A 57,671-nucleotide genomic window follows, 5' to 3' on the forward strand; every position below is an offset into this window, starting at 1 on the left:
AGTTCGTCTACCACGACGACCATGACGCGTGGAAGTGTCCGCAGGATCAGTGGCTCTGGCCCACCTCGTTCGACCCGGACAATCGTGTGATGCGGTATCGGGCGACGCCGTCGGTCTGTAACTCCTGCCCGGTCAAGCAGACCTGCACCACCTCGCCCCACGGCCGGGAGATCAGCCGGGCGGTCGACCCGTGGCCGCATTCGGAAACCGGCCGGTTTCACCGAGGAATCGCTTGTGCGGTAGCGGGTTTCGGGATCATCCTGCCCGCGGCGACATTGTTCGTGAATCACTCGGCCGCCGACGTGTTGGTGTTGACGGCGGCGATCGCCGTGGTGGCGGCCGGCGGCTATCCCCTGCTGCGGCACCTGTGGAACACCCCGAGTAACGCCCCCGACGACCGGCCGCACCGATCCGTCGCCGAAGATCAGGCCTTGAAGGTCGAGGCCGCGATCGACCGGTACTCCACCCGGTGGGGCGGCTTTTCCGAAGACGCGTCGAGCAGGAGGCAGCAGCTCAAGTGAGTGAGGGACTGATCACCGTGCTGGCGCTGGCCATCGTGGCACTGGCCGTGCTGGCATATTTCGCGCTGAACGTGGTGCGCGAGTACGAACGCGGCGTGGTGTTCCGGATGGGCCACGCCCGCCCGCTCTACCAGCCAGGACTGAAGTTCCTGTTCCCCTTGGTGGACAAAATGATTCGGGTCGATCAGCGGGTGGTCACCCTGACCATTCCCCCGCAGGAGGTGATCACCCGCGACAATGTCCCGGCCCGGGTCAACGCCGTGGTGATGTTCCAGGTCACCGACCCGATCAAGGCGATCATGGAGGTCGAGAACTACGCCGTGGCCACCTCGCAGATCGCCCAGACCACGCTGCGTTCCCTGTTGGGCCGAGCGGACCTGGACACCCTGCTGGCGCACCGCGACGATCTCAACGCCGACCTGCGCACGATCATCGACAAGCAGACTGAGCCGTGGGGCGTGCAGGTGCGGGTGGTGGAGATCAAGGACGTGGAGATCCCCGAGTCGATGCAGCGGGCGATGGCCCGCGAGGCCGAGGCCGAACGCGAGCGCCGGGCGAAGGTGATCAACGCCCGCGGCGAGCTACAGGCCTCCGAGGAACTCAGCCAGGCCGCCGAGCGGCTTTCGCAGAACCCGGCATCGCTGCAACTGCGTTACCTACAAACCCTTTTGGAACTCGGGGCGGACCAGAACTCCACCGTGGTGTTCCCCCTGCCGGTGGACATCATCACTCCGTTCCTAGGCGGTGCGGCCGAGGCACTGCGCGCCGCCAAGCGCAACACGTAGCCCGCCATCGGCTACCGCGCCACCATCCCGCCGTCGGCGTGGATGGTCTGGCCGGTGATGTAGCTGCCCGCGTCGGAGACGAGAAGCAGTACCGGACCGACCATTTCGTCGGGTTCGGCAATGCGCTGCTGCAGCGTGGCAGCCTGCAATGCTGCGATGAACTCCGGCGGGTTGTTCCGCACCATGTCCGTATTGACCGGTCCGGGGGCGATCGCGTTGACCCGGATCCGCGATGACGCCAGCTCTGCCGCCATGGACCGGGTGAAGGAAACCAATGCGGCCTTGGCAGCCGAGTACATCGACGTCGCCGGCGAATAGACGAAGGCGCCGGCCGACACCACGTTGACGATGGCCGCGTGCTCGCTCTTGCGCAGATGCGGTAGCGCCGCCTGAACCAGAAAGACCGGCCCCTGCAGATTGACCGCGAACGATTTGTTCAACGCCTCCGAGGTGATCTCGCCCAACGGCAGCGCCAGCGCATTGGCGGCGTTGTTGATGACGATGTCGACCCCGCCGAACCGCTCGACTGTGGCATCGACCAGCGCCTCGATCGCCTCGCCGTCACCGAGGTGGGTCGGCACCCCGATGGCCTGTGCGCCGGCCTGGCGCAGCTGCTCGGCAGCCTGCTCGCACGCGTCGGGTTTGCGGCTGGCCACCACCACGTTGGCGCCGGCCGCAGCCAGTCCGTGCGCGACCGACAGTCCGATGCCGCGCGTGCCGCCGGTGACGATGGCGGTGCGTCCGGTCAGGTCGAACAACGCGTTGAGGGCAGAGGCGTCCACTTCGATCTCCTACGTCCGGGCCGAGTGGCATGAAGCGTAATTCACTCCCGATCAGCGACCGGTGCCCGGACGGGGCTTTGTGCCCTGGGAATCCGCCGGTGTCGCAGCTACCGTGGGCAGTGCCTGCGTGCGCGCCGCGACGACGGCTTCGGGTGAGAGGACGCGATGTGATCAGAGTCTTTCTGGTAGACGATCACGAAGTGGTGCGGCGCGGCCTGATCGACCTGCTCGGCGCCGATCCCGAACTGGATGTGGTCGGTGAGGCCGGTTCGGTGGCCGAAGCCCTGGCCCGCATACCCTCGCTGTCTCCGGATGTCGCGGTGCTCGATGTCCGGCTGCCGGACGGCAACGGCATCGAACTCTGCCGTGACCTGCTGTCGCGAATGCCCGAACTACGTTGCCTGATCCTGACCTCCTTCACCTCCGATGAGGCCATGCTCGACGCCATCCTGGCCGGCGCCAGCGGCTACATCGTCAAGGACATCAAGGGCATGGAGCTTGCCCACGCGGTCAAGGAAGTCGGCGCCGGACGTTCGCTGCTCGACAACCGCGCCGCAGCAGCCCTGATGGCCAAACTGCGCGGCGCCGCCGCCAAACCCGATCCGCTGTCGGGCCTGTCCGAACAGGAGCGGACACTGCTGAGTCTGCTCGCCGAAGGCCTGACCAACAAGCAGATAGCCGACCGGATGTTCCTGGCGGAGAAGACCGTCAAGAACTACGTGTCACGGCTTTTGGCCAAACTGGGCATGGAACGTCGCACCCAGGCAGCGGTCTTCGCCACCAAACTCGAGCGCGCACGGAATGACTGACGACGCACCCGAGGAAGGTCCGAACCCCCTGCGCGACAAACTTTCTCATTTGCAACTGCGCGAACTGCTGGTCGGTGTGCAAGACCGGGTGCAGCAGATCGTGGAGGGCCGCGACCGTCTCGACGGGCTGCTGGCGGCGATGCTGGCCGTCACCTCGGGCTTGGAACTCGACGAGACCCTGCGCACCATCGTGCAGACCGCTACCAATCTGGTCGATGCCAAATACGGTGCGCTGGAAGTACACGATCGCCACCGCCGAATGCAGCAGTTCGTCTACGAGGGCATCGACGACGACACGTTCGTCAAGATCGGCCGGCTGCCCCAGCAGGTGGGGGTGGTCGGTCTGCTGATCGACGAACCCCAAACCCTGCGACTGGACGACCTGTCCAAACACCCTGCCTCCATAGGTTTTCCACCACACCATCCATTGATGCGGACATTCCTCGGCGTGCCGGTGGGCGTGGGCGGCGAAGTCGTGGGCAATCTCTACCTCGCCGAGAAGGCCAACGGACAGCCATTCAGCGAAGACGACGAGGTGCTGGTTCAGGCGCTGGCCGCCGCCGCTGGGATCGCGATTGCCAACGCCCGGTTATACGCGCAGGCCAAGGCGCGGCAATCCTGGATCGAATCCACCCACGGCATCGCGACCGAGCTGCTGTCGGGAACCGACCCCTCCACGGTGTTCCGGCTGATCGCTGAGGAGGCCAGCAAGCTCACCGGTGCCGAGTCGGCGCTGGTGGCCATCCCGCTGGACGAGGAAGCCGCCGAAGCGGAGGTCAGCGAACTCCTGGTGGTCGAAACCATCGGGCCGACAATGGCTTGCCTGTCCGGGGAAACCCTCCCGGTGACCGGCTCACCGGTCGGCGAGGCCTTCTCGATGCGGGAGCCGCAGCGAGTCGACCGGCTGACGCTGAGCGGTGTGCGCGCGGCCGGACCTGCCCTGATACTTCCGCTGCGCACCGCCGACGCGGTGGCCGGAGTGGTCGTGGTGATGCGGCACACCACCACTCCCCCGTTCAACACCGAGCAACTCGACATGATGGCTGCGTTCGCCGATCAGGCCGCGCTGGCTTGGCAGCTGGCCACCACGCAGCGCCGCATGCACGAACTCGACGTGGTCACCGACCGGGACCGGATCGCCCGCGACCTGCACGACCATGTGATCCAACGGCTGTTCGCCGTGGGGTTGTCATTGCAGGGCACCATTCCACGCAGCCGGGATGCCACGGTGCAGCACCGGCTCTCCGATGCGGTCGACGACCTGCAGGCGATCATCGGCGAGATCCGCACCACGATCTTCGACCTGCACGGCGTCGCCTCCGCGGCGACACCATTGCGGCAGCGACTGGACAACGCGGTGGCCCAATTCTCCGGATCGGGACTGCACACCACCGTGCAGTTCGTGGGCCCGCTCTCGGTGGTGGAGCCGGGTCTGGCCGATCACGCCGAGGCGGTGGTCTCCGAGGCGGTCAGCAATACGGTCAGGCATTCGGGCGCCACCGCAGTGACCGTGCAGATCAAGGTCGAAGACGACCTGAGCATCGAGGTCAGCGACAACGGCCGCGGGCTGCCCGAGGTGATCAACCGCAGCGGCCTGGCCAACCTGCGGCAGCGCGCCGAGCAGGCGGGCGGAACCTTCAGCGTCGCATCGGCCCCCGGTGGCGGGACGGTGCTGCGCTGGGCCGCTCCCCTGGTGTCGTAGCCGCCGCAGTGCGCCTCAGGCGTAGAGCGCCAGCCCGTCGGCGGCTCGCGGTTCGGCCTCGCGGACGTCGGCGGCCAGCCACTGGACGGTGTCGTTGAGGAAGCGCCGCGGGGTTGCCGGCAGCGGATCGGCATTGATCGGCGCCCAGCCCACCCGCAGCAGCATCTGCGGATAACCGCTGGTTCCGAATACGTCGCGGCGCACCGCGGCGCGGGTCTCGGCGATCTCCAGCGGCTCGGTGACCGGGCAGCTGGCCAGCCCCAACGCGGTCGCGGTCAGCAGCACCACGCTGGTGGCCTCCCCGGATCGCAGCTGCGCCAGCCGGTCGTCGGTCTCGGTGCCCAGCGCCAGCATCACGGCACGGTCCTCGGCCGGGACGGCACCCGGCGGCTGGGCCAGTGCCGGCCCGGCGAAGAACCGGCCCGGAATCGGGGCGCCGGCATCGGGTGCTGGAACACTGTGCGCCGGAACGCCGGCCACCGACCCGTAGCGTCCGCTCCAGGTCGCCAACTCGGCGAGGTACTCGTAATCGGTGCGGTGCTCGAACACCGCGCGGGCCACCACCGCGTTCAGCCGGTCCAGGGCGTCGACTTGGCGCAGCATCACGCCCGCCCGGGCGGCACGCGCGCCCATCAATGCGATGTCGGCGCCGGCCACCGGCCAGCCGCTGAAGTTCCGCCGGTCGGTGCGCCGCCGCGGGATCGCCGCCGCCAGCGCGACGTCGACCTGGGAGAGATCGGCTTGCGGACCCGGCGGGCACAGCTCGATCGAGGCCAGCAGGTCGGGGTGGCCCGGGTCGGGTAGCCGACGAACCTTGACCTGTTGGCCCAGCGCGGCGAAGGCGACCACGCAGTGATGCAATGCCGCGCCGCAGCTCAAGATCATGCCCCGACCGTCGGGGTCGACATTGCGCAACTGCAGATCGGACTCGACGTACAGGTCCAGCCGGGGCGAGGACGGCGTCGGGTCCACCCGCCAGCGCCAGGGTTGGGAATTGTGCACCGACGGCGCCCGTGCTGCCAGCACTAGTGCGGTTCGGATGGTCTCCCGGACGGCCGCGGCGTCCGGGTAACCCGCGAGCTGTTCATCCACGGCCCGGCCCCTTTCTTCCCTTGCGGTCCCGAGCCCGATTCCCGCTGAGCCCAAGAGGACCTTGCGCTATTCACGATCCTCCGTTTCCCAGCGGTCCGGCCAGGGCACGAAGACCCGCACCTGCTCCGCCGACTCGGGACTTCTGGCCCTGCCTGCCTGCGCGATGCGGGCGGAGATGAGAGCGGGGCGCGGGGGTTCTGTCGCTCAGCCCGGCAGTACCGGCAGCGCGCCACTCACCATGAACGGCCCCAGCGGCGACCAGCTCTGCTCGTCCTCGGCCGCCGCGGACGACAGCGCGAGCACGCCGCGCGGGTCGGCCACATAGACCGTGGACGGGTCGGCGACGATCGTCGACACCGGCAGCTGCAGGTTGCCGTTGGGCGCATCGGAGTTGACCCCGTCGATGTTGACGTAGGACACCGGATGCTTGGGATCGGATCGGCTCACCACGATGTCGTCGCCGGTGCGCCAGCTCAGCGACACCGCCGAGGACCCCAGCCCGAAACCCAGCCGGCGCGGGTAGTGCAGCACGAACTGGCCGCCCGGCATCTGCTCGACACCGGCCAGGATCACCTGTCCGCCGATCACCATGGCCGCCCGGGTGCCGTCGCGGGACAGTTGCAGCTCGCTGATCGGGCCGGGGAACCGCGCGGAGACCGCCCCGGAGTCCACCGGGATCCGGGCCGGGCGGCCCGTTGCGACTTCCTGGATGGCCCGCAGCACGTTGTTGCCGTCGACCACCACCCACACGGCTTCGTCCAGCGACCAGCTGGGCCGCGACAGGGTGTGCCCCTCAGCCGCCTGCACCGCCTCGCCGCCGAGATCACCGATCCACAGGGTGGCCTCCGGGTCACCGGGGTGCACCACCACCGAGGCCACTTGGCGGCCATTGCGCGACAGCGCGCACGACTCCTGATCGGGCTCGCGGCCGAACGCGCCCGGCACCCGGTTGGCCTGCTGCCCATCCAGCACCAGCAGCGAACCACCCACCAGCGCATGTATCCCCGCACCGGCTCCATCGGAGGCGCCCGGATCGGTGGTGGCCACATCCGAGGTGGTCCACCCGTCGGGGAACCGGTCGTCGAGCGCCGCACCGTCGGCGTCAATCACGTAGGGACCCTTGATATCAGCTCGGGCCAGCGTCCAGATGAGTTGCGCGGCAAGCAATTTTCTGGTGTTCGGGTCGGTCGCCGACAAGCTGTCCAGGTCGATCTTCGCGCCACCGTAGCCGCGGCCAACCCCGCTCTTGCCCCCGTCCGCGCGAGTCACCGGCCCGCGCAGTCGCACTGGCGGCGACAGCAGGTTGCGCACCCCGGCCATCTCGGGGCGGGGGCCGGCGATCAGCTTGGACACCAGTTCGGTCGCCAACTGGTCGGGGTCGGACACCGCCACGTAGCGGGGGTCGGGAACCACCGTCTTGCCGGTCGGGTCGACGAAGTAGAGCGTGTTGCGCTTGTAAGTCGCCTGGAACTGCTGCCAGTCCAGGAATACCCCGTTGGGCAGCCGGTCGATACGCCAGCCGTCGGAAGTCTTGAGCAGTTCGATCGGCTCCGGGGCCGGCAGGGCGCCCTCGGCGGTCTCGAACACCCCCATGTCCGACAGCGACCCCAGCATGTCGGCGCGCATCGTGACCGCAACCCGGCCGGCACTGCGCGTCTCGACGAACACCACATTGTCGATCAGCAACGCGCTACCGGCGTCGTCCCAGGAGTCCGACGCCTCCTGGGTGAGGAACTGGCGCGCCGCCCGGTGCCGGTTGGCCGGATCGGCGGTCGCCTTGAGGAATTCCCGCAGCAGCACATCGGGATCCATGCCCGGGGTGGGCTTGGGCAGCACTGACGGCGGCGGCGCCTCCACCGTCCCGATCGCCTGCGGCGCTGAGGTGCTGGGCACCCCGGCGCAGCCCGCCAGCGCGCCGACCAGCGCCGCCACGGCCAACAGCCGTGTCGCAATCCTGTTGCGGCGCATCATCCGATCCTCTCGGCGTGCTCGCGGGCCCGCTGACGACGCTCCCGACGCTCGGCGGCGCTCACCGGCTTCATCGGCAACGGGCTGGTGGTGACCTTGTGTCCGCGTACCAGCGGCAGGGTGAGCCGGAAGCAGGCCCCCTTGCCCGGCTCGCCCCAGGCCTCCAGCCGGCCCTGATGCAGCCGGGCGTCCTCCACACTGATCGCCAGGCCCAACCCGGTCCCGCCCGAGCGGCGCACCCGAGACGGGTCGGCGCGCCAGAACCGGCTGAACACCAGCTTCTCTTCGCCCGGCCGCAAGCCCACGCCGTGGTCGCGCACCGTGACGGCCACCGTGTCCTCATCGGCGGCCATCCGAATCACCACCGGCTTGTGCTCGGCGTGGTCGATGGCGTTGGCGATCAGGTTCCGCAGAATCCGCTCCACCCGGCGAGGATCGACCTCGGCGATCACCGGTTCGCCAGGCATGTCGACCTTGAGTTGGACTCCGGCATCGGCAGTCAGGTGACCCACGTTCTCCAGGGCGCTGTTGACCGTCGTGCGCAGGTCCACCGACTCGACGGACAATTCGGCCACACCGGCGTCGTGCCGGGAGATCTCCAGCAGGTCGTTGAGCAGAGACTCGAACCGGTCCAGTTCACTGACCAACAGCTCGGTCGAGCGCCGCAGCGAGGGCTCGAGGTCTTCGCTGTGGTCGTGGATCAGGTCGGCGGCCATCCGCACGGTGGTCAACGGGGTACGCAGTTCGTGGCTGACGTCGGAGGTGAACCGGCGCTGCAGATTGCCGAACTCCTCGAGCTGGGTGATCTCACGCGAGAGGCTTTCGGCCATGTCGTTGAACGACACCGCCAGCCGGGCCATGTCGTCTTCACCGCGAACCGGCATCCGTTCGGACAGATGCCCCTCGGCGAAGCGCTCGGCGATCCGCGACGCGGACCGCACCGGCAGCACCACCTGCCGCGACACCAGCAAAGCGATACCGGCCAGCAGCACCAGCAGCACCAGGCCGCCGGTGGCGATCGTCCCGCGCACCATGCTGATCGTGTTGCGTTCGGTGCCCAGCGGATAGATCAGATACAGCTCCAGGTTGGTGATCCGAGACGTCGTCGGTGTCCCGATCACCAGCGCCGGACCCGAAAAGCCCTCGACGTGCACGGTCGCGTACTGGTAGCTGACCTGACCGGCCTTGACGAATTCCCGCAGCGCGGCCGGAACCTGATCCACCGGCCCGGCAGTGGTCGCCGCGCGCGGCCCTTCGCCAGGCACCACAAGGACCGCGTCGAACGCGCCTGCCGTGCCGCTGCCGGCAGCCGGGTCGGTCTTGGACATCAGCGTGTTGCGAGCCAGCTGCAGACTCGACGTCAGCGAACGGGCCTCCTCACCGCCGACGATGCCACCGGCCGTGACCCGTGCCCGCACGATCTGCTCGGTGGCCGCCCGGACCTTGACGTCGAGCACCCGGTCGGTGATCTGGCTGGTCAACACGAAACCGAGACCCAGGATCACCACAGCCGACATGCCCAGCGTCAGCACCACAACCCGCAGTTGCAGCGAACGTCGCCAGGCGATCTGCACCGCGCGGCGCAGTGTGTTCACACCGAGCAGTAGTGGACCCGACCTCCGGGGGCGCCGTTTGGAGCTGAAGATCACTGGCGCTTCTCTCCCCCGCAAGCGGGAGGTACCCCCACAGCCTCATCCTTGGCGCTCGGCATCGTCGAAGACGCGAAGATCACCGCAGCTGCTCCCCGGTGGGGATCACGGAGGTCCGGCCTTGTAACCCACTCCTCGGACGGTCAGCACCACAGTCGGGTTCTCCGGGTCTTGCTCCACCTTGGCCCGCAGGCGCTGGACGTGCACGTTCACCAGTCGGGTGTCCGCCGGATGGCGATATCCCCAGACCTGTTCGAGAAGCACCTCACGAGTAAACACCTGCCGTGGTTTGCGTGCCAGCGCCACCAGCAGGTCGAACTCCAACGGGGTCAGCGAAATCTGCTCACCGGCCCGGCTCACCTTGTGTGCCGGCACGTCGATGTCGATGTCGGCGATCGAGAGCATCTCGGCCGGCTCGTCGTCGTTGCGGCGCAGCCGGGCCCGCACCCGGGCCACCAGCTCCTTGGGCTTGAACGGCTTCATGATGTAGTCGTCGGCGCCGGACTCCAGCCCAAGCACCACGTCGACGGTGTCGGTCTTGGCGGTCAGCATCACGATCGGGACACCGGAGTCCTTGCGCAGCACCCGACAGACGTCGATGCCGTTCATGCCGGGCAGCATCAGGTCCAGCAGCACCAGGTCGGGCCGCAGCTCGTGCACCGCGGTGAGCGCCTGGGTGCCGTCACCGACGACCGCGGTGTCGAAACCCTCCCCACGCAACACGATGGTGAGCATCTCGGCCAGCGACGCGTCGTCGTCGACGACAAGAATCCTTTGCCTCATGGCGTACATGGTGTCACCAGAACGTGACAAAACGTGGCTATCACACGCGCGTTTCGCAGAGTTACCCGCGCATTTCGGCCGCCAGAGCAGCCGCATCGACCGTCGGGCCGACTACCTGCCAGCGCCCAGCAAACTCAGTTTGGGCCAACCCTCGGTACACCTCGCCGGTGCGGCGCTGCAGACCGTCGTCGCGCTCGTAGCTGTCGCGGGAGCGTGTGGCGTCGCGCTCCTCGCGGTGCCGGGCCCGTTGCGCGGCGAGTTCGGTGGGCACGTCGAGCAGCACCTGCCAGTCCGGAGCGGGAAGCGCGAGTCGCTCGAATTCCAGCCGGCGCACCCAGCCCACCATCTCCCCGTCGGCGTCCTGATGCAGCCGGGCGGCGCTGTAGGCGGCGCTGGAGGCGACGTACCGGTCCAGGATCACCACGTCGTTTCCGCGGCACAGCGCGTCGATCTCGTCCTTGGCGCCGGCGCGGTCCAGCGCGAACAACATCGCCATCGCATACACCGAGTCGGCCAGATCGCCGTGCTGTCCGTGCAGCGCCTCGGCGGCCACATCGGCGGTCACCGAGACGCCGTAGCGCGGGAACGCCAACGTGGCCACCGACTGCCCGGCCCCCTCGAAGGCCGTGCGCAACCCTTGGGCCAGGGTGTTCTTACCGGCGCCGTCAACGCCTTCGATCGCGATCAGCACGGCGGGAAGCCTAGCCGAGCGAACACAAAAGCCCCCATTTCCAGGCCGGAATGGGGGCTTTTGCGTTTGGTCTCAGAGAGATCAGTACCGGTAGTGGTCCGGCTTGTACGGGCCTTCGACGTCGACGCCGATGTACTCGGCCTGGTCCTTGGTCAGCTTGGTCAGCGTGCCGCCCAGGGCCTCGACGTGGATGCGGGCCACCTTCTCGTCCAGGTGCTTGGGCAGCCGGTAGACCTCGTTGTCGTACTCGTCGCCCTTGGTCCACAGCTCGATCTGAGCGATCACCTGGTTGGAGAAGCTGTTGCTCATCACGAACGACGGGTGGCCGGTGGCGTTGCCCAGGTTGAGCAGCCGGCCCTCGGACAGCACGATGATCGAGCGGCCGGTGTCGGGGAAGGTCCACACGTCGACCTGCGGCTTGACGTTGTCGCGCACCGCTCCGGAGGTCTCCAGGGCGGCCATGTCGATCTCGTTGTCGAAGTGGCCGATGTTGCCCAGGATGGCCTGGTTCTTCATCGCCTTCATGTGCTCGAGGGTGATGATGTCCTTGTTGCCGGTCGTGGTGATGACGATGTCGGCGTCGCCGATGGCCTGCTCGACGGTCTGGACGTCGTAGCCCTCCATCAGCGCCTGCAGCGCGTTGATCGGGTCGATCTCGGTGACGGTCACCCGCGCGCCCTGGCCCTTGAGAGACTCCGCGCTGCCCTTGCCGACGTCGCCGTAGCCGCAGACCAGCGCCTTCTTGCCGCCGATGAGTGCGTCGGTGCCACGGTTGATGCCGTCGATCAGGGAGTGCCGGCAGCCGTACTTGTTGTCGAACTTGGACTTGGTGACCGAGTCGTTGACGTTGATCGCCGGGAACACCAGCTCACCGGCGGCGGCCAGCTGGTACAGGCGCAGCACGCCGGTGGTGGTCTCCTCGGTGACACCCTTGACCGACTCGGCGATCTTGGTCCACTTGGTCTTGTCGGTCTCGAAGCGCTCGCGCAGCGTGCCCAGGAAGACCTTCCACTCGTGGGAGTCGCCCTCCTCGGCGGGCGGAACCACGCCGGCCTTCTCGTACTGGGCGCCGCGCAGCACCATCATGGTGGCGTCGCCGCCGTCATCGAGGATCATGTTGGCCGGCTCGCCGTCCCAGGTCAGGGCCTGCTCAGCGCACCACCAGTACTCCTCCAGCGACTCGCCCTTCCAGGCAAAGACCGGGGTGCCCTTGGGCTCCTCGACGGTGCCGTGCGGCCCGACGACGACCGCCGCGGCGGCGTGGTCCTGGGTGGAGAAGATGTTGCACGATGCCCAGCGGACCTCGGCACCGAGGTCGACCAGGGTCTCGATGAGCACCGCGGTCTGGATGGTCATGTGCAGCGAACCGGTGATGCGGGCGCCCTTGAGCGGGTTGACCCCGTGGTACTCGTGACGCAACGCCATCAGGCCCGGCATCTCGTGCTCGGCCAGCCGGATCTCCTTGCGGCCGAACTCGGCCAGCGACAGGTCAGCGACCTTGTAGTCGATGCCGTTGCGGCTGTCCGCGGTCAAACTCATCAGTACGCCCCCGTTAGGTTCGGTGAATTGGCTCCGCTACAAGCTACCGGCGCAGGCCAAAGTCTGCTCGGCCGGGTCATTCGGCGTCGACGACGCCATAGGTCTGTGCCGCGGGGGTGAACAGTCGCGCCAAGTCGGCAGCCACGTCGTGGTCGGCTTCCGGCGGCATGGAGACATAGCTCATGGCCAGCCGCACGACGGCCCGCGCCAGGATTCCGGCGTCGTCGTCGCTGACCTTGACCCAGCTGTGCATGAACGACGACGTCAGCCGCGCTGAGCTGCGGGTGATGATCGGGCCGCTGTCGGTGGTGATGATCTGTAGCAGGTCCGGCTTGGCGGCCCCGGTGAGCAGCGAGATCACCAGCGGGTCGGCGGCCGAATCGGAGAAGAAGGACCGGAACCCCTCCAAGAACGCGGCGTGGATGTCGCCGACATTGTTGGACATGGCCCTGTCCACGGCGTCGACCAGGCGGTCGGCCAGCCTGACCGCATAGCCCTGCGCCAATCCCTGGCGCGAGCCGAATTCGTTGTAGATGGTCTGCCTGCTGACCCCTGCCGCCTCGGCCACCGCGGCCAGCGTGATGGATGACCAGTCCCGCCGGGTCAGCAGTTCCCGCATCGCGTCGAGCACCGAGTCGCGCAGCAGCGCCCGGGATGCCTCGGCGTAAGGGATGCGTTTCACCACCGCGAGATTAGCGGGTGTCACGCCCGAGCAACCTCTACCAACTCGAATTCGGCCTTGGCCGCGCCGCGGTCGGGGCAGCGGTAGGCCGCCATCACGCCAGCGCCGCTTCGGTCACCCCGTAACGCGCCAGGATCTTCGCGCGCCGGCGCGGTGCGATGTTGACCCGGGTGATGTCGCCGTCGTAGTGCGCCAGCACACGGTGGTCCATCAGCCTGCGCCACAGCGGCGGGAAGTAGGTGAGCCCGATCAGCGACGCGTATCCGCTGGGCAGGTTCGGCGCGCCGGCCATGCTGCGCAGCGTCTGGTAGCGCCGGGTGGGGTTGGCGTGGTGGTCGCTGTGCCGCTGCAGGTGGTAGAGGAACAGGTTGGTCACCAGATGGTCGGAGTTCCAACTGTGTTCGGCGGTGCAGCGCTCGTAGCGGCCGTTCGCCCGGGTCTGACGCAGCAGACCGTAGTGCTCGATGTAGTTCACCGACTCCAGCAGGGAGAACCCGTAGACGGCCTGAATGACGGCGAACGGGATGAGCGCCGGGCCGAACACCGCGATCAGCACTCCCCAGAGCACCACCGACATCAGCCAGGCGTTGAGCACGTCGTTGGCCAAGATCGCTTTCGGGCTCCAAGGGTTCAAGCCCAGTCGGCGCAGCCGCGCGGCCTCCAGCTGCAAGGCCGAGCGCAGGCCACCGTAAACGGTGCGCGGCAGGAACTCCCAGAAGGTCTCGCCGAATCGTCCCGACGCCGGGTCCTCCGGCGTCGCCACCCGTACATGGTGGCCACGGTTGTGCTCGATGTAGAAGTGCCCGTAGCAGACCTGCGCCAAAGTGATCTTGGACAGCCAGCGTTCGAGCTGATCCTTCTTGTGCCCCAGCTCATGCGCGGTATTGATGCCGACCCCGCCCAGGGTGCCCACCGACAGCGTCAGCCCGATCTTGGCGAACCAGCTGAGAGACCCCTCGACTCCCAGCCAGCTCAGATCGGTGGCGGTGAACAGGTAGGCGCCCAGGACAAGGCTGGCGTACTGGAACGGAATGTAGGCGTAGGTGCAGTAGCGGTAGTACGGGTCGTTCTCCAACTGCTCCATCACCTCGTCGGGCGGGTTCTGCCCGTCGGCGCCGAATCGCAGATCCAGCGCCGGTAGCAGCACGTAGACCAGGATCGGCCCGATCCAGAACGGCAGTTGCGCGGCCAGGTGCCAGCCGAACCGGTTCATCGCCCAGACGAACGGCAGCATCGTGAACATCACCGTCGGGGCGATCAGGCCCATCAGCCAGAGGTATCGCTTCTTGTCCCGCCACACCTCTGCGGTCTGGATGCCCATCCACGCCCTCCTTGTGAGTTGAACCACCGTCGCGACTGGACATTACAGCTCGATTCGTCCGTCGTCTAGACATTTGAGGCGTATTTGTACAAATGGGATCGCCCGCCGCGTCCCACCGAATCCGTATAACTTGAGTGCACAACGCACTCAGGGATGGGCACGACCGCGATGACGACTGCAGGTTCGGGCGCAGGCACGCGGCCGCGCACCGCTGTCCGGGTTCGCGACTACGCGGCCGGACTGGCCTTCGCCCACCTGCTGACCAGCGCCGAGGCGATCGCGGTAGTGGTGTCGCTCAACGGTGAGACCCCACTTACCGACTCCACCTTGCTGTCGGTGCCGAACCTGGTGCTGGTCGCGGTACTGGTAACGCTGGGGACGCTGTCCGTCGTCGCCGCCGGCAGCGCCAGCATCGCACCGTCCGTGCGCTGGTACACCGCAGGAGCGGCGCCCGACCGCGGCCAACGCCGCTCGGCCATCAACATCCTGCGCCGGCAGTCGGCGATCGTGCTCGGAACCTGGCTGATCGGCGGGGCGATCGGCATGGCCGCGATCCACTCCAACAACATGGGACTGATCGTGCTGCTCGGCGCGATCATCGTGTTCGGGGGCACCGCATCGCTGAGCACCAGCATCTTGTTCACCCAACGCTCCTTCCGCCCCATCGTGGCCGCGGCCTGGCAGGGGTCCGAGGTCCGCGCGACCGCCCCCGGCGTACTGGCCCGCCTGGTGACCATGTGGTTCATCACCTGTGCGATGCCCTCGGCGGCCATCATCGCGCTCATCATCTGCCGGCAGAAGGGCTGGATCATCGACCCGGACTCGTCGGTGGAGATCCCGGTGCTGGTGCTGTGCGTGGTGGCGGTGCTGCTCGGGGTGCGCGCCATGATCCTGGTGTCCCGATCGATCTCCGACCCGGTCGGCGAAGTCGTCAACGCGATGGCCCGGGTCGAGCGTGGCGAGATGACCACATCGGTCGGCGTCTACGAGCAATCCGAGATCGGGCGGCTGCAAACCGGATTCAATCGAATGGTGGCCGGTCTTGCCGAACGCGACAGGCTGCAGGACCTGTTCGGTCGCCACGTCGGCTCCGATGTCGCCCGGCTGGCCGTCGAGCAGGATCTCGCGCTCTCCGGCTCGGTCCAAGAAGCGGCGATCCTGTTCATCGACCTGGTGGGCTCCACCGAACTGGCGGCCACCCATCCACCCGACGAGGTCGCCGGCGTGCTCAACGACTTCTTCCGCATCGTGGTGGACGCCGTTGACGCACAGCGCGGTTCGATCAACAAGTTTCAAGGCGATGCGGCGCTGGCGGTGTTCGGCGCTCCGGTGCCGTCCGTTCACGCGGCCGCGGCGGCACTGGCCACTGCTCGCAGCCTGATCGCCCGGCTTCGCCGGCTGCCGTTGGTGGACTTCGGGATCGGGGTGTCGGCGGGGCCGGTGTTCGCCGGCAACATCGGCAGCGAAAACCGCTACGAGTACACCGTGGTCGGCGACGCCGTCAACGAGGCCGCCCGGCTGGCCGACCGTGCCAAGGCGGTCACGGCCCGGGTGTTGTGTTCGGCGACCGCGCTGGAACGCGCCGACCACGACGAGCGGGCCCGCTGGGCGCACTACGGTTCGGCTACGTTGCGCGGCCGCACGCAGCCCACCGAAATGTCGATGCCGATCACCGAGCCTGCGACCTGGGGTGACCCGGCTGCTGGGCACATGCCAGACTCCGAGCATGGCTTATGACATCGCCCGTCCGCAGATGGAAGGGAACATCGCCGTCGGCGAGGACCGTCAGCTCGGGTTCGCCGAATTCGGTGCCCCACAGGGCCGGGCGATGTTCTGGTTGCATGGCACGCCCGGCGCCCGCCGGCAGATTCCCGTCGAGGCACGGCTGTATGCCACCGAAGCCAACATCCGCCTGATCGGGGTGGACCGGCCCGGCATCGGTTCCTCGACCCCCTTCCAGTACGAGACGGTCTCTCAGTTCGCCGACGACCTGCGCACCGTTGCCGACACGCTCGGGATCGAAAAGATGGCGGTCATCGGACTCTCCGGCGGGGGCCCGTACACGCTGGCATGCGCGGCGGCCATGCCCAAGCGGGTGGTGGCGGCCGGCGTTCTGGGCGGCGTCGCCCCGGCGGTGGGCCCCGAGGCCATCGACAGCAATCTGATGCGGCTGGCCCGGCTCGCCGAGCCGGTACTCGACCACGCCGGGCGACCGATCAGCCTGCTGGCCGCCGGCCTGATTCGGATGGTCCGCCCAGTGGCCTCGCCGGCGTTGGAGCTCTACGCGCGGCTCTCCCCCGAGGGCGACCGCGAGATGCTGTCTCGCCCGGAGTTTAAGGCGATGTTCCTCGATGACCTGCTCAACGGTTCCCGCAAGCAACTCGCCGCGCCGATCGCCGATGCCATCTTGTTCGCCCGGCCGTGGGGTTTCCGGCTCGCCGATGTGAAGGTGCCGGTGCACTGGTGGCACGGCGACGCCGACCACATCGTCCCGTTCTCGCACGGCAAGCACGCGGTGGCGCTGCTACCCGATGCCCGGCTCTACCCGATTCCCGGGGAGAGCCATCTGGCCGGATTGGGCCGCGCCGAAGAGATTCTGTGCACTTTGCTTCAGGCCTGGGACGAGGCGGGCGAGCCGACGTCATGACCGCGCCGCAATCGATCCGGGAGTTGTTCGACCAACTCGGTCTGCAAGAGGTGCCGTCGGCCGACGGCACGCTGACCCTGCAGATGCCGGTCGACGAGCGGGTGGTCAACACTTCTGGGGGGCTGCAGGGCGGATTGATCGCCACTATGGCCGACGTGGCGGCCGGTCAGCTCGCCGCGCGCAGCACCCAGTTCGGCAACGGCATTGCCACGACGGATCTGTTCATCCGCTACCTGCGGCCGATCAAGGTCGGGCCGGCCCGGGCCGTCGCGTCCATCCTGCGCACCGGCCGCCGTTCGGTGGTGGCCCAGGTCGACATCTACCGAGGCGACGACGATCAGCTGGCCGCCACCGCGACGGTGAACTTCGCCGCCATCGAGCTGCCTGGCTGAACTCGCTCATGTCGGTAGTGCTGGTACACGGAAACCCGGAATCGGATGCGATCTGGGACCCACTGGTCGATGCCCTCGACCGTCGAGATGTCGTACGGCTGTCACCGCCCGGATTCGGTTCCCCACTGCCCCAACATTTCTCAGCGAGCTATGTGGCCTACCGCGACTGGCTCGAACGCGAGATCGAAGCCCTCGGCGGCCCCGACGAGCCGATCGACCTTGTCGGGCACGACTGGGGCGGCGTCCATGTCGTCAATCTGGCGATGCATCGCCCCGAGCTGGTGCGCAGTTGGACCACCGACATCATCGGTGTGTTCGACCCGGACTACGTCTGGCCCGAGACCGCCCAGATCTGGCGGACCCCCGGAAAGGGCGAGCGGCTGGTCGCGAACATGCTCGGGGGCACAGTGGAAGACCGAACCGCGCTGTGGTCGGCCACGCTGCCGACAGACATCGCCAAATCGATGGCGCAGGCTCAGGGTCCGGAGATGGGAAGGGCAACCCTGCTGCTGTACCGCTCGGTGGAAGGCCCCGGCGCTATGGCACAGACCGGCGGCGGGCTGGAGCGCGCACGTGCCCGTCCAGGCCTGTCCCTGCGGGCCACCGGCGACCCTTATGTCGGGTCCGAGGAGATCCGGCGACGCGCGGCGCAGCAGGCCGGCGCGCATACCGAAGTGCTCGACGGGCTTGGCCACTGGTGGATGACCCAGGATCCGGTGCGCGGCGCGGCCGCGCTCACATCTTTCTGGGCATCCGTCACCGAATCTCGGTGACTCAGTTCGGCGTGGTCAGCCGACTCTCGATGAAGTGCGGCAACCGAAACCGCCGGGGCGCGTGCACGATCGGTGAGTCCTGCGGCGCTCCGCCGTTCTGGGCGGCGGTGTAAGCCGCGGAGTTACCGGTGACGTGCAGCACCTGGCCGCGCCAGGTGATGTCGGCCTCCCGATAGGCCTCCACCAGAGCCCGCTCCAGCAGCTCGTCGGCCTCGGCGATCGACAACGCGGCCAACTCGACGAATTCCCCGTCGCGGGCATCGAGTTTGAGCGTCGTGGGGCCGGTTTCCACCAGGTCGCAGTTGGCCCGGATGCTCAGTTCGGCGTTGGACCGCGCCAACCCGGCCAGCGCGTAGGCGGCTAGCAGGACACGGCCCGCCTCATCGCCGGCGGGACCGCAGTCGAACCGCAGTTGCCGCAGCGCGGCGAAGCTGAGCACCTGGGTGCGAATAATCCGGCTGCAGCACACGCCGGTGTCGGTCAGCGCACGGGAATCCGCCGATGCACCGTCGACGAGTACGCCGATGATCTCACCGGACAGCACTCCGCGGAAACGGCTTTGACCGGTCCCGAGGGCTGCGTCGATCGCACCGAAGATCAGACTGCCGGGGCTCAGTTCCAGCAGCGCGCGAGCGTTGTCCGGTGTGCTTTCGCGGGCCACTCGGTAGGCGGGGTGTGCGATCGCGGGCTTGCCGTCGATGGATCCGGTGAGAAAGTGCCCGTCGAAAATGCGTTGCGGCAGTTCGAGATCGGTGTAGACCAACCGGCCGCCCTCGTAGGAGACCTCCATCCGCGGTACCCGGCTCAGCAGCGGATGCTGCGCGTGGATGCCCTGCAAGATCGCGGCTTCCACGCGCTGGACCTGGCTCTGGTTGTCATCGATGAGCACCGTCGCCGTCGGTTCCCCGTCGATCAGCCGGGTCTCGACGGCCGACGCTGAACGCCCGGCACGCGGAGCCGGGCTGACCGCGGCGTGCGGTCCCCCGGCCGGCGCCAGCTCGGTGGACACGGTCAGGGTGCTGCCGCCGCCGGCCTGGCAGGCGGCGGTGAGCTGCGGAAAGGAAAGTTTGGACAAAGCGATCAACCTTTCTGGTCCACCGAGTGTGGCACAGGCGTCCGGTCCAGGTCCGGCTCGAGATAGATGACCAGCGCCGCGGGCACAGCCGCGCGGATATTGGCTTCGGCGGCATCGATGGTGGCCGCTACGCCGGCCAGGTCGAGGCTCGGAACCACGGCGATCTTGGCCCCCACCAGCATCTCGTCCGGGCCCAGGTACTGGGTACGGATGTGGATCAGGCGGGTGACGTTCTTCGTTCCCTCCAGCGCCGCACGAATGGCCTGATCCTCGGCGGCCGTCGCGCCCTCGCCGATCAGCAGGCTGTGCATCTCCACCATCAGGAAGACGGCGACCGCCCCCAGCAGTGCACTGATACCCAGGGTTCCCACGCCGTCCCACACCGGGTTTCCGGTGACCACGCTCAGCCCGACCCCGATCAGCGCCAGTGCCAGGCCGATCAGCGCCGCGGTGTCCTCGAGCAGCACCACCGGCAGCTCCGGATTGCGAGAGGTGCGCAGGAACCGCCACCAGCTGCCCTCGCCCTTGAGCGGGCGCGACTCGCGTATTGCGGTGCGAAAACTGTAGGTCTCCAAGCCGATAGCCACCAGCAGGATCGCGATCGCGACCAGCGGCGAACTCAGCTCGACCGGATGACGAACCTTCTCGTAGCCCTCGTACAGCGCGAACATCGAGCCCAGGCTGAACAGCACCAGCGCTACCACGAACGACCAGAAGTAGCGGCTGCGGCCGTGCCCGAAGGGGTGCAACGCATCGGGTGCCTTGGCGGCGGCGCGCTGGCCGAACAACAGCAGCGCCTGGTTGGAGGTGTCGACCACCGAGTGCACTGCCTCGGCGAGCATGGCGGCGCTACCGGTGATCACGTAACCGGTGAACTTCGCCACCGCGATCCCGCCGTTGGCCGTCAAGGCCGCGAGGATGGCCTTGGTACTACCCGAGGACGACACTCACAGCCCTATCGTCGCCCGGAACAGGGCGGCTGGCTTTTGGGCGAGCAGCCGGATCGGCCCGTCGTCGCTGGGCACCCAGGCCGACTCGCCTCGGTGCAGCGTCAAGGTCTTGGACTTGGCGTGCACGGTGATTGATCCCTCGGTGCACAGCAGAATCTGCGGACCGTCGTGGCGCGCCGGCGCGTCCACCTCGTGGCCGAGGTGGGTGCCGTCGAGCGTCAGACGCGACAGCGCGAATTCCTCGGCGGGTGTCTGGTAGACCACCTCGAGTCCCTCGATATAGGTGGCCGGCCGCAGCGCCTCCTCAGTGGTGGGGGTGAAATCCAGCACCCGCAACAACTCGGGGACGTCAACGTGCTTGGGGGTCAGTCCCCCACGCAGCACGTTGTCGGAGTTGGCCATCACCTCCAGGCCTACGCCATGTAGGTAGGTGTGGAGGTTCCCGGCCGATACGAAGATGGCCTCCCCCGGCGCCAGGCTGATCCGGTTGAGCAGCAGCGAAGCCAGGACACCGGCATCCCCGGGATACCGCTCCCCCAGTTCGAGCACCGTCTTGGCCTCGGCAGAGAACTCGCCGGCCTCAGAACTGAGGTACTGGATGGCCCCTTCCAGCACGGCGGGCACCAACACGTCCAGATCGGGTTGGGGCGCGGTGATCCACGTGGTGAACAGCGCTCGCAGTCCGTCGGCGTCGGACTGCACATCGGACTGACCGTTGCCGGCCTCGCCGCCGAGCAGGTCGATGAACGGGTCCAGGTCGGATACCGCCAGCGCCCTCAGCAGCTCGATGGTGCGCGCCACCGGCCGGAAGCCGGCCAGCGCTTCGAAGGGCTGCAGCGCCACCAGCAGTTCGGGTTTGTGACTGGTGTCGCGGTAGTTGCGGATCGGCGAGGACACCGGGACCCCGAGCCGCTCCTCGCGCTCGTAGCCCTCGATCGCCTGCATTGCGCTGGGGTGGGCCTGCAGCGACAGCGGCTCGTCGGCGGCCAGCACCTTGACCAAAAACGGCAGCCGGTCACCGAAGCGTGCCTGAGCCACCGGGCCCAGTTGGCCCTCCGGGTCGTGGGTCAGAACGTTGAGCAACGACACCTCGCCGGTGTCGGTCTCCAGGCAGGCCGGATCCCCCGGATGTGCGCCCAGCCAAAGCTCGGCCTCCGGATGCGCCGCCGGAACGGGTCGACCGGTGAACTCGGCGATAGCGGTCCTCGAGCCCCAGGCGTAGGTCCGTATCGCACCACGTAGTTGTTCCACTGTTCCCGTCAACCCCGCAAAAGTCTCACGTAGGCGGCGGCCATCTCCAACCGCACGGCCAACACCGCAAGCTGCTGTTCGGCCCGGGCCGGTCCGCTCGGCGACGGTCCCCCCACCGGCACAGCCGGGCTCGCGGTTTCCTCCGAGGCACCCGGCGTCACCGGCACATCCCCGGCTGCGATCAGCTCGACATCGGGTAGGCCGTTGATGCGGGCCGCCACCACCGTGCGTTCGGCGGCCAGCGTCAGGGCCAGCACCCGCAGCCGGTCGGCGGCCGGGCCGTCGATCTGGTCGTCGTGAAAGATGTCGGCGACGTCGCGGCCATCGGCGGATCGCGCCCGCAGCACGCTCACCGCGTCGGCCAGCCCGGTCGCTGCCACTGTGGTCCGACCGATCCGCAGCATCGCCGCGCTGCCGTGCCGCGCCAGCGCCAGGGTCGCCGCGCAGTCACCGGCCAACGCGACGTCGCGGCCCACGATGCGGTCCGCCAGCATCTTCGCCGGGTTGGTGAACAGCTCACGCGCGGCACTGTTGCGCAGCGCCTCGGCGTCGAGCTCGTCGGCCAGCGCCCCCAAGTCGATCTGCGCGGCCGCGCCCTCCAGGGCGTCCATGATGGCCAGCCCGGCGGCCAGGTAGCGCGGCAGGCCGAACTCCGCCGAGACGGCGATTCGCGGTTCCAGCACGGTGACGCGGCCGGCGGTGGCGTCACGCAGGGGCCCCTCGTAGGGTGCGACCACCACGACCCGCGCGCCGCGACGTACCCCGGCCGCGGCCGCGGCGACCAGCGCCGGGTCGCCCGGGTCGTCGCCCGCGACGATCAGGACGTCCAGCGATCCGATCCAGGACGGGACCTCTGCCGCGAGCACCAGCGGTGCGCGCGCCGAGTCGCCGCGGGTGGCGGCCAACAGGCTGCCGGCCGTGGCCGCGGTGCCGCGGGTGGACAGCCAGATGATCGTCCGCGGCGGGTAGTCAGGGCTCTCGCTGCGCACGGCATCCAAGGCGCCCTCATCGACCGTCGCGGCGGTAGCGCGGACCTGCGCGCCGGCCATCGATGCGGCCCACAGTGCGCCGTCGCGGTCAGCCGCCAGCAGGGCCTCGGTGTCATCGAGGTCGACGGTGGAGAAGGAGCCGGAGAACGCGGTCACGGACGCGACTTCTCCGCGGCGCCGACGGTCTCGATCTGCGCGGCAATCCGGGCCACCACCGCGTCCACCGCGGCGGCGTCGGGCGCCTCGACGTTGAGCCGCAGCAGCGGCTCGGTGTTGGAGCTGCGCAGGTTGAACCAGCTGCCCGAACCCAGGTCGACGGTCACGCCGTCGAGGTGGTCCACGGACGCCACCTGGTCACCGAACGACCCGACCACCGCATCCACGCAGGCCTGCGCATCGGCGACAGTGAAGTTGATCTCGCCGGACGCCGCGTAGCGCTGATAGTCGGCGGTGAGCTCCGAGAGCGGCCGCTGCTGTTCACCGAGCGCGGCCAGTACGTGCAGCGCTGCCAGCATGCCCGAGTCGGCACCCCAGAAGTCCCGGAAGTAGTAGTGCGCCGAGTGCTCCCCGCCGAAGATGGCCCCGGTCTCTGCCATCAGTCCCTTGATGAAGGAGTGCCCGACCCGCGACCGCAGCGGCGTGCCACCGCGCTCGGTCACCAGTTCCGGCACGGCATGCGAGGTGATCAGGTTGTGGATCACCGTCGCACCGGGCTCGCGGTCCAACTCGCGGGCCGCCACCAGGCCGGTCACCGCCGACGGCGACACCGGCTCGCCACGCTCGTCGACCACGAAGCATCGGTCGGCGTCGCCGTCGAAGGCCAGGCCAATATCGGCGCCGTGCTCACGGACGAATGCCTGCAGATCCACGAGGTTCGCCGGATCCAGCGGGTTGGCCTCGTGGTTGGGGAAGTTGCCGTCCAGCTCGAAATACAGCGGCAGCAGCGTGATCGCGCCGACCGATCCGAACACTGCCGGTGCGGTGTGGCCCGCCATCCCGTTGCCAGCGTCGACCGCCACGCGCAGCGGACGCAGACCGGAGATGTCGACCAAAGAGTGCAGGAATGCCGCATAGTCGGCCAGCACATCGCGGTCGGTGATGGTGCCGCGCGATCCCTGGCCGTCGCCGACCGGGTCGACGCCGGCGATCAGCTCATCGCGGATCCGGCCCAGGCCGGTGTCGGCGCCCACCGGTTTGGCACCGGCCCGGCAGAGCTTGATGCCGTTGTAGGCGGCCGGGTTGTGGCTGGCGGTGAACATCGCACCCGGACAGTCCAGCGCCCCCGAGGCGAAATAGAGCTGGTCGGTCGACGCCAGCCCGATCCGGACCACATCCAGGCCGCGGGCAACCACGCCCTCGACGAACGCCGCAGACAGCAGTGGCGAACTGTCCCGCATGTCGTGGCCGATCACCACCTGCCGGGCGCCTTCCTCGGCCATCAGCCGGGCAAACGAGGACCCGACCTCGGTGACGAGGGTTTCATCGATTTCCGAACCGACCAGGCCGCGTACGTCGTACGCCTTGATCACACGGTGGACAGCCGCAGCGGGCCGAGACATGGACAGGGCTCCTGACGCAGTGGACTCTTGACGCTCAAGCCTAGCCCGGAACCCGCGATCAGTCCGAAGGGTCTGGCAACACACGCAGGTGGCCACGGCGTCGACCATTGGTCTTGCCGGGCGGACCGGGCGGTGCCAGCACACCACCACCGGTTCCGGCGGTGGGCGCTCCGCGGGTCGGGGAGTCGACCGGATTGGCCTGGGGGTACCACCCGTTGGCCGGGGCCGCCCGCCCGGATTCGCGCTCGCGAACCGCCTCGGCAAGCGCGATCAGGTCGTCCTCTTCGGGCGAAACCCAAGGGCCGGGGTGGCGGACCAGTTCCCAACCGCGCGGCGCGGTGATCCGGCCCGCATGGTTGAAGCAGAGGTCCCAGGAATGCGGCTCAGCGGCCGTCGCCAGCGGGCCGACCACGGCGGTGGAGTCCGAGTAGACGAACGTCAGCGTCGCCACCGCATAGTGCGGACACCCTGGCCGGCAGCAACGACGGGGAACGTTCACGCCCGTGAGGCTATCGTGGCCGCTCGCCCCCGCATCGCCGGACACGCGCAAGGCGCCGGCACCCTATGCACAACCGTTACCATCTTCTGCGTGATCGCCACGCGTCGCCGCTGGCGCGGCCGCGAAACCCGCGGGCCGCTGTTGCCGCCTACCGTGCCGGGCTGGCGCACCCGCGCCGAACGGTTCGACATGGCCGTGCTGGAGGCCTACGAGCCCATCGAACAGCGGTGGAAGCAACGGTTGACGGCGCTCGACGTCGCGGTCGATGAGATCCCGCGGATCGCCGCCAAGGATCCCGACAGTGTGCAGTGGCCCCCAGAGGTGGTCGCGGATGGGCCAATTCCACTGGCCCGGTTGATTCCGGCCGGGGTGGATGTTCGGGGAAATCCGACGCGTGCCCGAATCTTGCTGTTCCGCAAGCCGATCGAGCAACGCGCAAACGACAGCACAGAACTCGGTGATTTATTGCACGAGATTCTGGTGGCTCAAGTCGCCACCTACTTGGATGTCGAGCCGAACGTCATCGACCCGACGATCGACGACTAGTCCCTAACTCAGATGATGCCGCGCTTGAGGCGGCGGCGCTCACGCTCGGAAAGCCCACCCCAGATACCGAAGCGCTCGTCGTGAGCCAAGGCGTATTCCAGGCACTCGCTGCGAACCGAGCAACGCTGGCAGATCTTCTTGGCCTCCCGAGTCGAGCCGCCCTTCTCCGGGAAGAACGCCTCGGGGTCGGTCTGCGAGCACAGGGCGCGGTCCTGCCACTGCTCATTGGTGGCTGTCGCGGGGTCGAACGGGTCGAACTCGTCGTAGTCCTCGGGCTCGGGAACCAGACTCAGATGCGGTCGACTGGGCATCACCTCCAGCCCGCTCGGCCCAGCCATTTCAGCCATTTCGGCACCGGCGTGCGGTGCTCCCCCCATCACGCCCCAAAGGTGCTCATAGGACATGCTCCGCCTCCTCACCTGTAGCGCGATCCTGATATGTCGGCCGAATCGAAAGATGCTGACCGTCCCGATTCGAACATGTGATCGAATCTCGGTCTGCGACACCGAAATCGGCTGGCCAACCGGGAAATGACACTAGTGTGATTAGACACGGGTTGATCAGCCCGGTCAAGCTGATTGGCCAAATTCCTTACCATCCCGTGATCGATTTCCAACGTGTCCGAGACCGGCGAGTCCGTGTCATCTACCCCACACCCGCCCGCGGCGTGTCTTACCGCGCCCCCGATACAGCGACGACGGCGGTCCGCCACGCCAGCGGTAGCGGCGCCAAAGGTACTGTCGTGCGCTGTGAAGGTCACCGTTCTCGTCGGGGGGGTCGGCGGCGCCCGGTTCCTGCTCGGCGTCCAGAAACTACTGGGTCTGGGCCAATTCGCCGAATCCCCAGCTGACAACGGGGCCGACCCGCACGAGCTGACCGCGGTCGTCAACGTCGGCGACGATGCCTGGATGCACGGGGTGCGCATCTGCCCCGATCTGGACACTTGCATGTACACCCTGGGCGGTGGCGTGGATGACGAGCGCGGCTGGGGTCACCGCGACGAGACCTGGCACGCCATGGAGGAGTTGGCCCGCTACGGGATGCAGCCGGACTGGTTCGGCCTCGGCGACCGCGACCTGGCCACCCACCTGGTTCGCACCCAGTCGCTGCGCGCCGGTTATCCGCTGACCGAGGTGACTTCGGCGTTGTGCGAGCGCTGGCAGCCGGGCGCACGGCTGTTGCCGGTCACCAACGACAGCTGCGAAACCCACGTCGTCATCACCGATCCGGCCGACGACACCCAGCGCGCGATCCACTTCCAGGAGTGGTGGGTGCGCTACCGCGCCCAAGTTCCCACCCACGGGTTCGGCTTCGTGGGCGCAGAGAAGGCCACTGCCACACCCGAAGTCGTCGACGCCATCACCGGCGCCGACATTGTGCTGCTGGCCCCCTCCAATCCGGTGGTCAGCATCGGTGCCATCCTGGCCGTTCCGGGTGTCCGCGCGGCGCTGCGTTCCACTGCGGCACCGGTCGTCGGCTACTCCCCGATCATCGCTGGAAAGCCGTTGCGCGGCATGGCCGATGTCTGCCTGAGCGTGATCGGCCTGGATTCCACCTCCCGGGCCGTCGGCGAGCACTACGGCGCCCGCAGCGGGACCGGGATCTTGGACTACTGGTTGGTGCACGAGGGCGAGTCCCCCGACGGCTCCGACATCGCCGGCGTGACCGTTCGCGCCGCCCCGCTGCTGATGACCGATCCGGCGGCCACCGCCGAAATGGTCCGCACCGGACTGGATCTCGCGGGGGTGCGATGACCGAGCACGGCAGCGCCGCCAAGGTCGAGATCCTGCCGGTGACCGGCTTAGGCGAATTTCGGCCCGGCGACGATCTCGCGGCCGCGCTGGCCCAAGCCGCACCGTGGCTGGCCGACGGGGACGTCCTGGTCGTCACCAGCAAGGTGGTGTCCAAGTGCGAGGGCCGCATCGTGCCGGCGCCACACGACCCCGAGGCACGTGATGCGTTGCGCCGCCAACTGGTCGAGGCCGAGGCGGTACGCGTACTGGCCCGCAAGGGCCGCACCTGGATCACTGAGAATCGCCTCGGACTGGTGCAGGCCGCCGCCGGTGTGGACGGCTCGAACGTGGGCTCCGACGAACTCGCGCTGTTGCCTGTCGATCCCGACGGCAGCGCCGCCGCGTTGCGCGCCGGACTGGCCGAGCGTCTGGGCGTCAGCGTGGCTGTGCTGATCACCGACACCATGGGCCGCGCCTGGCGCAACGGCCAGATCGACGTCGCGATCGGCGCGTCGGGCCTGTCTGTGCTCAACAGCTACGCCGGGTCCGTCGACCGGCATGGCAACGAATTGGTGGTCACCGAAGTCGCCGTCGCTGACGAACTCGCCGCGGCGGCCGACCTGGTCAAGGGCAAGCTCACCGATGTTCCGGTGGCGGTGGTCCGTGGTGTTGCCAGCCCCGACGACGGTTCCACCGCAGCCGCATTGGTGCGTTCCGGATCCGAGGACCTGTTCTGGCTGGGGACCGCCGAGGCCATCGAGGTAGGGCGCGGGCAGGCTCAACTGCTGCGCCGCTCCGTGCGCAGCTTCGCCGGGGAACCCGTTCCGGCGCAACTGATCACCGACGCTATGGCCGAGGCCCTGACTGCCCCGGCGCCGCATCACACCCGCCCGGTCCGGTTCGTGTGGCTGCAGACCCAGAGCGTGCGTACTCGGTTGCTCGATGTCATGGCGCAGCAGTGGCGATCCGATCTGACCGGCGACGGTAAAACCCCAGAGTCCATTGAGGCTCGAGTCTCGCGTGGCCAGATCCTGTATGACGCACCCGAAGTCGTTATCCCGATCATGGTGCCCGATGGCGCCCACCACTACCCCGATGCCGTCCGCACCGCCGCCGAGCACACCATGTTCACGGTCGCCGTCGGTGCCGCCGTCCAGGGCCTGTTGGTGGCACTGGCGGTACGTGGCGTGGGCAGCTGCTGGATCGGTTCGACCATCTTCACCCCCGAGTTGGTCCGCACTGAACTGGATCTGCCGCCCGACTGGGAACCCTTGGGCGCCATCGCGATCGGCTACCCCACCGACCCGCCCGAGCCCCGCGCACCGGCCGACGTCGGCGATCTGCTGGTACGGCGATGAGTCTGCACGACTCCGCCGTCGCGGCGCTGAGCGCTTGGGACGCACCCGATTCCGCGCAGGACTCGCTGCGGCATGCGGTGCTTGCGTTTCTGGCTGCCCGCTCCGACGCGTGCCGGCGCGAATGCGTTCCCGGCCACATCACCGCATCCACCCTGGTGCTCGACCACACCGGTGAACACGCGCTGCTCACGCTGCACCCGCGGGTGGGCCGCTGGCTGCAGCTCGGTGGGCACTGCGAGGACACCGACCCCGACATCGCCGCCGCCGCCCTGCGCGAGGCCACCGAGGAGTCCGGCATCACCGGCCTGCGACTGGATCCGGCGCTGGCAGCTGTACACGTGCATCCGGTGACCTGCTCGCTGGGCGTGCCGACCCGGCACCTGGATCTGCAGTTCGTGGCGCATGCGTCCGCGAATGCACAGATCGGTATCAGTGACGAGTCGCTTGCGCTGCGCTGGTGGCCGGTGAACGGCCTACCTCCGGACGCCGACGACGCGCTGCGGCACCTGGTGGCGCGGGCCGTCAGATAACCCTGCCCGCGGGCTCACTGGGAGTCGGTGACCCGTGTCCAGGGCTGGCAATTCTGCGACTCGAAGGCCTTGACCGTGACGGGAATGCTCGCGTACATCGGACCAATAGACGTATTCGTTTGGACCACATGGTCCTTGGCCGCATCCGGTGTGCTGTAGGTGAACCACGAACACATCGACTCTTGCGTCGGCACGTTGTTGATCCACACGCCGAAGGCCGAACCCGACCCGCCGGTGTGATACAGGCCAGGCGCGATATCGGTGCCGACCGCAAAGACGCCGTTGCCGGGAATCGGGTCAAGCGGATCCGCGGCAGCCGGCGGCGCCATGGCCACTGCTGCCAGGCACGCGACGAAGACCTTGATGAACATGGCTACGACTATCCACCGTTGACACTGCGTGTACGGCGGAAAAGTGCGAGAAAGGTGCGCCCTGAGCGCAGAGTCAGCGGAAAACCGGCTCAGACGTCCGACGAGTAGCGGATTCCGCAGTCGGGGATCGACACCCCGGGCCACACCCGGGCCCCGCGCAGCAGCTCGCAGCGGGCACCGATGTCGGCGCCGTCGCCGATCACCCCGTCACGGATCAGCGCGCGCGGCCCGATCCGGGCGCCGAACCCGATGATCGAGCGTTCGATCACACTGCCGGCCTCGACTTTCACCCCGTCGAAGATCACCGCGCCATCGAGGCGGGCGCCCGGGCCGATCTCGGCGCCGCGGCCCACCACGGTTCCGCCGATCAGCACCGCCCCCGGCGCCACCGAGGCACCGTCGTGCACCAGCGCCTCGCCACGCCGGCCGCCCAGCGCCGGTGACGGCGCGATGCCGCGCACCAGGTCCGCCGACCCGCGCACGAAGTCCTCCGGGGTGCCCATGTCGCGCCAGTAGCTGGTGTCGACGTATCCGCAGACCTTCACACCGTCTGCCAGCAGCGCCGGAAACACCGAGCGCTCCACCGACACCGGGCGTCCGCGCGGGATGCGGTCGATGACGTCGCGGGACAGCACGTAGCAACCGGCATTGATCTGGTCGGTCGGCGGGTCCTCGGTCTTCTCCAGGAACGCGGTGACCCGTCCGTCGTCGGTGGGCACGCAGCCGAAGGCACGAGGGTCACCGACGCGGACCAGGTGCAGGGTCGCGTCGGCGCCCTGCTCGCGGTGGTACGCGTGCAGCTCGGTCAGATCAGCACCGGACAGCACGTCACCGTTGAACACCATCGCGGTGTCATGGCGCAGCTTGGGTGCGACGTTGGCGATACCGCCGCCGGTGCCCAGCGGCTCCTCCTCGGTCACGTAGTCGATCTGCAGGCCCAGCGCGGCGCCGTCGCCGAACTCCTCGGCGAACACCTCCGGCTTATACGACGTGCTGAGGATGACGTGCTCGATGCCGGCGGCGGCGATCCGCGACAGCAGGTGAGTCAGGAAGGGCAGACCCGCGGTCGGCAGCATCGGCTTGGGCGCCGACAGGGTCAGCGGCCGCAGCCGGGTCCCCTTGCCGCCGACGAGGACCACCGCGTCGACTTGGCTCAGTGTCACGGGTGTCCCTTCGTCAATGTGCGGCGGGCGTTGCGCACCGCCAAGTGTGAGCGCACCGCCAGCGCGCCCCGCATGCTCCAGCGCAGCGGGGCCCGCCACCAGCCGGTGTGCCGGTCGGCGAGGTAGGTATAGGTGCTGCGGTGGTGCGCGGCCAGGTTGCGCGCGGGGTCCTTGCCGGTGGCGTGGCCCTTCTGGTGCAACACCTCGGACGACGGCACATAAACGTTGAGCCATCCGGCCTTGGCCAGCCGGTCCCCCAGGTCGACGTCCTCCATATAGAGGAAGTAGCGCTCGTCGAAGCCGCCGATCGCGTCGAACGCGGCCCGGCGCACCAGCAGGCACGCGCCCGAGAGCCACCCGACCGCCCGCTCGCTGGGCTCCAGCCGTTCCTGCCGGTAAGCGCGGGTCCAGGGATTGTTGGGCCACACCGGGCCGACCACGGCGTGCATGCCGCCGCGGATCAGGCTGGGCAGGTGGCGCGCCGAGGGATACACCGAGCCGTCCGGCTCCCGGATCAGCGGACCCAGCGTCGCCGCCTGAGGCCAGCGGGCGGCCGCGTCCAGCAGGGCTTCGATACTGCCCGGACCCCACTGCACGTCGGGGTTGGCCACGATGAGAAATTCGCTGCGCTCGCCGCCCTCGGCGTCCAGCAGCGCCACCCCGGCATTGACCGCTCCGCCGTAGCCCAGGTTGGACCCGGTGTGCAGCAACTGGACGTTGGGATAGCGCTCCGCGGCTTCCTCCGGCGATCCGTCGGTGGATCCGTTGTCGGCCATCACCACCCGCACCGGACGATCGGTCGCCAGCGACAGCGATGCCAGGAAGCGGTCCAGATGCCACCCCGGCGAATAGGTCACCGTCACCACCGGTAGCGCCTCACTCACGGCGTAGAGGTTATCTGGCCAAGGCGGCGGACAGTGCATCGCTCCACCGGCGCAGCGGTGCCAGGCCTGCGCGCGCCGACTCGGCGCCCGACAACGCCGAGTAGCCGGGCCGGGCCGCCGGGCGCGGATGCGCGGCACTGCTGACCGGCCGGACCCGGTCCGGATCGGCGCCGACGGCGGCGAACACCGCGCGGGCCTGTTCGTACCGGCTGGCTGCCCCGGCATTGGCGGCATGCAACACCCGGGCCCTCGGCGGTGCGGCGGCCAATGCCAGCAGCGCATCGACAAGATCGCCGACATAGGTCGGGGAACCGATCTGATCGTCGACCACCTCCACCTCCCCATCGCCCGCGGCCCGTTTCCGCATCACCGCGGCGAAGTCGGAGCCGCCGGCGGCGCCGGTGTAGACCCACGCGGTGCGCACCACCAGAGCATCTGGAGAGGCCGCCAGCACCGCGTTCTCGCCGGCCAGTTTGGTGGCGCCGTAGACGGACAGCGGCCGGGTGGCATCACCCGGTTCGTACGGGCGCGGCGGGGCGCCGCCGAAGTCGCCGTCGAAGACGTAGTCGGTGGAGATGTGGATCAGCCGGGCTCCGGCCCGCGCGCAGGCGGCCGCCAGGTGGCCCGGCCCGGCGGCGTTGACGGCATGGGCACGCTCGGCGTCGGTCTCGGCGGCGTCGACTTGGGTGTAGGCCGCACAGTTGATCAGCACGTCCCCGGCCCGCAAGTCGACGGCGTCGACCGCGGCGGCATCAGTGATGTCGCACTGCGCTGAGGTCAGGGCCAGCACGTCATGGCCTGCCTCGGCGGCGCGGGACGCCAGAAAAGTGCCGACTTGGCCGCCGGCGCCGGTGATCACGATCCGCATGAGCTCGAGCTTATGCGGCGGCTCCAGCTTCACCCCTCCTCCGTCGAGGCTCGCTAAACCGCCAAGCCAATGCGGCGGCTCCAGCTTCACCTCTCCTCCGTCGAGGCTCGCTAAACCGCCGGTCTGCCACGCCGCGCTCGGCTACCGGCGATACAGCAGTTACGCAAGTAATCTGAAGTGATGCCTGCGCAACGTGTGGTTCGTGTGATTGCCACGGTGGCAGCCTTCGCCATCGTCCTGGGCACCGGAGTGGCCTGGAGCCAAGTCCGGTCGTTCGAGGACGGCATATTCCACGTCTCCTCGCTGGCGCTGGGCAATGGCGGATCCGATGGCGCGGTCGACATTCTGCTGGTCGGGATGGACAGCCGCACCGACGCTCACGGCAATCCGCTGACGCCGGAAGAGCTGACCGCACTGCGCGTCGGCGACGACGAGGCCACCAACACCGACACGATCATCCTGGTCCGGATCCCCAACAACGGGAAGTCGGCCACCGCGATCTCGATCCCCCGCGACTCCTACGTGGCGGCACCCGGACTGGACAAGACCAAGATCAATGGCGTGTACGGGGCCACCCGGCTGGAGACCGCCGACGCGCTCGTCGAATCCGGGATGGACCCGATCCAGGCGCAGGCGCGCGGTACCGAGGCGGGCCGCGAGGCCCTGATCAAGACGGTGGCCGATCTGACCGGCGTCACGGTCGACCACTACGCCGAAATCGGACTGCTCGGGTTCGCGCTGATCACCGATGCCCTCGGCGGCGTGGACGTCTGCCTCAAGGAGCCGGTGTACGAGGAGCTCTCCGGCGCGGACTTCCCGGCCGGCTGGCAGCGACTCGGCGGCGCCCAGGCCCTGAGCTTCGTGCGGCAGCGCCACGAACTCCCGCATGGCGACCTGGACCGGGTCCGGCGCCAGCAGACGGTGATGGCGTCGCTGGCCCACCAGGTCATCTCCGGCAAGACCCTGTCCAGCCCCGGCACCCTGTCGCGGCTGCAGGCCGCGGTACAGCGGTCGGTGGTGCTCTCGGCCGGCTGGGACGTGATCGACTTCGTCACCAAGGCCCAAGACCTGGCCGCGGGCAAGGTGGCCTTCGCCACCATCCCGGTGCTCGAGGAAGCCGGCTGGAGCGACGACGGTATGCAGAGCGTGGTGCGCGTTGACCCCGGTCAGGTGGCCGACTGGGTGGCCGGACTGCTGCACGATCAGGACGAGGGCAAGACCGAGCTGCTGGCCTACAACCCGGGAGAGACCACCGCCAGCGTGCTCAACGACACCGACATCAACGGCCTGGCCGCCGCGGTCTCCGGGGTGCTCAACGCCAAGGGATTCGGCACCGGATCGGTCGGCAACAACGAGACCGGGCACGTGCCCACCAGTCAGGTGCAGGCCGCCTCGGCCGACGATCCCGGCGCACACGCGGTGGCCCGGGACCTGGGCGGATTGCCGGTGGTGTCCAACGAGTCGGTCCCGACCGGCTCGGTGCGCGTCGTGCTGGCAGGCGACTACACCGGGCCCGGATCGGGCATGGGCTCCGGCGGCAGCAGCGCGCAGGCGGCCGGCATCTCCAGCTACGACGACGACGAGGCGCCCCAAATCCCCGTTGCGTCACCGATTCTGACCGCGGGTTCCAACGACCCGCAGTGCGTGAACTAACGTCGCTGAGGTGATCAACCTCAGCTCGGCGATCCTTGATCCGATCATGCGCGCCGACCCGGTGGGGCCACGGATCACCTACTACGACGACGCCTCCGCCGAGCGCATCGAACTGTCCGCGGCGACGCTGGCGAACTGGGCGGCCAAGACCGGCAACCTGCTGCGCGACGAGCTCGGTGCCGGCGCGGGCAGTCGCATCGCGGTGTTGTTGCCCGCGCACTGGCAGACGGCGGCGGTGCTGTTCGGCGCCTGGTGGATCGGGGCCGAGGTGCTGCTGAACGCGCCGGACAGCGATGCCGACGTCGCATTGTGCACCGCCGAGCGGCTCGACGAGGCCGACGCGGCGGTGGCCGAAACCGGCGGCGAAGTGGTGGTGCTGTCCCTGGACCCGTTCGGCAGGCAGGCGCCCGACCTGCCGGTGGGCGTCACCGACTATGCGACCGCGGTGCGGGTGCACGGCGACCAGATCGTCGCCGAACGCGCCCCCGGCCCAGCCCTGGCCGGATCGTCGGCCGACGACGTGCTGGCGGCGTGCGAAAAGTGCGCGGCAGCGGTGGGGCTGACATCGTCGGATCGGGTGTGGTCGACCAAGGGCTGGGACAGCCCGACCGAGCTGATCGAGAACATGCTGACGGTGTTCGCCGTGGGCGCGTCCCTTGTGCAGGTCGCCAACTCCGACCCCGACCTGCAGGAGCGCCGCCGGGCCAGCGAGAAGGTCACCCGAAACCTGGATTGACGCGATTTCGGCGTGATTGTTCCCGCTCAGCGGGCGCAACCGCGCCGAAATCGCCATACGGCGATACATGCATAAATGCTTATATGCTGATACCCTTACCCGCAAGAACCCGCCGTACGAAAGAGGAGATGACCCATGGCAGTGCAGGGATTGCTGGTGAAAGCGGCGTCGACGGTGTTCACCGGGCTGGTCGGCGTGAGCGCCTATGAGGTGGCCCGCCGGGCACTGGCGAAGGCTCCGCTGCACGAGGCGGCGGTGACGGCCACCGAGTGGAGTCTGCGCGGAACCCGGCGAGCCGAAGAGGTCGCCGAGTCGGCACGATTGAAGGTGGCCGACGTGGTTGCCGAGGCTCGCGAGCGGATCGGCGAGGAGGCCACCCCGCCGGCGGCGGCCGTCGAGCACGACCACGACCACTGACCGCCATGAGCATGCCCACCGACGAGTTGACGGTCATCTCCGATGCCGCCGGCCGGATGCGGGTGCAGGTCTCCTGGGTCCGTGGCGATTCACGGCGTGCGGTGGCCGCCGAAGAGGCCGCCGGCCGCGTCAACGGTGTACGCACGGTGCACGCCTATCCGCGGACCGGTTCGGTCGTGGTCTGGTACTCCCCCAAACGCAGTGACAGCGCGGAGATCCTCACGGCGATCGCGTCTGCGGCCACCGTCGCCGCCGAGCTGATCCCCGCCCGCACGCCTCGCTCGGCCGACGTCAGCAACACCGACGTGCTGCGCATGGTGATCGGCGGCGCGGCGCTGGCACTGCTGGGGATGCGCCGCTACGTCTTCGCCCGGCCGCCGCTGCTGGGACCCAGCGGCCAGCTCGTCGCGACCGGTGCCACCGTCTTCATGGGTTATCCCTTCCTGCGGGGCGCGCTGCGCTCGATCCGGTCCGGCAAGGCCGGCACCGACGCACTGGTGACCGCCGCGACCGTGGCCAGCCTGGTACTTCGGGAGAACGTGGTCGCGCTGACCGTGCTGTGGCTGCTCAACATCGGTGAGTACCTGCAGGATCTGACGCTGCGCCGCACCCGCCGTGCCATCTCGGATCTGTTGCGCGGCAACCAGGACACCGCGTGGGTCCGGTTGCCCGACGGCATTGAAGTGCAGGTGCCCATCGACACGGTGCAGATCGGCGATGAGGTGATCATCCACGACCACGTGGCGATCCCGGTCGACGGCGAGGTCATCGACGGCGAAGCAATCGTGGACCAATCGGCCATCACCGGCGAGACCCTGCCGGTCAGCGTGATCGCCGGGGCGCGAGTGCATGCCGGTTCGGTGGTGGTGCGCGGACGAGTGGTGGTCCGGGCCACCGCGGTGGGAAACCAGACCGTGATCGGCCGCATCATCAGCCGCGTCGAGGAGGCGCAGCACGACCGCGCACCGATCCAGACCGTCGGCGAGAACTTCTCGCGGCGCTTCGTGCCGGCCTCGTTCATCCTGTCGGCGATCACCTTGGTGCTCACCGGCGATGTCCGCCGCGCGATGACGATGCTGTTGATCGCCTGCCCGTGCGCGGTGGGGCTGGCCACGCCGACCGCGATCAGCGCGGCTATCGGCAACGGCGCCCGGCGCGGCATCCTGATCAAGGGCGGCTCGCATCTGGAGCAGGCCGGCCGGGTGGACGCGATCGTGTTCGACAAGACCGGCACGCTGACGGTGGGACGTCCGGTGGTGACCAATATCGTTGCCATCCACAAGGATTGGCAGCCCGAACAGGTACTCGCCTATGCCGCCAGCTCGGAGCTGCATTCCCGTCACCCGCTGGCCGAAGCGGTGATTCGGTCCACCGAAGAACGCCACATCAGCATCCCGCCGCACGAGGAGTGTGAGGTCCTGGTGGGGCTGGGCATCCGGACCTGGGCCGACGGCCGCACCCTGCTGCTGGGCAGCCCGAACCTGCTGCGCTCGGAGAAGGTCCGCATCTCCAAGAAGGCGGCGGACTGGGTCAACAAGCTGCGCGCGCAGGCCGAGACCCCGCTGCTGCTGGCGGTCGATGGCACCTTGGTCGGGTTGATCAGTCTGCGCGACGAGGTGCGCCCAGAATCACGCGAAGTGCTTGAGGCGTTACGCGCCAAAGGCATTCGTCGCATCATCATGCTCACCGGCGATCATCCGGAGACGGCGGCTGCGGTGGCCGCCGAACTCGGCATCGATGAATGGCGAGCCGAGGTGCTGCCGGAGGACAAGCTGCAGGTGGTGCGCGGACTGCAGGACGAGGGCTACGTGGTGGGCATGGTCGGTGACGGCGTCAACGACGCACCGGCCTTGGCCGCCGCTGACATCGGTATCGCGATGGGGCTGGCCGGTACCGATGTTGCGGTGGAGACCGCCGATGTCGCCCTGGCCAACGACGACTTGCGCCGGCTGCTCGACGTCAGAGACCTGGGCGGACGTGCTGTTGAGGTGATCCGGCAGAACTACGGCATGTCGATCGCGGTCAACGCCGCCGGTCTGTTGATCGGCGCCGGCGGTGCGCTGTCACCGGTGCTCGCGGCGATCCTGCACAACGCGTCGTCGGTGGCCGTCGTCGCCAACAGCTCGCGGTTGATTCGCTACCGGCTGGGCGCCGAGTCGGCCACGCCGATGGCGTCCGTGCCGTCCGTGCCGTAATCTGTCGACGTCCCGACTGTTCCTGTCGAGCACCACCACCAGCTCCAGGGCAGTCGGGACTTAGCGTCGGTAGGCGCAACAATCCGTTAGCAGCCTTTAACAGCCGCAGCCCTCACCGCGCCAGGACCGGAAACCCTGCCACACCGAAACGGCGGCAACCCCCAGACCGATCAGCGGGTCCAGCCACCAACCGCCGGACCACCCGGTGGTGAGAGTCAACCCGACCAGTACCGCGGCGGCCTGGATCGCACACAGATAGTTCTGCACTCCCTCACCGACTGTCGCCGCCGAGCCGAGCCGCGTGCCGAGCCGCCGCTGGGCCCGGCCCAGCATCGGCATCACCAGCACGGCCGCCGCGGTGACCGCGATGCCGATGGCGCTGCCCTCGCTGCGGTGGTCGCCGAAGAAGTGGCGTATCGATTCCGCGGCGATATAGGGGGCGTTGATCCAGAACGAGATCGCCACGCCGATCTGAGCGCGCCGCTCCGCCGTCTCGGACAGTGTGCGGGCTCCGGTGAACCGCCAGATCACCACGGCCCCGGCCATCGCCTCGGGAATGGCGCCCAGCGCCCAGCCGGTCAGGGCGATCGAACCGGCGGCCAGGCCCTGCCACAGGCCCACCACGCCTTCGATACCCACCAGGACCAGGCTTACCCAGGCAAGCCGCCGAGCCCAGGTCGCTGCGCGGTGCCAGCCCCCATCGCGAACAACGGAGACACCATGGGCGTGTCCAGCATGATCGTGATCGTGGTCGTGGTGCCCGATGGTCGTGACCGGGGCGTCGATCACCGAATCGGCGATGCCCGCTGCCGGGCCCACGACGCTGCTGTCCACGCAAAAAATGTTACCTGGCGTTTCGGTGAGGCAGCCGTCACAGCGCCGGCGCCTCAGGCGGCACTCAGCTGTTGGAGTCCACCTTGACGACGCGGTCGTTGCCACGGTCGGCGACGAAGACATTGCCGCGTTTGTCGACGGCGACGTCCAACGGGGCGTTGAGTCCGGTGAACGGCAGCACCACCGGGATCGCGGCCCCGGCGGCCAGCTTCACGACCTTGTTGCGGTTGTGCTCGGTGACATAGACGTCGCCGGCTTCGTCCACCGCGATGCCCCACGGTGCGACGATCCCCGCGAAAGGCAGCACCACCTGTTCGCCCGAGGCGGCCACCAGCTTGAGCACCCGGTTGTTGGCGGTGTCGGTGACGTAGACATTGCCGGCGGAGTCGACTGCCACCCCGTCGGGCTTGTTGAGGCCGACGAACGGCACCGTGGTCTGAGTGTTGGTGACGGTGTCCAGGCGCAGCACGACGTCGTTGCCGCGATCGGCAACATAGACGTTGCCGCCGTCGGAGTCCACCGCCACCCCGTCAGGGTCGTCCAGGCCGGCGAACGGCAGCACCGTGTGAGTCTCGGAGTCCGCGCTGAGCTTGACCACCCGATTGTTGACATCGGAGAAGTAGATGTTGCCGATGCCGTCGACCGCCACGCCGCGCGGCTGGTACTGGTCACTGAAGGGCACCACCGTCGAGGCGGCCGAGTCGGCGGCCAGGCGCACCACCCGGCCGTGGATGCCTTCACTGCTGACGTAAACGTTGCCGTCGCCGTCCAGCGCCACCCCACCCGGTGAGAGCCGGAAGTCCAGGTCGGTGAACGGCAGCACGTCCTGCGGGGGCGCCGCCACCGGCGTCGCCGACGAGGGCTCTGAGATCACGTGCCCGATGCCGGCGACGACGGTGACCGCGGCAACCGCCGCGGCCGCCACCAGCACCGGCTTGCGGGGCAGCCGCCACCGTCGAGACGGGGTGGGGATCACCGTGGTCGAAGTCTGCAGGTCGTTGCGCAGCAGGGGTGACATCGGGAACGGCGCCGGGGGCGGGCCGCCCAGACCGGCACCCAAGGCGGCACCGAATCCGATGTCGGTCGGCGCCCATCCGGCTCGGCTCACGCCGGCCGACGCTGCGCCGCCACCTCGGCCCTCGGCTCGGGGCTCGGGTTCCAGGCCGCCGTGCAGGTGCAGTGCGGGCTCGCCACGCCGCAGGATCCGGGACACCTGGTGCCGTTCGGGCTCGGTCAGCGCCTGGTAGGCCGCGGCGGCGAGCTCACCGGCGCTGCTGTAGCGCTCCTCGGGTTTGCGGGCCAGTCCACGGGCCAGCACCGCGTCGATGGCCGCCGGAACGCGCCCCGGGCGCAGCTTGCTCGGTTGCGGAGGCTCGGCGGTGCGGCGTTCTTCTATCGCCTCGTCGAGGGTGTCGGCGGAGAACGGGCACACCCCGCTGAGTGCCTCGGCCAACACAGCCGCCAGCGAGTAGATGTCGGCGAGGTGCGTGACCTGCTCGCCGGTCAGACGCTCGGGCGCCATATAGGTGAGGCTGCCGACCGCCGGCTTGGCCCGCACGCCCGGTTCGGCGATGGCCGCGGCCACCCCGAAGTCCATCAGATAAGCCAGGTCGTCCTCGGTGAGCAGGATGTTGTCGGGTTTGACGTCGCGGTGCACGACATAGGCGTTGTGGGCCGCGTCCAGGGCCGCGGCCACCTGCCGCACGATGGCCACCGCCCGCGGCGGGCTCAGTGGGCCTGCGTCGGCCAAAGCGGTGGCCAGGTCGGTGCCATCGATCAGGCCGGTCTCGAGATAGAGCACCTCGTCGATCTCGCCGTAGGCGCGGATCGGCACCACATGGGGCTCGGTCAACTGCCCGGCCGCTTCGGCCTCGTCCTCCAGCCGGCTGCGGAACGCCTCGTCGGCGGAGAGCGACTCGGAGATCAGCTTGAGCGCCACCGTCTCGTCGTTGCGGGTGTCCTCGGCCCGGTAGACCTCACCCACGACGCCGTGGCCGAGCAACCGCCCCAATTGATAGGGGCCGAATCGCGATCCGGTCCGCGAACCCGGCTCGGGATTGTTCACCGACGACGCTCCCTTCGACCACAGTGCCGCGCACTGCGGCGAAAGATTGGCTACCAGACTAACCGGCGCCGACGCCGCAAATGGTCACGAGATCGCGTTGACCGCCGTCTGGAGCCTGGTTTTGAAGGACGCCGGCAGAGGAATGAAGCCGTACTGGTCCAGCCGGTCCTGGCCTGGACCGATCGCAGCCTGCAGGAACGCCTTGACGGCCGTGCCGGTGGCCGCGTCGGGGTATTTCGAGCAGACCATCTGGTACGTCGCCGCCACGATCGGGTAGGCGCCGTGCTCGGCGGTCCGGTAGAGGGACGCCGTGTCCAGCACCAGGTCGTTGTCGGGGTTGGCGTCGGACACGAATTTCGCCCCAGCGATCGTCTTGCCGACCGATTCGGCGGAGATCGCCACCGGTGCCGCGCCGGCCGCGGTGACGATCTGAGCCATGGGCAGCTGTTTGCCGACCGCGAACGACCATTCGTTGTAGCTGATGGAGCCGTCGGTGGTCTGCAGCACCGCCGCGGCACCGTTGTTGCCGGTGGCACCTTCGCCGACGCCGCCGTTGAACATGTCGCCGCCGCCGGGGTACCACGCTCCGTCGGAGGCCACGTCGAGGTACCTCTGGAAACTGGCAGTGCTCGGTGACCGGTCGCTGCGGTACACCACATGGATGGGCAGTGCGGGCAGCGCGACACCGGCGTTGAGCGCCTTGATCGCGGGGTTGTCCCAGCTGCCGATGCTGCCGCTGAAGATCTTCGCCAGGGTGGGCCCGTCCAGGCTGAGGCTGGCCACCCCGTTGAGGTGGTAGGTGACGGCTATCGGACCGAACACCAGTGGCAGGTCCCAGGCCGGTGAGCCGCATCGCTCCGCGGCCCGTTCCGGCTGCGACTTGCCGGGGTCCATGGCCACCTCGGAGCCGGCCAGGTCGATCTCGTTGGCGATGAAGTCATCGACACCGGCGGCGGAGCCGTTGGCGTTGTAGACCAGCGCCTGCCCGGGACAGGCCCGGGAATAGGCGTAGGCGAACTGCTCGATCGCGTTGGCCTGGGCGGTCGAGCCGCCGGCATGCAGTTCCTGCTTGCCCCCGCAGTCCACGCCTGCCGCCGGGTCCTGGGCGGACACCAACTGAGCGGAGCCGCCGCCGCAGGCCGAAACCGTCAGTGCGCCAACAGCCAGCAGGGCCGGCAGCACGGTCGATCGGCCGAATTTCACAGGACGACACTGTACCGCGACCCGCCGCGAGCGGGCCTGGTACGGGCGGATGCGGTGCGACCGGCACTCCCCCGCCGCCGAGTCAGGACCGCGACGTGGTGTGCGATGACGGCGCGCCGGCCCCGGCGACCAGCAGCCGCGCACTGATCAGCGCGACCAGCATGACCGCGACGCAGATCAGCCCGTCGTCTTTGAGACCCCATTTGATCGCGACCAGCGTTGCCGTTCCGGCCATCATGAGCAGCAGGCCCGCGGTGGTGCCACGGCCCGGCGCCGCCGAGATCGGAGCGTCCCAGCCGGGCAGCGGGTTGTTCTCCAGCGGCCGCAGCACCACGAATGACAGCGCTACGGCGGCCGCCACGATGATCAACTGCGCGACGCTGATGGCGACGAAGTGCGGCTGACCCGGGTAGCGGGCCCAGCCCAGTTGGTCGAAGACCAGGTGCACACCCAGCAGCACCGGGATATGCCACAGGTACAGCGTCATGGCCCCGGAGTTTCCGACCGCGGTCAACCACCAGACCCGGGGCCGTTGCGCCCATCGGGTGATCGCCGGCGCGGCGCAGATCGCCAGCGCGCTCATGGCGATCGCGTGCCCGGCCAGCAGCAGGGACGGCGGGCTGGTGTTGGACAGCTGGTGGTCACCGGTGCCGACCATGCTCAGTTGGTAGGGCCCGAACCGCACCAGCGCGACGTCGATCGCCACCATGAACACCGCGATCGCCAGCGCCGCGCATCGCGGCAGCAGTGCTCGCCGGTAGGCGACACCGAACATGGCGGGGATGAGCCAGACGGCGAGGTTGAGATAGCCGAGTGGCGCCAGCGCCGGGTGCTGCAGTCGTAGTGCGTCGATCACGCCGATCGCTGCATAGACCGCGGTGACGCCGACGAAAAGCGTTCCGGCGGTGGTGATCCGGTATAGCAATGGCATCGCGGCCAGCACCAGCACGTAGGCGCCGAGGAACCACAGCAGTTGAATACTGACGCCGGCGACCGGTTCGTAGACGTGCTGCGGCAGCAGCGGGCGCAGCACCGCCAAGGCGGCAGCCCAGAACCCCAGGTAGTAAAAGACCGGCCGGAACAACCGGATGCAACGTTTCATCAGCCAAGGGCCCCATTCGCCCCCGGGCCGCCAGGTGGTCAGGCAGGCGGCGGCGCCGGCGAAGAAGAACAGCGGCATGACCTGGAAGGCCCACGTCAGCCACGCCAGCGCGGGTGTGGCCGTCAGGAGGTTGTCCCAGATCAGCACGCCGTCGCGGATCGTGCTGGTGGCCATCACGGTGTGGCCGACCACGACGCCGAGCAGCGCGGTGATGCGCATGACGTCCAGGGCGCGATCGCGTCCGGCCGGTGTGGCCGCGGCCAGCTCGTTGGGGTTGGGGAAGCCCAGCAGGATGGTCATCGCCGGTCACCTCTCGTCCTGCTGCGCCAGGCTGCGGGCGTAGCCGGTGCCCATCCCCAGCAGCAGCAGCCCCGCGACGATGAATGCCGCGACCCGGAACATGCCGTCGAGGGTGCCCAGATCGAACAGGAACAGCTTCGCGGTGGCGGCCGCCGTGAGCGCCAGGCCGGCGGTGATCGCCCAGGTACGGGCGCCGCGGTCGTCGAGGCGCAACGCATAGCGCAACAACACCGCTGCCATCACGATCCAGCAGAGCGTGGCCGCCATGTGGCCGGTCAGGAACCCGCCTCCGGTACCGCCGATCGCGACACCCGCGGTGACGGTGAACGCGGTGACGGCGTAGCCGATCAGCGCCCCGCCGGCCACGGCCAGGATCGGTGTATTCGCGGGGTTCGTGTTGGGGGCGGCGGCGTATGCGCGCGCCATGACGACCACCAGCGCGATCATCAGCAGGCTGGCGGTCAGCGTGGAGACCGTGTCCGCACTCGACATCGTCGTCGCGCTGATCAGATAGTCCGGCGCTGCGTAGCGCAGGTAGACGATCGCCCCGGCGAATCCGAATCCCGCTGCGACCCAACGGGCCACGCCACCGGTCCGGCCGGCTACCCCGACGACGACGGCCATCGCCAGCAGCACCGGGGCCAGCACCGAGCCGTGCAGGGCGGTGGTCACCGCGATCAGCGCGGCAACCGCGGACAGTGCCGAGAAGACCTGCACGACGACCGGCTGCAGTGCCCGGTGTACTCCGACGACCGCCAGCATGACGACCGAGAGCGTGGCCGTCAGCACCGTGGCCGGCACCTGATCCACCGCGGCTCCGGCCGCCAACACCGGCAGCGTTCCGGCGGCGGTCAGCAGCGCGATCGCCGCCGGCCTGGTGGTGGTCGGCAGCACCAACAGTCCGCTGACGACGGACAGCAGCCCGCCCACGGCGCAGGCGCCGCCGACCAGCCAGCCGTCGCCGCTGATGGCGCCCAGCGCCAACAGCAGGGGCAGCGTGGCGGCCGCGCTGCGGGCCGCGAAGATCCCGGTCCAGTCCTTGCCCAGCTGCACGGGCAGCGCCGCCGCCGACAGTGCCAGCAGGAATCCGATCAGCAGCAGGTCGACGTCGCCGGTGAGGATCGGGGCCAGACCGATCAGCGGGACCAGCACCAGCACCCCGAGGTGTTCGGAGTCCCAGCGTCGCGCCAGCGCCAGGCCGGCCCCGCCGACCGTGGCCGCGATCACCAGGCCCACGGCTGCCGGGATCCACTGGTAGTAGGCGGTGATCGCGATGATGTCCAGGTAGGCCGCGGCGATCCCGGTGGCGGCCAATGCAATGGCGCCGGTCCGTCCACCCGGCCGGCCGTGCAGCCGGCAGGCCGCGCCGACCAGCACGGCCGAGAGCGCGAAGCCGCCGGCCACCCGGATCTGCGGGCGCAGGATGCCGGCTTGGGCGGCCAGCACCAGCAGCAGCACCACCCCGACCAGGGTCACGGCGACTCCGGCGACGGCCAGTACTTTGCCGATCCAGCCCGAGTCGCCCGCCGCGGTAACAGGTTTCGGTTCCATGGCGATCGGCGGGGCCGGTCGAACCGGCACGGCAGGCGGGGCCACCGGCCCCATCGGGGCGGTTGGGACGAACTGGGGAACCGGGGTGTGCAGCGCCCGGTCCAGTTCGGCGAGTTCAGTCGAGACCCGGTAGAGCTGCCACGACAACGCGTGGCATTCCGCGGTAAGCCGGTGCAGCACGGCATGTGTTTCGGTCACGCGAGCAACGATGCCGCATTTCCGGTGGAAAGCGGATGAGTAGGACTACTCGACTTCGCTGGTCAGCTGTCCAGCCCGTGTTCGATGGCGTAGCGGGTCAACTCCACCCGGTTGGCGACCTGCAGCTTGCGGAATGTCGCCTGGACATGGTTTTCCACGGTGCGATGGCTCAGGCAGAGTCGTTCGGCAATCTGCTTGGCGGACAGGCCCTTGGCCACGTGACGCAGCACTTCGGTCTCCCGCTCGGTCAGTGCGGGGGTGGCGGGCCCGGCGTCCGGGCTGCGCTCCAGGCGCCGGTATTCGCCCAGCACCAACCCCGCCAGTCCCGGAGTGAACACCGCACGGCCGGCCGCGGTGGCGTGCACCGCATCGGTCAGCTCTTCGCGTGAGGCACTTTTGACCAGGTAACCGATCGCGCCGGCTTTGACCGCCTGCAGCACGTCTTCACGTTCGTCGGAGGCCGACAGCACCAGCACCCGAGATGCCGGGGAAACGTCGAGCACCGCGGTAGTCGCGGCCACCCCGTCGCCGTCTGCCAGGCGCATGTCCATCAGCACCACGTCGGGTTTCACGGCTGCGGCCCGGCGCCGCGCCGCGTCTACGCCTTCGGCGGTGGCGACCACGGTGAAGCCGGAATCGGCCAGGTCGCGGGCGACGGCGTCCCGCCAGATCGGATGGTCGTCGACCACCATCACCGTCGGATGGACAGTTCCCATTCGGTTCCCTCCCCGGCCTCGGTGTGCAACACGGCGCTGCCACCCAATGCCGCAAGCCGGCCGACGATCGACTTCGACACCCCGACATGACCTTGGCGCGCAGCCTCTTCCAGCCGCCCGGCGGCGATGCCGACACCGTCGTCGCGCACGCTGACGGTCACCGTCTCGCCCAGGTCTTCGCAGAGCACGAACGCTCGGGCGTGCGCACCGGCGTGGGCCCGCACGTTATCCAGAGCATTGCCGACGGCGGCGTCGAGCTCGGCGGCCGTGCGCTGTTCCAGTAGCACCGGGGTGCCGGGCAGGCTCAGCGTCACCCGGTCGTCCGCGCGACGGCCCAGCAGCGCCCGAAGATCAGTGGCTTCATCGTTCGGGGTCACGTTCGGGGAACTCACCAGCCGGCGCAGCGCACGTTCCTGCTCGCCGGCCAGTTCAGCCAACTCGGCTGCCGCTCCGCCGATTTCGCGCCCCTTTCGGGTGACCAGCGCCAACACCTGGATGACACCGTCGTGGACGTGCCGCGACAGCCGCTCGCGTTCCTCGGTGGCCGCGGCCAGCCGGGTCGCCCGCTGCAGGTCGTCGTGGGCCCGCCGCGCCGTCTGGGCAGCCATGCCGACCGCCAGGCCAAGCGCCAGCTCGACGATCATGGTGGCGTTGCGACCGAAGTTCAGGCTCACATAGCCCTTCACGAAAGCACTGGACGCGGTCACCACGGCGGCAGCGGCCATGCCGCCGGTCGAACCGAACTGCAAGGCAGCCGAGATGGTGGCGTTGCTGGCCCACAGTGTCGTCGGCCAGCTCTGGTTGTCCAGTTCCCACTGCCGGGAGGCGATCACCTCGGTGGAGAGCATCAGGGCTACGACCACAACGATCTCGGCGATCACCCATCCCGGCCGACGGGCGAACCCGCGCAGATAGCCGACCGCGCACAGGCCACTGAAACCGATCAGCACCGCGAACAGGGCCCAGGCCAGCGCGGGCCGGCGCAGGTCGTCGTTGATCGCGAGCTGGAACCCCAGCGCGTACAGGCAACTGAGCAGTCGAAACACCTGCGCGGCCCGCCACAGCGGAGCCACCGGGTCCCGGTCGCGGGTGGCGATCACACGAACAGCCACGCAGCCCGCGCGATCGCCAGCTCTTCATTGGTGGGAACCACCAAGACAATGGTGCGCGATCCGTCGGCGGAGATGATTCGGGCGCCCTTACCGGTGCGGTTGCGTTCGGGATCCACGACGATGCCCAGCCCGTCCAGGCCGGCCAGCGAGTCCTCGCGCACGCTGGGCGCGTTCTCCCCCACCCCAGCGGTGAAGGCGATGGCGTCGACGCGGCCCAGCACGGCCAGGTAGGCGCCGACGTATTTGCGCAGCCGGTGAATGTAGACGTCATAGGCCAGCCCGGCGGCCTCACCCAGCGCGCCGCCGGCCTCCCGCTGCTCCAGCAGCTCCCGAAAGTCGTTGACCCCGGACAGCCCCTTGAGCCCGGAGCGGCGGTTCAGCAGCTCGTCGAGCTCATCGACACCCATCGCAGCGGTGCGGTTGAGGTGGAACAGCACGCCCGGGTCGATGTCACCGCTGCGGGTCCCCATCACCAGACCCTCCAGCGGGGTCAGACCCATCGAGGTCTCGACGGCCACCCCTCCTTGCACCGCCGAAGCCGAGGCCCCATTGCCCAGGTGCAGCACGATGATGTTCAGGTCGCTGGGTTCACGGCCCAGCACGGCGGCGACCTCACCGGAGACGTATTCGTGTGAAGTGCCGTGGAATCCGTAGCGGCGGACGCCGTATCGGGTCGCGACGTCGTGGTCGACGGCATAGCTGGCCGCGGCCGCCGGCAGGGAGTGGAAGAACCCGGTGTCGAACACGGCCACGTGCGGGACGTCGGGAAAGTCACTGCGGGCCACTTCGATCCCGATCACGTTGGCCGGATTGTGCAGCGGGGCGAGCTCGGCGAGCCGCGCCACCTCGGCCACCACCGCGTCGGTGATCAGTGTGGGTGCGTGGAACAGATTGCCGCCGTGCACCACCCGATGTCCCACGGCGCGGACAGCGGCTAGGTCAATGCCGGAGTCGACGAGCTGCCGGTGGATCAGCCGAAGGCCGGCGGCGTGGTCGGGCACCGGACTGTCGTCCTCGCCGATCTGCTCGACCAGTCCGGACAGCACCGCGGTCCCGGCCACCGGGTCGACCAATTGGTATTTGATCGATGACGACCCGGAGTTGAGCACCAGCACCAGACCGGACGCGGTTTTAGTCACGGAGTCACTCCCTGCGCCTGGATCGCAGTGATGGCCACGGTGTAGACGATGTCGTCCACCAGCGCACCGCGGGACAGGTCGTTGACGGGCTTGGCCAGTCCCTGCAGCACCGGACCGATTGCGATCGCACCGGCACTGCGCTGCACCGCCTTATAGGTGTTGTTGCCCGTGTTGAGGTCGGGGAACACCAGCACGGTGGCCCGCCCCGCCACCGGCGAGTCCGGCATCTTGGCCGCTGCGACTCCCGCGTCGACCGCGGCGTCGTATTGGATCGGACCATCGGCGAGCAGATCGGGGCGACGCTCGTGCACCAATTGTGTTGCGGCACGGACCTTGTCCACGCCGGCGCCGGAGCCGGATTCGCCAGTCGAGTAGGACAGCAGCGCGACTCGGGGGTCGATGCCGAACGCGGCCGCGGTGGCCGCCGAGGAGATGGCGATGTCGGCGAGTTGCTCGACGGTCGGATCGGGCACCACCGCGCAGTCGCCGTAGGCCAGCACCCGGTCGGACAGGCACATCAGGAACACACTGGACACCGTGGACACTCCGGGCGCGGTGCGGATGATCTCGAACGCCGGCCGGATGGTGTGGGCCGTGGTGTGCACTGCACCCGACACCATTCCGTCGGCGATCCCGGAGTGCACCATCATGGTGCCGAAATAGGAGATGTCGCGCATGATCTCGCGGGCGCGGTCCTCGGTGACGCCCTTGTGCGCGCGCAGCCGGGCGTATTCGGCGCCGAACGTATCCCGCAGGTCACTGGTCTCGGGGTCGATCACCCGCGCGGCATCCAGGTCCACGCCCAGCTCGGCTCCGCGCTGACGCACCGCGCCTTCCACACCGAGCAGGGTCAGGTCGACGATCCCACGTGACAGTAGCCGCCCGGCCGCCAACAAGATCCGGTCGTCGGTTGCTTCCGGCAGCACGATGTGGCGACGGTCGGCTCGGGCCCGTTCCAGCAGCCGGTACTCGAACATCTGCGGGGTGATCACGGTCGACGCCGGCACCCGGATCCGCTCGGCCAGCTCGGCGCCGTCGATGTGCTCGGCGACCAGGGCAAGCGCGGTGTCGATCTTGCGCAACGCACCGACGGTGATCCTCGAGCCGGTGCGCGACACCCTTTCGGCGGTGTCGTAGGTGCGGTGGCTGGTGGCGATCAGCGGCAGCGTAGGCCGCAGGCCCTTCACCAATTTGTCGATCGCCGGGTGCGGCAACAGACCGCCGTTGAGGATGACTCCGGCCAGGGACGGGAAGCCCTGTGCCTCATGGGCATTCACCAGTGCCAGCAGCACGTCGGAGCGGTCGGCCGGCACGATCACCACCTGCCCCTCGGACAGCCGATCGAGAATGTTCTCGGCGGTCATGCCACCGACCATGACGCTGAGCGCTTCGCGGCGCAGCAACTCCGGGTCGCCGCTGTAGACGGTGCCCTGAAGCGCGGCGCAGAGTTCGGCCATGGTCGGGGCAGACAGCAGCGCCACCTCCGGAATCGCGAACACCGGAATGTCAGCGCCGGCCAGGCGTACCGAGATCTCCTGGGTGACATCGGCAAGCCGGTCCGGGTCGCAACGGTTGGCGATCACCGCTGCCGGATGGGCGTGTACCGCAGCCACTTCGGCCAGCCAACGCTCGGTGATCTCGGCGATGGCCTGCGCGTCGCGGTTGTGGCCGTTGATCGCCAGCACCAGTGGCGCCCCCAGGTTCACCGCGACGCGGGCGTTGAAGGTCAACTCGCTCGGGTTGACGACGTCGGTGTAGTCGCTGCCGACCACTAATACGGTGTCGCAGTGCCGGGCGACCTCGTGGAATCGCGCGACGATCTCGCCCAGCGCCGCCTCTCGGTCGGCGAAGACCTCTTGGTAGGTCACGCCACGGCAGGCACTGTGGTCGTCGATGGTGGCGGTGGCATGGGCGAGCAGCAGTTCGAGTTGCCCGTCGGGCTCGTCCAGCGATCGCACGACCGGCCTGAAGACGCCGACCCGGGTCGACGAGGCGGCCAGAAGGTGCAGCAGGCCCAGCGCGAGCACGGACTTACCGGAGCCGCCCTCGGCGGCGGCGAGGTAGATGCTCGACGTGCCGGCGTTACCTTCTGACATCGGATCAGGCCAAGGCGATCCGGTCGATCGCGGAGCTCAGTCGCGCCACCGTTCCCTCGATATCGGCCAACTTGTCCAGGCCGAACAGTCCAATTCGGAAGGTGCTGAACGTCGCCGGCTCATCGCATTGCAGCGGCACTCCCGCTGCGGTCTGCAGACCCTGGGCCAAAAACTTTCGCCCGGTGCGGATGTCTGGGTCGGTGGTGTAGCTGACCACCACGCCGGGCGCTTCGAAGCCGGGTGCGGCCACGCTGGGGAAGCCGCGTTCGGCCAGCAGCGCACGGACCTTGCGTCCCAGCGCGAACTGCTGTTCGCGCACGGCATCGAAGCCGCGGTCGCGGGTCTCGGCCATGGCATCGCGAAGCCTGCTGATCACACCGGTCGGCATCGTTGCGTGGTAGGCGTGGCCACCGTTCTCGTAGGCCACCATGATCTCGCGCCACTTCTTCAGGTCCAGCGCGAAGCTGGTGCTCTGGGTGCGCTCCATGACCTCCACGGCGCGGTTGGACAGGCCGACCATGGCACAGCCCGGCTCGCTACTCCAGTCCTTCTGTGGCGCGGTCACCAGGACGTCCACCCCGAGGGCCGCCATGTCCGCCCAGACCACGCCGGAGGCGATGCAGTCCAGGACGAATAGGCCGCCGACCGCGGCCGTCGCCGTGCCGATGCGCGTCAGGTAGTCGTCGGGCAGCAGGATTCCGCTGGCGGTCTCCACGTGCGGAACGCACACCACCGCCGGCCGGATCCGCGCGATCGCCTCCTCGACCTCGTCGATGGGCGCGGGAGCGAAGGGCGCCTGGTCGCCGTCGCCGGTCGGACGGGCCTTGAGCACGGTGACACGGTCGGTGATGCGGCCGGTCGCAAGGATCTGACTCCACCGGTAGCTGAAGAACCCGTTCCGGACGACGAGCACGTCTGCGTCGTTGGCGAACTGGCGTGCGACCGCTTCCATGCCGCACGTTCCGTTGCCGGGCACGACGACCGCCTCGTCGGCGTGGTACACCTCGCGCAGCATCGCCGAGACGTCGTTCATGACGTCCTGGAAGCGCGCGGACATGTGGTTGATGGCCCGGTCGGTGTAGACGACGGAGTACTCGAGCAATCCGTCGGGGTCGACCGCGGGAAGAAGTCCTGGCATGAAGCCTCTCCTAGGTGGGGCGGACAGCGCCGATTGCCAATCTTAGGGCTGTCGCATTCGTGCGTTCACCGATGCGCGCGAACGGCTTCAGCCGATCTCGACATCGGATATGTTGCGGCCGCCGAGCCACAGGCCCAGCGCTTCTGCGGTGCCGCGGACAACGGTGCCGCGGCCGCGGGGCCGGCCGATCCCGTTGGTGGGCTCGACCCGATACCGGAGCAGGGTCGCCTGCAGCTTCTGCGCGGTCAGGCTCACGCCTTCGGAAAGGATCGCGGCCTCTTCAACGGGCGGGATTTCCCGGCTACGCCCTAGCCCGCGCAGCACATCCTGGTGGTGCATCGCCAAGTCGCCCAGCAGCAGCCCGGCCACCGCGCGATCGGGTACCTGCGCCCAGCACCGGGCGGCGGCGATCAGTTCGGCCCGGTCGCGGCCACGTCCCGCCGTGACGACTTCGGCGTTGATCTTGTGCAATCGCCACGGGGCACGCAGGTATCTGCCGATCTCGGAGGTACCCATCAGATGGGCCAGCACGTCACGCGGCGACCATTGGGCGCACAGGGTGGTGCCGTGGTCGAATTCAGCGTCCGGGAGCCCGTCGACCGTGTCGACGAACGCATGCCGTGCCGCGCGGACGATGTCGATCCGGTTTGTCATCACTTGGGGTCAGCGCAGTAGGTGTCGGCTCATGACGACGCGCTGGATCTGGTTGGTGCCCTCATAGATCTGGGTGATCTTGGCGTCACGCATCATCCGCTCCACCGGGAAGTCCGTGGTGTAACCCGCCCCACCGAACAACTGCACCGCATCGGTGGTGACCTCCATGGCGACATCGGAGGCGAAGCACTTGCTGGCCGCGGAGATGAAACCCAAACCGGTCTCACCGCGCTCGGCGCGCGCCGCGGCGGAGTAGACCATCAGCCGCGCCGCCTCCAGCTTCATCGCCATATCGGCGAGCATGAACTGCACGCCCTGGAAGGTGCTGATGTTCTTGCCGAACTGCTTGCGGTCCTTGGTGTATTCGATTGCCGCATCCAACGCGCCCTGCGCGATGCCGACGGCCTGGGCGCCGATGGTCGGGCGGGTGTGGTCCAGGGTGCGCAACGCGGTCTTAAACCCGGTCCCGGGCTCACCGATGATCCGATCACCCGGAATACGGCAGTTCTCGAAGTACAGCTCGGTGGTCGGCGAGCCCTTGATGCCCAGCTTGTGCTCCTTGGGCCCGATCGAAAAGCCCTCATCGTCGATGTGGACCATGAACGCCGAAATCCCATTGGCGTCCAAGTCGGGGTCAGTGACCGCCATCACCGTGTACCAACTCGACTTACCACCATTGGTGATCCAGCACTTGGAGCCATTGAGGATCCAGTCATCACCATCGGCCTTGGCCCGAGTGCGCATCGCCGCGGCATCACTGCCAGCCTCACGCTCACTCAACGCGTAGGAGGCCATCACCTCACCGGCCGCCAAGCCCGGCAACACCTGCGCCTTGAGCTCGTCAGAACCCGACAGGATCAAACCCATCGTGCCCAGCTTGTTCACCGCCGGAATCAACGACGACGACGCACACACCCGGGCGACCTCTTCGATCACAATGCACGCCGCCACCGAATCAGCACCCTGCCCGCCGTACTCCTCCGGGACGTGCACGGCGTTGAAACCCGACGCATTCAGCGCCGCCAGAGCCTCTTCGGGGAACCGGGCCTTCTCATCGACATCCTTGGCGTACGGAGCGATCTCCTTCTCCGCCAACGCCCGAATCGCCGCCCGCAACTCATCGTGCTCCTCGGGCAACTTGAACAGATCAAACGAGGGATTCCCGGCCCACCCAGCCATCACAGCCTCCTAAGCTACTCGCCGGTAACTTTACCTTGAAGCATCGCGTCCTTCGCAAGCACGCTCTGGGCCAGCTGGTCTTGAAAAGCCGCCATGCGGGCCCGTAGCGCGGCGTCGGATGAGCCCAGAATACGCACAGCGAGCAAACCTGCATTGCGTGCGCCGCCGATAGAAACAGTGGCCACGGGCACGCCAGCTGGCATCTGCACGATCGACAGCAAAGAATCCATGCCGTCCAGGCGGGCCAGCGGCACCGGCACCCCGATCACCGGCAGCGGTGTGGCCGAAGCCACCATCCCGGGCAGGTGCGCGGCACCGCCCGCCCCGGCGATGATCACCTCGATACCGCGGCCGGCGGCGTCGCGGGCGTAGTCGAACATCCGCTGCGGGGTGCGGTGCGCCGAGACCACCCCGACCTCGAACGGGATCTCGAACTCAGCCAGCGCCAGGGCCGCTTCTTCCATCACCGACCAGTCGCTGTCACTGCCCATGATCACGCCGACCCGGGGACCGGGCTTGTGCTCACTCATGCGGATCCCATCCATCGCTCCATTCCCCGTGCGACAACCAGTGTGCCGCGCTTTCGGCCCGCTCGCGCAGGTTCGCCGAGTCCTTGGTCTCCTCACCCAGCAGGTTGATGTGGCCGATCTTGCGGCCGGGTCGTTCGTCCTTGCCGTAGAGGTGGACTCGGGCGTCGGGATAGCGCGCGAACAGGTGGTGCAGCCGCTCGTCCATCGTCATCGCCGGCGTTTGCGGGGCGCCCAGGACGTTGGCCATCACAGTCACCGCCGCAACCGGTGTGGTGGCACCGAGCGGATAGTCCAGCACTGCACGTAGATGCTGTTCGAACTGACTGGTGGCCGCACCGTCCATCGTCCAGTGCCCCGAGTTGTGCGGTCGCATCGCCAGCTCGTTGACCAGCACCTGCCCGTCGACGGTTTCGAAAAGCTCGACCGCAAGCACTCCGACCACACCCAGCTCGTCGGCCAACCGCAGCGCCAATTGTTGTGCAGCAGCAGCTGATTCGTCTGACAGATCGGGAGCGGGCGCGATCACCGTCACGCAGATTCCGTCTTCCTGCACGGTCTCGACCACCGGCCATGCCGCACCCTGGCCGAACGGTGACCGAGCCACCAGCGCCGACAGTTCCCGGCGCATCGCAACCCGCTCTTCGGCCAGCACCGGCACGCCTGCGGCCAGATACTCGGTGACGACGGCCCGGGCCTGGGCCACGTCATCGACGATGGACACGCCGCGTCCGTCGTAGCCGCCGCGGGCCGCCTTCACCACCATCGGCCCACCGGTCAGGGCGGCGAAGTCATCGAGGTCCTCGGGCGTCTCGATCGCGGCGAACCGCGGCACCGGCGCCCCCAGCTCCGACAGCTTGCGGCGCATCACCAGCTTGTCCTGGGCGTGCAGCAACGCCGCCGGCGGAGGCGCGACGTTGACGCCCTCGGCGATCAGCTGATGCAGCAGCTCGCCCGGGACGTGCTCATGGTCGAAGGTGAGCACGGTGGCGCCGGCCGCGGCCCGGCGCAGGTCATCGAGGTCAGTGTGCGATCCGATCACCACGTCCGGGGTGACCTGGGCGGCCGGCTCGTCGGCCGCCGCGGCCAGCACCCGCAGCCGCTGCCCCAGCGCGATCGCAGCCTGATGAGTCATCCGCGCCAGCTGGCCGCCGCCCACCATGGCGACGAGGGGGCTGCGTCCGCCCGTGGGCGGCGTAGTGGTTGGAGGGTTCGACACGGGCAATATCGTTTCACGTCGGCGCCGCGGCGATCGCAAGTGCGGCGCCCGAGGTCGTTATGCAGTCGTTAGGCGCAGATGGGGCCGAGTCCGTACACTGGCAACTTGTGTCTTTTACCGACGCCACGATTGCCCGTCTGCCGCGGGTCATCCGTCCGCTGGCCGAACGCCATCATGAGCTGATCAAGTTCGCCATCGTCGGCGCGACCACATTCCTCATCGACTCCGCGCTGTTCTACACCCTCAAGCTCACGATTCTGTCGCCCAAGCCCGTCACAGCCAAGGTGATCTCGGGGATCGTCGCGGTGATCGCCTCCTACATCCTCAATCGGGAGTGGAGCTTCAAGGACCGGGGCGGTCGTGAGCGCCACCACGAGGCCCTGCTGTTCTTCGGGGTCAGCGGCGTCGGCGTGGTGCTGTCCATGGCCCCGTTGTGGTTCTCCAGCTACGTGCTCGGGCTGCGAGCACCCATGGTGTCGTTGACCATCGAGAACCTCTCGGACTTCGTCTCGGCCTACATCATCGGCAACCTGCTGCAAATGGCGTTCCGGTTCTGGGCGTTCCGCCGCTGGGTCTTTCCCGACGAGTTCGCCCGCAGCACCGACGCCGCACTCGACGCGACGATCGAGACCGGCGCGCTCGCCGAGGCGATCGAAGACGCCCTGGAGGGCGGCCCGGACACCGGCGTGGTGACGCTCTTCCGGCGTCCGCCCCGTCATCAACCGCCGGCGGACGGTCTGTCGAAAACCTCGTGATAGAGGAGTGTGTGGACCTGCTCCACGCGCGGAATGTCGTAGAACTCCAACGGTTCCTGTGACGCCGACTCAATGATCAGCGTCCCGGTTCGCAAGATCCGGTCGATGAACCCATGCACGAACTCCACACTGTTGATCCGCGCCAGGCCGATGTCGATTCCGCTGCGGGTCAACAACCCGTGCCGAAACATCACGCGTCGGTCAGTGACCACAAAATGCGTGGTCAACCAACTCAGGAACGGCCAGAGTGTCAGCCAGCCGAAAACGACCAGCCAGATCGCCCAGATCACCCCGAAGACCACGTTCTTGGCAGTCGGATCCCAGGCCCGCGTGTTGACGAACCCAGCGGCGAAGGAGGCGCAGGCGGTGACCAGCAACAGCGCCAGCACCGGCAGAATCAGGCGTTTGACGTGGGGGTGCCGGTGCAACACCACCTGCTCGTCTTCGGCCAGCACGTTCTCCGGGTAACCCACGGCCGGACCTAGCCGGTGGGCCGGAGTCGGGTGACGTCGCCGGCCGACACCGTCACGGTGCCATCCCCGGTGTTGATCACCAGGCGGCCGGTGTCGTCGATGGCCTCGGCGACTCCCTCCACCCGTTGGCCGCCGGGTATGTCGGCGCGCACCTGGGCCCCCAGGGTGCAGCTGTGCCGCCGGTAGTCCGACACCAGCGCGTCGTCGGCTCCGCCCGCCGCCCGCCAGGCCGCGACCCTCATTGCGAGGTGACGAAGAACCTTGTCGGCCCAGAGGTTTCGGTCAACTACCGCAGCTCCGAGCATGGCCAGTGAGACCGCCGCCGGATCCGGGGCCTCCTCGGCGGTCATGGTCACGTTGAGCCCGAGCCCAACTACGATCACCTGCTTGGGAGCGGCCACCTCGGCCAGAATGCCCGCCAGCTTGCCTTGCTTGTCTGGGCCCGCGTTGACATCGTTGGGCCATTTCAGGCCGACCTGCAGACCCGAAACTTCGGCGATCGCATCGGCGACCGCGACACCGGTGGCCAGAGTCAGCCAGCCCCAACCCGATGTCGGGACGGTGTCTGCGGCTATCCCCACCGACAGTGAGAGCTGACTGCGCGCCGGGGCGCTCCAGTGTCGACCGTGACGCCCGCGGCCGGCGGTCTGATGTTCGGCCAGCAGCACGGCGCCGGCGATGTCTTCGCCCGCCGCGGCGCGGGCCAGCAGATCGGCGTTGGTGGAACCGGTGTCCTCGACGACATCTACGGCGCGCCATGGCCCGTTCGGCCCGGTCAGTCCGTCCCGCAGAGCGGTCACATCCAGCGGCGGCCGTGGCACAAGACTCATTTCGCCAGCTTACTCACCAGCGCTGCAGCCACGCCGGTTGAAACGCCCGAGGCGCGGGTAATCGAACGGGTAGAGGAGGTGATCGGCATGGTCACCAGGGGTTTGTTGACGAGGCGAATTCACCGCCGCCACAGCGCACAATCAGTCGCCGTGTCGTTGGCCAGCCGATTCGTGGTGAAGAACCTGGTGCGCGCGTGGGCAGTCCGACCAGACTTGGCGTGGCCGCTCGCATCGGTCGACCGACTGGCCGGCATGGTGCCGCGCCGGCAGACAGCGCGCGTCGAGCGCTTCCGCCTGGGCTACTGTGTCGCCGAACGGATTCAGCCGGCAGGCGTCTCGACGGAGCGGGCCATCCTTTATCTGCACGGCGGGGCTTTTCTCACCTGCGGACTTAATACCCACCGCTCGCTGGTAACTCGATTGTCCCGGGCAGCCGATGCCAGCGTCCTCAACATCGACTACCGAATGTTGCCCGCACACCGGATCGCTGACGCCGTCGAAGACGGCCTGAGCGGCCTGCGCTGGCTGCTTCGCCGTGGCTACGACCCGGAGCAGATCGTGATCGCCGGCGATTCCGCTGGCGGATACCTGGCTTTCATGACCGCCCTGGCAGCCGCGCAGTCCGATCTGGCGAAACCTGCTGGAATAGCAACGGTTTCACCGTTCACCGATGCAGACCCCACCGCAAAGCTTCAGCACCGCAACGCCCGACGTTGTGCGATGTTCCCGTGCGAGGCACTGATGGCCTTCACCCGATACCTGCTCCGCGCCCGCGCCGCGTCGCCGATGGATGCCGATCTGTCGCTGCTGCCGCCGGTCGCCATCCACGCGAGCACCGACGAGCTGCTGCTGCCCGACGCCGAAGCCATGGCGCAGCGGCTGGACGCCGCCGGCGTGCGTTGCGATCTACATCTCTGGGAGGGCCAGGTTCACGACTTCCCATTGGCGGCCGATGTGCTGCCCGAGGGGCGACGGGCGATCCGCTACCTGGGCGATTTCGTCAAGGAAGTCACCGCGCCACCAGAGCCCGGAACCGCCGCCGCCTGATCCGACGCCTGAATTCTGAGGTTGTGTCACTGCATTCACTTGCGTCACAGCGATTTTGGCTGTGGATGATTTCTGCGCCCTGTCGGACCCCGGAGCTACCATTAGCACATGCGTTCGAATAGCCGGGAAGAGGTCGTCGAAGCCTTCGACGCTCTCTCCGCCGATCTGGACCGGGCGCTGGAACTGGACTTCGACGCACTGACCCCGCGGGAATGCCTGGCCCTGCTGCAGCGCTGCGAACGGCTGCGACGGCGACTCCCCGCAGTGGAACACCCCCTGGTCAATCGGATCGCCACCACCGACCCCGCCGAACTCGGCGACAAACCCCGCTGGGTACTCGCCGACGAACTGCACATCACCCGCGGTGAATCCGCCCGCCGCATCACCGAAGCCGCCGAACTAGGGCCCCGCCGCACCCTGACCGGCGAACCGTTAGAACCCGTGCTGCCGGAGGTTGCCACCGCCCAACGACAGGGCCAGATCGGGGCCGCCCACATCGGCGTCATCCGCTCGTTCTTCCACTACCTGCCCGACGGCATTGACGCGGGCACCCTGGTCCAGGCCGAGCACCAGCTGGCCGAATTGGCCGGGCAGTGCCGCCCCGACGAACTGAGCAAAAT

General features: G+C 68.5%; 54 protein-coding genes and 1 pseudogene (2 of these 55 running past the window's edge). 19 read left to right on the forward strand and 36 right to left on the reverse strand.

Annotated elements, in window-relative coordinates; all coding sequences use genetic code 11:
• Positions 1 to 521: the 3' portion of a hypothetical protein gene (locus RCP37_RS15620; protein WP_308483954.1), read on the forward strand. The gene continues 127 nt to the left of window position 1, outside the view; only the last 521 of its 648 coding nucleotides appear in the window; the start codon falls outside the window, past its left edge; it ends in the stop codon at positions 519 to 521.
• Between the two features lie 8 nt (positions 522 to 529).
• Entirely contained in the window at positions 530 to 1,306 is a 777-nt protein-coding gene (locus RCP37_RS15625; RefSeq protein WP_373693193.1) for a slipin family protein, read from the forward strand.
• Positions 1,307 to 1,317: 11 nt separating this feature from the next.
• Here the strand turns inward: RCP37_RS15625 and RCP37_RS15630 are convergent, their stop codons facing one another.
• Positions 1,318 to 2,088: an SDR family NAD(P)-dependent oxidoreductase gene (locus tag RCP37_RS15630; protein ID WP_308483955.1), complete on the reverse strand. Its 771-nt coding sequence runs from the start codon at positions 2,086 to 2,088 to the stop codon at positions 1,318 to 1,320.
• A 167-nt stretch (positions 2,089 to 2,255) separates the two neighbouring features.
• Between RCP37_RS15630 and dosR the strand changes: the two genes are divergently transcribed.
• On the forward strand, positions 2,256 to 2,897 hold the full coding sequence (gene dosR / locus RCP37_RS15635; RefSeq protein WP_308483956.1) for a hypoxia response regulator transcription factor DosR/DevR: 642 nt from the start codon (positions 2,256 to 2,258) through the stop codon (positions 2,895 to 2,897).
• Positions 2,890 to 4,599, forward strand: a complete 1,710-nt coding sequence (locus RCP37_RS15640) for a GAF domain-containing sensor histidine kinase (RefSeq protein WP_308483957.1) — start codon at positions 2,890 to 2,892, stop codon at positions 4,597 to 4,599. Before dosR ends, RCP37_RS15640 begins: the two co-directional genes overlap by 8 nt.
• 15 nt (positions 4,600 to 4,614) lie before the next feature.
• Here the strand turns inward: RCP37_RS15640 and RCP37_RS15645 are convergent, their stop codons facing one another.
• From RCP37_RS15645 to RCP37_RS15680, 8 genes are all read right to left on the reverse strand, one after another.
• Positions 4,615 to 5,691: an Acg family FMN-binding oxidoreductase gene (locus RCP37_RS15645; protein WP_308483958.1), complete on the reverse strand. Its 1,077-nt coding sequence runs from the start codon at positions 5,689 to 5,691 to the stop codon at positions 4,615 to 4,617.
• 204 nt (positions 5,692 to 5,895) lie between these two features.
• Positions 5,896 to 7,659, reverse strand: coding sequence for an MtrAB system accessory lipoprotein LpqB (gene lpqB, locus RCP37_RS15650; protein WP_308483959.1), 1,764 nt, complete (start codon positions 7,657 to 7,659; stop codon positions 5,896 to 5,898).
• A complete protein-coding gene (gene mtrB / locus RCP37_RS15655) occupies positions 7,659 to 9,308 on the reverse strand; it encodes an MtrAB system histidine kinase MtrB (RefSeq protein ID WP_308483960.1) in 1,650 nt (549 codons plus the stop codon). Before mtrB ends, lpqB begins: the two co-directional genes overlap by 1 nt.
• A 105-nt stretch (positions 9,309 to 9,413) precedes the next feature.
• On the reverse strand, positions 9,414 to 10,100 hold the full coding sequence (gene mtrA, locus RCP37_RS15660; protein ID WP_019737852.1) for a two-component system response regulator MtrA: 687 nt from the start codon (positions 10,098 to 10,100) through the stop codon (positions 9,414 to 9,416).
• A 52-nt stretch (positions 10,101 to 10,152) separates the two neighbouring features.
• The gene (locus RCP37_RS15665; RefSeq protein ID WP_308483961.1) at positions 10,153 to 10,782 is read right to left on the reverse strand and encodes a dTMP kinase; all 630 of its coding nucleotides are present in this window, start codon (positions 10,780 to 10,782) and stop codon (positions 10,153 to 10,155) included.
• 81 nt (positions 10,783 to 10,863) lie between these two features.
• On the reverse strand, positions 10,864 to 12,324 hold the full coding sequence (gene ahcY, locus RCP37_RS15670) for an adenosylhomocysteinase (RefSeq protein ID WP_308487109.1): 1,461 nt from the start codon (positions 12,322 to 12,324) through the stop codon (positions 10,864 to 10,866).
• 73 nt (positions 12,325 to 12,397) lie between these two features.
• Entirely contained in the window at positions 12,398 to 13,003 is a 606-nt protein-coding gene (gene alkX / locus RCP37_RS15675) for a TetR family transcriptional regulator AlkX (protein WP_308483962.1), read from the reverse strand.
• Between the two features lie 94 nt (positions 13,004 to 13,097).
• Entirely contained in the window at positions 13,098 to 14,324 is a 1,227-nt protein-coding gene (locus tag RCP37_RS15680; protein WP_308483963.1) for an alkane 1-monooxygenase, read from the reverse strand.
• A 168-nt stretch (positions 14,325 to 14,492) separates the two neighbouring features.
• Here RCP37_RS15680 and RCP37_RS15685 point away from each other — a divergent pair, with 168 nt between their 5' ends.
• From RCP37_RS15685 to RCP37_RS15700, 4 genes are read left to right on the forward strand one after another with little or no spacing between them, the layout of a single operon-like run.
• Positions 14,493 to 16,061 carry an adenylate/guanylate cyclase domain-containing protein gene (locus tag RCP37_RS15685; protein ID WP_308483964.1) on the forward strand — a complete coding sequence of 523 codons (1,569 nt, stop codon included), beginning with the start codon at positions 14,493 to 14,495 and terminating at the stop codon, positions 16,059 to 16,061.
• On the forward strand, positions 16,051 to 16,971 hold the full coding sequence (locus tag RCP37_RS15690; protein WP_308483965.1) for an alpha/beta fold hydrolase: 921 nt from the start codon (positions 16,051 to 16,053) through the stop codon (positions 16,969 to 16,971). The genes RCP37_RS15685 and RCP37_RS15690 overlap by 11 nt, the downstream gene beginning before the upstream one ends.
• Positions 16,968 to 17,363 (forward strand): PaaI family thioesterase, encoded by a 396-nt coding sequence (locus tag RCP37_RS15695; RefSeq protein ID WP_046285641.1) that lies wholly within the window; start codon positions 16,968 to 16,970, stop codon positions 17,361 to 17,363. The genes RCP37_RS15690 and RCP37_RS15695 overlap by 4 nt, the downstream gene beginning before the upstream one ends.
• Before the next feature lie 8 nt (positions 17,364 to 17,371).
• Positions 17,372 to 18,136 carry an alpha/beta fold hydrolase gene (locus RCP37_RS15700; protein ID WP_308483966.1) on the forward strand — a complete coding sequence of 255 codons (765 nt, stop codon included), beginning with the start codon at positions 17,372 to 17,374 and terminating at the stop codon, positions 18,134 to 18,136.
• Between the two features lies 1 nt (position 18,137).
• Here the strand turns inward: RCP37_RS15700 and RCP37_RS15705 are convergent, their stop codons facing one another.
• Genes RCP37_RS15705 through RCP37_RS15730 form a run of 6 tightly spaced genes read right to left on the reverse strand, consistent with a single transcriptional unit; the run spans position 18,138 to position 24,459 of the window.
• Positions 18,138 to 19,211 (reverse strand): type I-U CRISPR-associated protein Cas7, encoded by a 1,074-nt coding sequence (locus tag RCP37_RS15705; protein WP_308483967.1) that lies wholly within the window; start codon positions 19,209 to 19,211, stop codon positions 18,138 to 18,140.
• A 5-nt stretch (positions 19,212 to 19,216) separates the two neighbouring features.
• Entirely contained in the window at positions 19,217 to 20,158 is a 942-nt protein-coding gene (locus RCP37_RS15710; RefSeq protein WP_308483968.1) for a cation diffusion facilitator family transporter, read from the reverse strand.
• Entirely contained in the window at positions 20,159 to 21,412 is a 1,254-nt protein-coding gene (manA, locus tag RCP37_RS15715; RefSeq protein WP_308487110.1) for a mannose-6-phosphate isomerase, class I, read from the reverse strand.
• An 8-nt stretch (positions 21,413 to 21,420) separates the two neighbouring features.
• Positions 21,421 to 22,557, reverse strand: coding sequence for a TobH protein (locus tag RCP37_RS15720; protein WP_308483969.1), 1,137 nt, complete (start codon positions 22,555 to 22,557; stop codon positions 21,421 to 21,423).
• Positions 22,554 to 23,960: a phosphomannomutase/phosphoglucomutase gene (locus RCP37_RS15725; protein ID WP_308483970.1), complete on the reverse strand. Its 1,407-nt coding sequence runs from the start codon at positions 23,958 to 23,960 to the stop codon at positions 22,554 to 22,556. The genes RCP37_RS15720 and RCP37_RS15725 overlap by 4 nt, the downstream gene beginning before the upstream one ends.
• Positions 23,961 to 24,018: 58 nt before the next feature.
• Positions 24,019 to 24,459 carry a DUF3499 domain-containing protein gene (locus RCP37_RS15730; protein WP_308483971.1) on the reverse strand — a complete coding sequence of 147 codons (441 nt, stop codon included), beginning with the start codon at positions 24,457 to 24,459 and terminating at the stop codon, positions 24,019 to 24,021.
• 93 nt (positions 24,460 to 24,552) lie between these two features.
• On the opposite strand from RCP37_RS15730, the gene RCP37_RS15735 reads away from it, so the two are divergent.
• Positions 24,553 to 25,005, forward strand: a complete 453-nt coding sequence (locus RCP37_RS15735) for a metallopeptidase family protein (RefSeq protein WP_224977162.1) — start codon at positions 24,553 to 24,555, stop codon at positions 25,003 to 25,005.
• 8 nt (positions 25,006 to 25,013) lie between these two features.
• Here RCP37_RS15735 and RCP37_RS15740 read toward each other — a convergent pair whose 3' ends face one another.
• Positions 25,014 to 25,409, reverse strand: a complete 396-nt coding sequence (locus RCP37_RS15740) for a WhiB family transcriptional regulator (protein WP_373693034.1) — start codon at positions 25,407 to 25,409, stop codon at positions 25,014 to 25,016.
• Positions 25,410 to 25,754: 345 nt separating this feature from the next.
• Between RCP37_RS15740 and cofD the strand changes: the two genes are divergently transcribed.
• Genes cofD through RCP37_RS15755 form a run of 3 tightly spaced genes read left to right on the forward strand, consistent with a single transcriptional unit; the run spans position 25,755 to position 28,626 of the window.
• On the forward strand, positions 25,755 to 26,759 hold the full coding sequence (gene cofD, locus RCP37_RS15745) for a 2-phospho-L-lactate transferase (protein WP_308483972.1): 1,005 nt from the start codon (positions 25,755 to 25,757) through the stop codon (positions 26,757 to 26,759).
• Positions 26,756 to 28,096, forward strand: coding sequence for a coenzyme F420-0:L-glutamate ligase (locus RCP37_RS15750; RefSeq protein ID WP_308483973.1), 1,341 nt, complete (start codon positions 26,756 to 26,758; stop codon positions 28,094 to 28,096). Before cofD ends, RCP37_RS15750 begins: the two co-directional genes overlap by 4 nt.
• The gene (locus RCP37_RS15755; protein ID WP_308483974.1) at positions 28,093 to 28,626 is read left to right on the forward strand and encodes an NUDIX hydrolase; all 534 of its coding nucleotides are present in this window, start codon (positions 28,093 to 28,095) and stop codon (positions 28,624 to 28,626) included. The genes RCP37_RS15750 and RCP37_RS15755 overlap by 4 nt, the downstream gene beginning before the upstream one ends.
• A 14-nt stretch (positions 28,627 to 28,640) precedes the next feature.
• Here the strand turns inward: RCP37_RS15755 and RCP37_RS15760 are convergent, their stop codons facing one another.
• The 4 genes from RCP37_RS15760 to rfbD all read right to left on the reverse strand — a co-directional run bounded on the left by RCP37_RS15760 (position 28,641) and on the right by rfbD (position 31,912).
• The gene (locus tag RCP37_RS15760; protein WP_308483975.1) at positions 28,641 to 28,997 is read right to left on the reverse strand and encodes an Rv1352/Rv1906c domain-containing protein; all 357 of its coding nucleotides are present in this window, start codon (positions 28,995 to 28,997) and stop codon (positions 28,641 to 28,643) included.
• Between the two features lie 89 nt (positions 28,998 to 29,086).
• Positions 29,087 to 30,160 carry a mannose-1-phosphate guanylyltransferase ManB gene (gene manB / locus RCP37_RS15765; RefSeq protein WP_308483976.1) on the reverse strand — a complete coding sequence of 358 codons (1,074 nt, stop codon included), beginning with the start codon at positions 30,158 to 30,160 and terminating at the stop codon, positions 29,087 to 29,089.
• Complete coding sequence (locus RCP37_RS15770) at positions 30,157 to 31,044, reverse strand: glycosyltransferase family 2 protein (protein WP_308483977.1); 888 nt, start codon at positions 31,042 to 31,044, stop codon at positions 30,157 to 30,159. Before RCP37_RS15770 ends, manB begins: the two co-directional genes overlap by 4 nt.
• Positions 31,045 to 31,054: 10 nt before the next feature.
• Positions 31,055 to 31,912 carry a dTDP-4-dehydrorhamnose reductase gene (gene rfbD / locus RCP37_RS15775; protein ID WP_308483978.1) on the reverse strand — a complete coding sequence of 286 codons (858 nt, stop codon included), beginning with the start codon at positions 31,910 to 31,912 and terminating at the stop codon, positions 31,055 to 31,057.
• 180 nt (positions 31,913 to 32,092) lie between these two features.
• On the opposite strand from rfbD, the gene RCP37_RS15780 reads away from it, so the two are divergent.
• The 4 genes from RCP37_RS15780 (at position 32,093) to ctpC (ending at position 36,913) form a co-directional block, all read left to right on the forward strand.
• Positions 32,093 to 33,565, forward strand: a complete 1,473-nt coding sequence (locus RCP37_RS15780) for an LCP family protein (RefSeq protein WP_308483979.1) — start codon at positions 32,093 to 32,095, stop codon at positions 33,563 to 33,565.
• 10 nt (positions 33,566 to 33,575) lie between these two features.
• Entirely contained in the window at positions 33,576 to 34,301 is a 726-nt protein-coding gene (locus RCP37_RS15785; protein ID WP_308483980.1) for a TIGR03089 family protein, read from the forward strand.
• Positions 34,302 to 34,436: 135 nt separating this feature from the next.
• A complete protein-coding gene (locus RCP37_RS15790; protein WP_046284995.1) occupies positions 34,437 to 34,718 on the forward strand; it encodes a DUF1490 family protein in 282 nt (93 codons plus the stop codon).
• Between the two features lie 11 nt (positions 34,719 to 34,729).
• A complete protein-coding gene (ctpC, locus tag RCP37_RS15795) occupies positions 34,730 to 36,913 on the forward strand; it encodes a manganese-exporting P-type ATPase CtpC (RefSeq protein ID WP_308487111.1) in 2,184 nt (727 codons plus the stop codon).
• Between the two features lie 96 nt (positions 36,914 to 37,009).
• On the opposite strand, the gene RCP37_RS15800 is transcribed toward ctpC, so the two are convergent.
• The 14 genes from RCP37_RS15800 to RCP37_RS15865 all read right to left on the reverse strand — a co-directional run bounded on the left by RCP37_RS15800 (position 37,010) and on the right by RCP37_RS15865 (position 53,946).
• Complete coding sequence (locus tag RCP37_RS15800) at positions 37,010 to 37,678, reverse strand: cation efflux transmembrane domain-containing protein (RefSeq protein ID WP_308487112.1); 669 nt, start codon at positions 37,676 to 37,678, stop codon at positions 37,010 to 37,012.
• Positions 37,679 to 37,811: 133 nt separating this feature from the next.
• Positions 37,812 to 39,812, reverse strand: coding sequence for a serine/threonine-protein kinase PknD (locus RCP37_RS15805; RefSeq protein ID WP_308483981.1), 2,001 nt, complete (start codon positions 39,810 to 39,812; stop codon positions 37,812 to 37,814).
• A gap of 84 nt (positions 39,813 to 39,896) precedes the next feature.
• Positions 39,897 to 41,015, reverse strand: coding sequence for a phosphate ABC transporter substrate-binding protein PstS (gene pstS / locus RCP37_RS15810; RefSeq protein ID WP_308483982.1), 1,119 nt, complete (start codon positions 41,013 to 41,015; stop codon positions 39,897 to 39,899).
• Between the two features lie 82 nt (positions 41,016 to 41,097).
• Positions 41,098 to 42,417, reverse strand: coding sequence for an acyltransferase family protein (locus tag RCP37_RS15815; protein ID WP_308483983.1), 1,320 nt, complete (start codon positions 42,415 to 42,417; stop codon positions 41,098 to 41,100).
• Positions 42,418 to 42,423: 6 nt separating this feature from the next.
• Positions 42,424 to 44,166 (reverse strand): DUF2339 domain-containing protein, encoded by a 1,743-nt coding sequence (locus RCP37_RS15820; protein WP_308483984.1) that lies wholly within the window; start codon positions 44,164 to 44,166, stop codon positions 42,424 to 42,426.
• A 62-nt stretch (positions 44,167 to 44,228) separates the two neighbouring features.
• Positions 44,229 to 44,882: a response regulator gene (locus RCP37_RS15825; protein WP_308483985.1), complete on the reverse strand. Its 654-nt coding sequence runs from the start codon at positions 44,880 to 44,882 to the stop codon at positions 44,229 to 44,231.
• A complete protein-coding gene (gene macS / locus RCP37_RS15830) occupies positions 44,858 to 45,979 on the reverse strand; it encodes a MacS family sensor histidine kinase (protein WP_308487113.1) in 1,122 nt (373 codons plus the stop codon). The genes RCP37_RS15825 and macS overlap by 25 nt, the downstream gene beginning before the upstream one ends.
• Entirely contained in the window at positions 45,979 to 47,133 is a 1,155-nt protein-coding gene (locus tag RCP37_RS15835; protein ID WP_308483986.1) for an acetate kinase, read from the reverse strand. The genes macS and RCP37_RS15835 overlap by 1 nt, the downstream gene beginning before the upstream one ends.
• The gene (gene pta / locus RCP37_RS15840) at positions 47,130 to 49,229 is read right to left on the reverse strand and encodes a phosphate acetyltransferase (RefSeq protein WP_308483987.1); all 2,100 of its coding nucleotides are present in this window, start codon (positions 49,227 to 49,229) and stop codon (positions 47,130 to 47,132) included. The genes RCP37_RS15835 and pta overlap by 4 nt, the downstream gene beginning before the upstream one ends.
• Positions 49,230 to 49,233: 4 nt before the next feature.
• Complete coding sequence (locus RCP37_RS15845; protein ID WP_308483988.1) at positions 49,234 to 50,367, reverse strand: aminotransferase class V-fold PLP-dependent enzyme; 1,134 nt, start codon at positions 50,365 to 50,367, stop codon at positions 49,234 to 49,236.
• A gap of 87 nt (positions 50,368 to 50,454) precedes the next feature.
• Positions 50,455 to 51,021, reverse strand: coding sequence for a maleylpyruvate isomerase N-terminal domain-containing protein (locus RCP37_RS15850; RefSeq protein WP_308483989.1), 567 nt, complete (start codon positions 51,019 to 51,021; stop codon positions 50,455 to 50,457).
• Between the two features lie 9 nt (positions 51,022 to 51,030).
• Positions 51,031 to 52,200 carry an acyl-CoA dehydrogenase gene (locus RCP37_RS15855; RefSeq protein ID WP_308483990.1) on the reverse strand — a complete coding sequence of 390 codons (1,170 nt, stop codon included), beginning with the start codon at positions 52,198 to 52,200 and terminating at the stop codon, positions 51,031 to 51,033.
• A 14-nt stretch (positions 52,201 to 52,214) separates the two neighbouring features.
• Positions 52,215 to 52,730: a 5-(carboxyamino)imidazole ribonucleotide mutase gene (gene purE, locus RCP37_RS15860; RefSeq protein WP_224972566.1), complete on the reverse strand. Its 516-nt coding sequence runs from the start codon at positions 52,728 to 52,730 to the stop codon at positions 52,215 to 52,217.
• Positions 52,723 to 53,946, reverse strand: coding sequence for a 5-(carboxyamino)imidazole ribonucleotide synthase (locus RCP37_RS15865; RefSeq protein WP_373693036.1), 1,224 nt, complete (start codon positions 53,944 to 53,946; stop codon positions 52,723 to 52,725). Before RCP37_RS15865 ends, purE begins: the two co-directional genes overlap by 8 nt.
• A gap of 107 nt (positions 53,947 to 54,053) precedes the next feature.
• On the opposite strand from RCP37_RS15865, the gene RCP37_RS15870 reads away from it, so the two are divergent.
• Positions 54,054 to 54,701, forward strand: coding sequence for a GtrA family protein (locus RCP37_RS15870; RefSeq protein ID WP_308483991.1), 648 nt, complete (start codon positions 54,054 to 54,056; stop codon positions 54,699 to 54,701).
• Here the strand turns inward: RCP37_RS15870 and RCP37_RS15875 are convergent.
• Both RCP37_RS15875 and RCP37_RS15880 read right to left on the reverse strand, forming a co-directional pair.
• Entirely contained in the window at positions 54,665 to 55,174 is a 510-nt protein-coding gene (locus tag RCP37_RS15875) for a PH domain-containing protein (protein ID WP_308483992.1), read from the reverse strand. The genes RCP37_RS15870 and RCP37_RS15875 overlap by 37 nt on opposite strands.
• A gap of 8 nt (positions 55,175 to 55,182) precedes the next feature.
• Positions 55,183 to 56,004 carry a biotin--[acetyl-CoA-carboxylase] ligase gene (locus RCP37_RS15880; RefSeq protein ID WP_308483993.1) on the reverse strand — a complete coding sequence of 274 codons (822 nt, stop codon included), beginning with the start codon at positions 56,002 to 56,004 and terminating at the stop codon, positions 55,183 to 55,185.
• An 87-nt stretch (positions 56,005 to 56,091) separates the two neighbouring features.
• Here RCP37_RS15880 and RCP37_RS15885 point away from each other — a divergent pair, with 87 nt between their 5' ends.
• Both RCP37_RS15885 and RCP37_RS15890 read left to right on the forward strand, forming a co-directional pair.
• The gene (locus RCP37_RS15885; RefSeq protein ID WP_308483994.1) at positions 56,092 to 57,051 is read left to right on the forward strand and encodes an alpha/beta hydrolase; all 960 of its coding nucleotides are present in this window, start codon (positions 56,092 to 56,094) and stop codon (positions 57,049 to 57,051) included.
• Positions 57,052 to 57,159: 108 nt separating this feature from the next.
• Positions 57,160 to 57,671: pseudogene (locus RCP37_RS15890) on the forward strand (13E12 repeat family protein) (it continues 857 nt past the right edge of the window).

The sequence above is a fragment of the Mycolicibacter sp. MU0102 genome (assembly GCF_963378105.1).
In the GTDB taxonomy this organism is placed as follows: domain Bacteria; phylum Actinomycetota; class Actinomycetes; order Mycobacteriales; family Mycobacteriaceae; genus Mycobacterium; species Mycobacterium holstebronense.

Excerpts from the sequence above, each read along its gene's own strand:
- rfbD (WP_308483978.1), bottom strand. The coding sequence starts at position 31,912 with ATGCGGATCGTGATCACCGGCGCCGGCGGCCAAGTCGGCACTTTTCTG.
- RCP37_RS15750 (WP_308483973.1), top strand. The coding sequence starts at position 26,756 with ATGACCGAGCACGGCAGCGCCGCCAAGGTCGAGATCCTGCCGGTGACC.
- purE (WP_224972566.1), bottom strand. The coding sequence starts at position 52,730 with ATGAGTGAGCACAAGCCCGGTCCCCGGGTCGGCGTGATCATGGGCAGT.
- RCP37_RS15780 (WP_308483979.1), top strand. The coding sequence starts at position 32,093 with ATGCCTGCGCAACGTGTGGTTCGTGTGATTGCCACGGTGGCAGCCTTC.
- RCP37_RS15680 (WP_308483963.1), bottom strand. The coding sequence starts at position 14,324 with ATGGGCATCCAGACCGCAGAGGTGTGGCGGGACAAGAAGCGATACCTC.
- pta (WP_308483987.1), bottom strand. The coding sequence starts at position 49,229 with ATGTCAGAAGGTAACGCCGGCACGTCGAGCATCTACCTCGCCGCCGCC.
- lpqB (WP_308483959.1), bottom strand. The coding sequence starts at position 7,659 with ATGCGCCGCAACAGGATTGCGACACGGCTGTTGGCCGTGGCGGCGCTG.
- RCP37_RS15755 (WP_308483974.1), top strand. The coding sequence starts at position 28,093 with ATGAGTCTGCACGACTCCGCCGTCGCGGCGCTGAGCGCTTGGGACGCA.
- RCP37_RS15760 (WP_308483975.1), bottom strand. The coding sequence starts at position 28,997 with ATGTTCATCAAGGTCTTCGTCGCGTGCCTGGCAGCAGTGGCCATGGCG.
- RCP37_RS15685 (WP_308483964.1), top strand. The coding sequence starts at position 14,493 with ATGACGACTGCAGGTTCGGGCGCAGGCACGCGGCCGCGCACCGCTGTC.
- RCP37_RS15845 (WP_308483988.1), bottom strand. The coding sequence starts at position 50,367 with ATGCCAGGACTTCTTCCCGCGGTCGACCCCGACGGATTGCTCGAGTAC.
- RCP37_RS15700 (WP_308483966.1), top strand. The coding sequence starts at position 17,372 with ATGTCGGTAGTGCTGGTACACGGAAACCCGGAATCGGATGCGATCTGG.
- RCP37_RS15790 (WP_046284995.1), top strand. The coding sequence starts at position 34,437 with ATGGCAGTGCAGGGATTGCTGGTGAAAGCGGCGTCGACGGTGTTCACC.
- RCP37_RS15885 (WP_308483994.1), top strand. The coding sequence starts at position 56,092 with ATGGTCACCAGGGGTTTGTTGACGAGGCGAATTCACCGCCGCCACAGC.
- mtrA (WP_019737852.1), bottom strand. The coding sequence starts at position 10,100 with ATGTACGCCATGAGGCAAAGGATTCTTGTCGTCGACGACGACGCGTCG.
- RCP37_RS15850 (WP_308483989.1), bottom strand. The coding sequence starts at position 51,021 with ATGACAAACCGGATCGACATCGTCCGCGCGGCACGGCATGCGTTCGTC.
- RCP37_RS15690 (WP_308483965.1), top strand. The coding sequence starts at position 16,051 with ATGGCTTATGACATCGCCCGTCCGCAGATGGAAGGGAACATCGCCGTC.
- RCP37_RS15815 (WP_308483983.1), bottom strand. The coding sequence starts at position 42,417 with ATGACCATCCTGCTGGGCTTCCCCAACCCCAACGAGCTGGCCGCGGCC.
- RCP37_RS15880 (WP_308483993.1), bottom strand. The coding sequence starts at position 56,004 with ATGAGTCTTGTGCCACGGCCGCCGCTGGATGTGACCGCTCTGCGGGAC.
- RCP37_RS15825 (WP_308483985.1), bottom strand. The coding sequence starts at position 44,882 with ATGGGAACTGTCCATCCGACGGTGATGGTGGTCGACGACCATCCGATC.
- RCP37_RS15740 (WP_373693034.1), bottom strand. The coding sequence starts at position 25,409 with ATGTCCTATGAGCACCTTTGGGGCGTGATGGGGGGAGCACCGCACGCC.
- RCP37_RS15725 (WP_308483970.1), bottom strand. The coding sequence starts at position 23,960 with ATGTCTCGGCCCGCTGCGGCTGTCCACCGTGTGATCAAGGCGTACGAC.
- ctpC (WP_308487111.1), top strand. The coding sequence starts at position 34,730 with ATGCCCACCGACGAGTTGACGGTCATCTCCGATGCCGCCGGCCGGATG.
- RCP37_RS15695 (WP_046285641.1), top strand. The coding sequence starts at position 16,968 with ATGACCGCGCCGCAATCGATCCGGGAGTTGTTCGACCAACTCGGTCTG.
- RCP37_RS15640 (WP_308483957.1), top strand. The coding sequence starts at position 2,890 with ATGACTGACGACGCACCCGAGGAAGGTCCGAACCCCCTGCGCGACAAA.
- RCP37_RS15855 (WP_308483990.1), bottom strand. The coding sequence starts at position 52,200 with ATGGCTGGGTGGGCCGGGAATCCCTCGTTTGATCTGTTCAAGTTGCCC.